Annotated in this window: 45 protein-coding genes (2 of these 45 running past the window's edge); 10 read left to right on the top strand and 35 right to left on the bottom strand. The window is 73.7% G+C overall.

All coding sequences use genetic code 11. From position 1 onward, the window contains the following. On the bottom strand, positions 1-2239 hold the 5' portion of the coding sequence (locus ACZ58X_RS30305) for a bifunctional acetate--CoA ligase family protein/GNAT family N-acetyltransferase (protein ID WP_470336770.1). The gene continues 608 nt to the left of window position 1, outside the view; 2239 of the gene's 2847 nt are visible here — the first part of the coding sequence; the start codon lies at positions 2237-2239; its stop codon lies off the left edge, out of view. A gap of 227 nt (positions 2240-2466) precedes the next feature. On the opposite strand from ACZ58X_RS30305, the gene ACZ58X_RS30300 reads away from it, so the two are divergent. After that, complete coding sequence (locus ACZ58X_RS30300; RefSeq protein WP_350507822.1) at positions 2467-2748, top strand: HPr family phosphocarrier protein; 282 nt, start codon at positions 2467-2469, stop codon at positions 2746-2748. Positions 2749-2796: 48 nt separating this feature from the next. On the opposite strand, the gene ACZ58X_RS30295 is transcribed toward ACZ58X_RS30300, so the two are convergent. From ACZ58X_RS30295 to ACZ58X_RS30285, 3 genes are all read right to left on the bottom strand, one after another. After that, positions 2797-3990, bottom strand: coding sequence for an RtcB family protein (locus tag ACZ58X_RS30295; protein WP_470336769.1), 1194 nt, complete (start codon positions 3988-3990; stop codon positions 2797-2799). 336 nt (positions 3991-4326) lie between these two features. Beyond that, on the bottom strand, positions 4327-5691 hold the full coding sequence (locus ACZ58X_RS30290) for a M16 family metallopeptidase (protein WP_470336788.1): 1365 nt from the start codon (positions 5689-5691) through the stop codon (positions 4327-4329). A 20-nt stretch (positions 5692-5711) separates the two neighbouring features. Continuing rightward, entirely contained in the window at positions 5712-7058 is a 1347-nt protein-coding gene (locus tag ACZ58X_RS30285) for a M16 family metallopeptidase (protein WP_470336768.1), read from the bottom strand. 316 nt (positions 7059-7374) lie between these two features. On the opposite strand from ACZ58X_RS30285, the gene ACZ58X_RS30280 reads away from it, so the two are divergent. Further along, complete coding sequence (locus ACZ58X_RS30280; RefSeq protein ID WP_470336767.1) at positions 7375-9825, top strand: DNA gyrase/topoisomerase IV subunit A; 2451 nt, start codon at positions 7375-7377, stop codon at positions 9823-9825. Between the two features lie 187 nt (positions 9826-10012). Further along, positions 10013-10915, top strand: coding sequence for a sucrase ferredoxin (locus ACZ58X_RS30275; RefSeq protein WP_470336766.1), 903 nt, complete (start codon positions 10013-10015; stop codon positions 10913-10915). A 58-nt stretch (positions 10916-10973) separates the two neighbouring features. Here the strand turns inward: ACZ58X_RS30275 and ACZ58X_RS30270 are convergent, their stop codons facing one another. From ACZ58X_RS30270 to ACZ58X_RS30260, 3 genes are read right to left on the bottom strand one after another with little or no spacing between them, the layout of a single operon-like run. Then, entirely contained in the window at positions 10974-12044 is a 1071-nt protein-coding gene (locus tag ACZ58X_RS30270) for an ABC transporter substrate-binding protein (RefSeq protein ID WP_470336765.1), read from the bottom strand. A 38-nt stretch (positions 12045-12082) separates the two neighbouring features. After that, positions 12083-12964, bottom strand: a complete 882-nt coding sequence (locus ACZ58X_RS30265; protein ID WP_470336764.1) for an ABC transporter permease — start codon at positions 12962-12964, stop codon at positions 12083-12085. Continuing rightward, entirely contained in the window at positions 12954-13763 is an 810-nt protein-coding gene (locus ACZ58X_RS30260; RefSeq protein WP_470336763.1) for an ABC transporter ATP-binding protein, read from the bottom strand. The genes ACZ58X_RS30265 and ACZ58X_RS30260 overlap by 11 nt, the downstream gene beginning before the upstream one ends. Positions 13764-14020: 257 nt before the next feature. Between ACZ58X_RS30260 and ACZ58X_RS30255 the strand changes: the two genes are divergently transcribed. After that, positions 14021-15613, top strand: a complete 1593-nt coding sequence (locus ACZ58X_RS30255) for a sensor histidine kinase (RefSeq protein WP_470336762.1) — start codon at positions 14021-14023, stop codon at positions 15611-15613. Then, positions 15613-16299, top strand: coding sequence for a response regulator (locus ACZ58X_RS30250; protein WP_380404239.1), 687 nt, complete (start codon positions 15613-15615; stop codon positions 16297-16299). The genes ACZ58X_RS30255 and ACZ58X_RS30250 overlap by 1 nt, the downstream gene beginning before the upstream one ends. A 165-nt stretch (positions 16300-16464) precedes the next feature. Here ACZ58X_RS30250 and ACZ58X_RS30245 read toward each other — a convergent pair whose 3' ends face one another. The 6 genes from ACZ58X_RS30245 to ACZ58X_RS30220 form a co-directional block, all read right to left on the bottom strand. Further along, a complete protein-coding gene (locus ACZ58X_RS30245; protein WP_470336761.1) occupies positions 16465-18141 on the bottom strand; it encodes a solute symporter family protein in 1677 nt (558 codons plus the stop codon). Further along, a complete protein-coding gene (locus tag ACZ58X_RS30240; protein WP_470336760.1) occupies positions 18138-18755 on the bottom strand; it encodes a DUF485 domain-containing protein in 618 nt (205 codons plus the stop codon). The genes ACZ58X_RS30245 and ACZ58X_RS30240 overlap by 4 nt, the downstream gene beginning before the upstream one ends. A gap of 128 nt (positions 18756-18883) precedes the next feature. Continuing rightward, the gene (locus tag ACZ58X_RS30235; RefSeq protein ID WP_470336759.1) at positions 18884-19609 is read right to left on the bottom strand and encodes a response regulator; all 726 of its coding nucleotides are present in this window, start codon (positions 19607-19609) and stop codon (positions 18884-18886) included. After that, positions 19606-20781, bottom strand: coding sequence for a sensor histidine kinase (locus ACZ58X_RS30230; RefSeq protein ID WP_470336758.1), 1176 nt, complete (start codon positions 20779-20781; stop codon positions 19606-19608). The genes ACZ58X_RS30235 and ACZ58X_RS30230 overlap by 4 nt, the downstream gene beginning before the upstream one ends. Positions 20782-20811: 30 nt before the next feature. Next, positions 20812-21297, bottom strand: a complete 486-nt coding sequence (locus ACZ58X_RS30225) for a DUF1453 domain-containing protein (RefSeq protein ID WP_470336757.1) — start codon at positions 21295-21297, stop codon at positions 20812-20814. Positions 21298-21451: 154 nt separating this feature from the next. Further along, positions 21452-23563 carry a DNA gyrase/topoisomerase IV subunit B gene (locus ACZ58X_RS30220; RefSeq protein WP_470336756.1) on the bottom strand — a complete coding sequence of 704 codons (2112 nt, stop codon included), beginning with the start codon at positions 23561-23563 and terminating at the stop codon, positions 21452-21454. 538 nt (positions 23564-24101) lie between these two features. On the opposite strand from ACZ58X_RS30220, the gene ACZ58X_RS30215 reads away from it, so the two are divergent. Next, positions 24102-24335, top strand: a complete 234-nt coding sequence (locus ACZ58X_RS30215) for a DUF7455 domain-containing protein (RefSeq protein ID WP_470336755.1) — start codon at positions 24102-24104, stop codon at positions 24333-24335. Between the two features lie 236 nt (positions 24336-24571). Here ACZ58X_RS30215 and ACZ58X_RS30210 read toward each other — a convergent pair whose 3' ends face one another. From ACZ58X_RS30210 to ACZ58X_RS30175, 8 genes are all read right to left on the bottom strand, one after another. Next, complete coding sequence (locus tag ACZ58X_RS30210) at positions 24572-25510, bottom strand: S1 family peptidase (protein WP_470336754.1); 939 nt, start codon at positions 25508-25510, stop codon at positions 24572-24574. A 220-nt stretch (positions 25511-25730) separates the two neighbouring features. Continuing rightward, on the bottom strand, positions 25731-27380 hold the full coding sequence (locus tag ACZ58X_RS30205; protein ID WP_470336753.1) for an RNA polymerase sigma factor: 1650 nt from the start codon (positions 27378-27380) through the stop codon (positions 25731-25733). Positions 27381-27856: 476 nt separating this feature from the next. Further along, the gene (locus tag ACZ58X_RS30200; protein ID WP_470336752.1) at positions 27857-28792 is read right to left on the bottom strand and encodes a FadR/GntR family transcriptional regulator; all 936 of its coding nucleotides are present in this window, start codon (positions 28790-28792) and stop codon (positions 27857-27859) included. A 217-nt stretch (positions 28793-29009) separates the two neighbouring features. Beyond that, on the bottom strand, positions 29010-29915 hold the full coding sequence (locus ACZ58X_RS30195) for a hypothetical protein (RefSeq protein ID WP_470336751.1): 906 nt from the start codon (positions 29913-29915) through the stop codon (positions 29010-29012). Between the two features lie 3 nt (positions 29916-29918). Next, a complete protein-coding gene (locus ACZ58X_RS30190) occupies positions 29919-31394 on the bottom strand; it encodes an ATP-binding cassette domain-containing protein (protein ID WP_470336750.1) in 1476 nt (491 codons plus the stop codon). A gap of 159 nt (positions 31395-31553) precedes the next feature. Further along, positions 31554-31886 carry a hypothetical protein gene (locus ACZ58X_RS30185; RefSeq protein WP_470336749.1) on the bottom strand — a complete coding sequence of 111 codons (333 nt, stop codon included), beginning with the start codon at positions 31884-31886 and terminating at the stop codon, positions 31554-31556. 199 nt (positions 31887-32085) lie between these two features. Further along, positions 32086-32844: an NUDIX hydrolase gene (locus tag ACZ58X_RS30180; RefSeq protein ID WP_470336748.1), complete on the bottom strand. Its 759-nt coding sequence runs from the start codon at positions 32842-32844 to the stop codon at positions 32086-32088. Between the two features lie 208 nt (positions 32845-33052). Next, positions 33053-35176, bottom strand: coding sequence for an amylo-alpha-1,6-glucosidase (locus ACZ58X_RS30175; protein ID WP_470336787.1), 2124 nt, complete (start codon positions 35174-35176; stop codon positions 33053-33055). A gap of 631 nt (positions 35177-35807) precedes the next feature. Between ACZ58X_RS30175 and ACZ58X_RS30170 the strand changes: the two genes are divergently transcribed. Further along, positions 35808-37121: an alpha/beta fold hydrolase gene (locus tag ACZ58X_RS30170; RefSeq protein WP_470336747.1), complete on the top strand. Its 1314-nt coding sequence runs from the start codon at positions 35808-35810 to the stop codon at positions 37119-37121. Positions 37122-37152: 31 nt separating this feature from the next. Here the strand turns inward: ACZ58X_RS30170 and ACZ58X_RS30165 are convergent, their stop codons facing one another. Then, the gene (locus ACZ58X_RS30165; protein ID WP_470336746.1) at positions 37153-38694 is read right to left on the bottom strand and encodes a DUF4192 domain-containing protein; all 1542 of its coding nucleotides are present in this window, start codon (positions 38692-38694) and stop codon (positions 37153-37155) included. Positions 38695-38923: 229 nt separating this feature from the next. On the opposite strand from ACZ58X_RS30165, the gene ACZ58X_RS30160 reads away from it, so the two are divergent. Together ACZ58X_RS30160 and ACZ58X_RS30155 are read left to right on the top strand one after the other, a co-directional pair. Then, complete coding sequence (locus ACZ58X_RS30160) at positions 38924-41119, top strand: RecQ family ATP-dependent DNA helicase (RefSeq protein ID WP_470336745.1); 2196 nt, start codon at positions 38924-38926, stop codon at positions 41117-41119. Positions 41120-41485: 366 nt separating this feature from the next. Continuing rightward, positions 41486-42205 (top strand): hypothetical protein, encoded by a 720-nt coding sequence (locus tag ACZ58X_RS30155; RefSeq protein WP_470336744.1) that lies wholly within the window; start codon positions 41486-41488, stop codon positions 42203-42205. A 169-nt stretch (positions 42206-42374) separates the two neighbouring features. Here ACZ58X_RS30155 and ACZ58X_RS30150 read toward each other — a convergent pair whose 3' ends face one another. The 3 genes from ACZ58X_RS30150 to ACZ58X_RS30140 form a co-directional block, all read right to left on the bottom strand. After that, complete coding sequence (locus ACZ58X_RS30150) at positions 42375-43115, bottom strand: hypothetical protein (RefSeq protein WP_470336743.1); 741 nt, start codon at positions 43113-43115, stop codon at positions 42375-42377. A gap of 100 nt (positions 43116-43215) precedes the next feature. After that, positions 43216-43914, bottom strand: a complete 699-nt coding sequence (locus ACZ58X_RS30145; RefSeq protein ID WP_470336742.1) for a ribonuclease HII — start codon at positions 43912-43914, stop codon at positions 43216-43218. A gap of 98 nt (positions 43915-44012) precedes the next feature. After that, positions 44013-44771, bottom strand: coding sequence for a TetR/AcrR family transcriptional regulator (locus tag ACZ58X_RS30140; protein ID WP_470336741.1), 759 nt, complete (start codon positions 44769-44771; stop codon positions 44013-44015). 384 nt (positions 44772-45155) lie between these two features. Here ACZ58X_RS30140 and ACZ58X_RS30135 point away from each other — a divergent pair, with 384 nt between their 5' ends. Then, entirely contained in the window at positions 45156-46607 is a 1452-nt protein-coding gene (locus ACZ58X_RS30135; protein ID WP_470336786.1) for an MFS transporter, read from the top strand. Positions 46608-46740: 133 nt separating this feature from the next. On the opposite strand, the gene ACZ58X_RS30130 is transcribed toward ACZ58X_RS30135, so the two are convergent. From ACZ58X_RS30130 to ACZ58X_RS30085, 10 genes are all read right to left on the bottom strand, one after another. Further along, positions 46741-48414, bottom strand: a complete 1674-nt coding sequence (locus ACZ58X_RS30130) for a DUF4153 domain-containing protein (protein WP_470336740.1) — start codon at positions 48412-48414, stop codon at positions 46741-46743. A gap of 257 nt (positions 48415-48671) precedes the next feature. Next, positions 48672-49562, bottom strand: a complete 891-nt coding sequence (locus ACZ58X_RS30125) for a carbohydrate ABC transporter permease (protein ID WP_470336739.1) — start codon at positions 49560-49562, stop codon at positions 48672-48674. Positions 49563-49612: 50 nt separating this feature from the next. Beyond that, a complete protein-coding gene (locus ACZ58X_RS30120) occupies positions 49613-50635 on the bottom strand; it encodes a carbohydrate ABC transporter permease (protein ID WP_470336738.1) in 1023 nt (340 codons plus the stop codon). Between the two features lie 277 nt (positions 50636-50912). Then, positions 50913-52298 carry an ABC transporter substrate-binding protein gene (locus tag ACZ58X_RS30115; RefSeq protein ID WP_470336737.1) on the bottom strand — a complete coding sequence of 462 codons (1386 nt, stop codon included), beginning with the start codon at positions 52296-52298 and terminating at the stop codon, positions 50913-50915. Between the two features lie 334 nt (positions 52299-52632). After that, positions 52633-53853, bottom strand: coding sequence for a cytochrome P450 family protein (locus ACZ58X_RS30110; protein WP_470336736.1), 1221 nt, complete (start codon positions 53851-53853; stop codon positions 52633-52635). 112 nt (positions 53854-53965) lie between these two features. Beyond that, positions 53966-55204, bottom strand: a complete 1239-nt coding sequence (locus ACZ58X_RS30105; protein ID WP_470336735.1) for a cytochrome P450 — start codon at positions 55202-55204, stop codon at positions 53966-53968. Beyond that, positions 55201-55929 carry a GTP-binding protein gene (locus ACZ58X_RS30100; RefSeq protein WP_470336734.1) on the bottom strand — a complete coding sequence of 243 codons (729 nt, stop codon included), beginning with the start codon at positions 55927-55929 and terminating at the stop codon, positions 55201-55203. The genes ACZ58X_RS30105 and ACZ58X_RS30100 overlap by 4 nt, the downstream gene beginning before the upstream one ends. Further along, on the bottom strand, positions 55910-56278 hold the full coding sequence (locus ACZ58X_RS30095) for a DUF742 domain-containing protein (protein WP_360237519.1): 369 nt from the start codon (positions 56276-56278) through the stop codon (positions 55910-55912). The genes ACZ58X_RS30100 and ACZ58X_RS30095 overlap by 20 nt, the downstream gene beginning before the upstream one ends. After that, positions 56275-56721 carry a roadblock/LC7 domain-containing protein gene (locus ACZ58X_RS30090; protein ID WP_470336733.1) on the bottom strand — a complete coding sequence of 149 codons (447 nt, stop codon included), beginning with the start codon at positions 56719-56721 and terminating at the stop codon, positions 56275-56277. The genes ACZ58X_RS30095 and ACZ58X_RS30090 overlap by 4 nt, the downstream gene beginning before the upstream one ends. After that, a protein-coding gene (locus ACZ58X_RS30085; RefSeq protein ID WP_470336732.1) for a sensor histidine kinase crosses the window boundary here: on the bottom strand, positions 56718-57671 show its 3' portion. It continues 888 nt past the right edge of the window; 954 of the gene's 1842 nt are visible here — the last part of the coding sequence; the start codon falls outside the window, past its right edge — the gene reads right to left on this strand; the stop codon is at positions 56718-56720. Before ACZ58X_RS30085 ends, ACZ58X_RS30090 begins: the two co-directional genes overlap by 4 nt.

The following is a 57671-nucleotide window of genomic DNA, read 5'->3' as shown; positions in this document are numbered from 1 at the left end:
GGGCGGGCAGGGTGGGCGAGACGTCGATCCCGTAGCGGGCCAGCAGCAGTCGCGCCTCGGAGTCGGACAGGGTGATCCGGGCGCCGCCGGGCTGGGTGCGCGCGGCGACCGCGGTGCGGGTGCTGAGCGCCGCGTCCACCAGGGCGCGGGCGCCGGGCTGGTCGATCCGGTCCAGGTCGGGGACGCGCGCCGTCTCCTCCGCCGCGGCGGTGCGGCGGCGCCACTCCGCGTAGTGCACGGCGTGCGCGAGGGCGCGCACGGCCCGCTCGGGCGCCGCGTAGGCCGGGATCCCGCCCGGGCGCAGCCGGGTCGGCAGGTCGGTCAGGGCCAGGTGGGCCAGTACCAGGGGCTTGCCCAACTCCCGCGCCCGCTCGCCCGCTTCGAGCAGGGCGGTGGCGATCTCCGGGTCGTCCGAGCCCATCTCGGGGTCGTCCGGGCCGGTCAGCCGGCCGCCCATGAAGGCGTGCGCGGAAGTGCCGATCGGCGGGATGGCGACGGCGATCACCGCGTCCACGGCCGGGTCGCTGAGCGCGACGTCCAGGGCGATCCGGAAGTTCTCGCCGGTCGCGGCGGTGGTGAGGTCGACCGGCGTGCACGGGCGCAGCCCGGCGCTCAGGCAGGCGTCGTAGGTGAGCAGGCCCAGCGAGTCGGAGTTGCCGACCACGGCGACCCGGTCGCCGGGCGGCAGCGGCTGCCGGCCGAGCAGCTCCCCGGTGTCGAACAGCTCGGTGATGGTCGCCACCCTGGTGACCCCGGCCTGTTCGAACAGCGCGTCCACGGTGGCGTCGCGCAGGCCGGTGGCGGTGGCCGGGACGGCGTGGCCGGGCGGCAGGCTGCCGGTGTGGCGGGCGCCCTTGACCACCACCACCGGCTTGGCGGTGGCCAGCCGGCGCGCGATCCGGGTGAACTTGCGGGGGTTGCCGAAGGACTCCAGGTAGAGCAGCACCACCTCGGTGGCCTCGTCCTCGGCCCAGTACTGCAGGAAGTCGTTGCCGGAGACGTCCGAACGGTTGCCGACCGAGGCGAAGGAGGAGACGCCGAGGCCGCGCCGGTGGGCGGACTCCAGCAGGGCCACGCCGATCGCCCCGGACTGGCAGAAGATCCCGAAGCCGCCGCGGTCCGGCAGGTGCGGGGCGAGCGAGGCGTTCAGCGGGCGGTCGGGGTCGGTGTTGATCAGGCCGAAGGCGTTCGGGCCGATCACCCGCATGCCCGCCGCGCGGGCCTGGCGGACCAGGGCGCGCTGGCGGTCGCGACCCTCCGGGCCGGTCTCGGCGTAGCCGGCAGTGACCACCACCAGGCCCTGCACGCCGTGCGCGCCGCACTCGGCGACGGCCGCCGGGACGACGCTCTCGGGGACGGCGATCACCGCGAGGTCCACCGGCCCGGGAATGTCCAGAATCGAGCGGTGCACCGGGACGCCGTCCAGCTCGGTGCCGGGCGGGGCGCTGCGGTTCACCGCGTAGACGGTGCGCGGGGCGTCCTTGGGCTCGTAGCGGCTCTCGAACTCGGTGTCGAAGCTGCCGAGCAGGTCGCGCAGCAGGGCCCGGCCGACGGTCTGCGGGTTGCGGGAGACGCCGATCACCGCCACCGAGCGCGGGGTCAGCAGCCGCTGCACCGAGCGGGCCTCGGCGCGGTGCTCGCGGGCGCGCATCACGGCGAGTGAGCGGTCGGTCTGTTCGAGGGCGAATTCCAGGTGCACCACGCCGTCGGTGAAGCTGCGGCTCTGGGTGTAGCCGGCGTCGGTGAAGACCTTCACCATCTTGCGGTTCTCCGGCAGCACCTCGGCCTGGAAGCGGCGGATGCCCCGCTCCTGGGCCACCGCCGCGATGTGCTCCAGCAGCGCGGAGGCCACGCCGCGGCCCTGGTGGGCGTCCTGGACCAGGAAGGCGACCTCGGCGTCGGTGCCGTGGTCGGAGGGGCGGCCGTCCGCGTCGATCCGGTCGTAGCGGACGGTCGCGATGAAGTGGTCCCGGACCACCACGGCGAGGCCGACCCGGTTCACGAAGTCGTGGTGGGTGAAGCGGCGGACGTCCTTGTCGGAGAGCCGCGGATAGGGAGCGAAGAAGCGGAAGTACTTGGACTGGTCGGAGACCTGTTCGTAGAACTCCACCAGCCGCCCGGCGTCGCCGGGGGTGATCGGCCGGATCCGGGCCGTGCCGCCGTCGCGCAGCAGGACGTCGGCTTCCCAGTGCTGCGGATAGTCGGGTTGCGCGGGGTTCGCCACCGCGGGGTCTTCCACATTCGTCAGGTTATCCGGCGGCGAGCCGAATGGCGCCGGGTGCGTGCTCACGGCAGGGTGGACAGGGCCACTGGCCGGGCCTTATGCCCCGAAAAGAAACAATCACAAGTCCCGAACGCGGCGCCTCGCAGGGGTTGCCTGCGTGCAACACTGGTCTAGACAACACGGTCGTTCCCCCCGCTCGCCCGAGCACGGCCGTGACCAGCTTCACCGGAAAGGCACGTCTCATGGCTGAGCGCCGCGTCACCATCGGTTGGGCCGAGGGCCTGCACGCCCGTCCCGCCTCCGTCTTCGTCCGGGCCGTCACGGCCACCGGCGTGCCGATCACCATCGCCAAGCCGGGCGGCAACCCGGTGAACGCCGCCTCCATGCTCGGCCTGCTCGCCCTGGGCGCCCAGGGCGGCGACGAGGTCATCCTGGCCTCCGACGCCCCCGGCGCCGACGAGGCCCTCGACCGCCTCGCCAAGCTCGTCGCCGAAGGCCTCGACGAGCTCCCCGCCGCGGCCTGACACGTGACCTGACCGAGGCCCCCGGGACCCGGGGGCCTCGGTCGTTCGTCAGCCCTTCACGCAGACCACCTGCTTGAGGTGCGCGACCACCTCGACCAGGTCCTTCTGCTGCTCGATGACCTTCTCGATGTTCTTGTAGGCGCCCGGGATCTCGTCCACCACTCCACTGTCCTTGCGGCACTCCACGCCCTCGGTCTGCTCGGCCAGGTCGCGCGTGGTGAACCGCTTCTTCGCCGCGGTGCGGCTCATCTTGCGGCCGGCGCCGTGCGAGGCGGAGTTGAACGACGCCGCGTTGCCCAGGCCGCGGACGATGTAGGAGCCCGTCCCCATCGAACCCGGGATGATCCCAAGGTCACCGGAGCCGGCCCGGATCGCGCCCTTGCGGGTCACCAGCAGGTCGACGCCGTCGTACCGCTCCTCCGAGACGTAGTTGTGGTGGCAGCTGATCACCTCGTCGAAGGTGACCTGCGCCCTGTCGAACTCGCGGCGGACGACGTCCTGGAAGAGCGCCATCATCAGGGCCCGGTTGTGCTTCGCGTACTCCTGCGCCCAGAAGAGGTCCTGGCGGTAGTCGGCCATCTCCGGGGTCTTCGCGAGGAAGACCGCCAGATCGCGGTCGACCAGGCCCTGGTTGTACGACAGCGAGCGGGCGACGGTCATGTGATGCTCCGCCAGCTCCTTGCCGATGTTGCGCGACCCGGAGTGCAGCATCAGCCACACCGAATCTGACATATCCACACAGACCTCGACGAAGTGATTCCCCGAGCCGAGCGTTCCCATCTGCTGCATCGCCCGCTCGCGGCGCCACTTGACGTCCTCCGCGATGTCGTCGAAGCGGTGCCAGAAGTCGTCCCAGCCCTCCGCGCGGAAGCCGTGCAGTGTGGCCGGGTCGACCGGGTCGGTGTGCAGGCCGCGGCCGACCGGGATGGCCTGCTCGATCTTGCTCCGCAGGGCGGAGAGGTCGTCCGGGAGGTCCTTGGCGGTGAGGGAGGTCTTCACCGCGCTCATCCCGCAGCCGATGTCGACGCCGACCGCCGCCGGGCAGACCGCGTCCTTCATGGCGATGACGGAGCCGACCGTCGCGCCCTTGCCCAGGTGGACGTCCGGCATCACGGCGAGGCCGTGCAGCCAGGGCAGGGAGCTGATGTTGCGCAGCTGCTGGAGCGCCGCGCCCTCGACCGTCGCCGGGTCGGTCCACATCCGGATCGGGACGCGGATGCCGGGTACTTCGGTGTACGACATGGGTGAACGACCTCCAGAGGTCGGGTAGTTCGGAGAAGGAGTTGCCGCGCGAAAGAGAATCCCGGTGCGGCTCGGGGAAGTTCAGGGGGCGACCGCGCTCAGGCGGTCGGGGCGGAGCAGGGGAGGCACGGCCTCGGGGAGCGCCGTCGTATGGCTTGCTCGACCCGCATGGTGACCGCCTCCCTTCGCTGCTCGCCGTTCGCACGTGTTGTGCGTCGGGGAACATCTATCCACGGAACGGGCCGGGCCCGCAACGGATTTACGAGCGCTTCCGAGACGCGTCCGGCCCGGCGGAGCGAAGGCGCTCCACCGGGCCGGAGGGGATGTCGGGAGCCGTCAGCCGACGACGGTGACCTCGCCGATCCCGAGCGCCCGCACGTCCGCCTCGATCGCGGCGGCGTCGCCGACCAGGACGGTGACCAGGCGGTCCGGCGGGAACGCCGCGACCACGGCCTCGGTGGCCGCCGCGGTGGGCAGTTCGGCCAGCTGCCGGTAGACCTCGGCCTGGTAGTCGTCGGGGAGGTACTGCTCGACCTGGTCGGCCAGGGTGCCGGCGACCGAGCCCGCGGTCTCGTACTTGAGCGGCGCGACGCCGACCAGGAACTGCACGGCCTCGTCGCGCTCGGCGTCGGTGAGGCCCTCGGCGGCGAGGGTGCGCAGGATGGTCCAGGTGTCGGCGAGCGCGGGGGCGGTGGAGGCGGTGTCCACCGAGCCGCTGATGGCGAGCAGCGAGCGCCCGCTGCCGTCGGCGGCGGAGCGCAGCGGCTGGGCGAAGGCCCGGACGCCGTAGGTGTAGCCCTTCTCCTCGCGCAGGACGCGGTCGAGGCGGGAGGTGAGGGTGCCGCCGAGGCAGTAGGTGCCGAGGATCTGGGCGGCCCAGACCGGGTCGTGGCGGTCGGGGCCGATCCGGCCGATCAGCAGCTGGGTCTGGACGGAGCCGGGGCGGTCGACGATGAGGACGCGGCCGCGGTCGTCGCCGGTGACCGGGGCGTGGGCGGAGGGTTGCGCCGCGGTGCCGGTCCAGGTGCCGAGGGTGCTCTCCAGCAGGGCGGGGAGGTCGACGCCGGTGAGGTCGCCGACCACCACGACGGTGGTGGTGGCGGGGCGCACGTGGGCGTCGTAGAAGGCCTTGACGGCGGCGCGGTCGATCGACTTGACGGTGTCGGCGGTGCCGCTGCGGGGCCGGGAGAGGCGGTCCGCGGCCTCGAAGAGCTCGGCGTAGAGGGCCTTGGCGGCGCGCCGGGCGGGGTTGGCCTGCTCGTGGACGATCTCGTCGAGGCGGTTGGCGACGAGGCGCTCGATCTCCTCGGCCGGGAGGGCGGGGGCGCGCAGGGCGTCGGCGAGCAGGGTGAGGCCGCGCTGGAGCCGGGAGGCGGGGACTTCGAGGGCGACCCGGATGCAGGGGTGGTCGGCGTGGGCGTCGAGGGTGGCCCCGGCGCGCTCCAGCTCGCCGGCGAACTCCTCGGCGGTGAGGGTGTCGGTGCCCTCGTTGAGGGCGCGGGCGAGGATGGCGGCGACGCCGTCGAGGCCCTCGGGCTCGGCGGCGAGCGGGGCGTCGAGGAGGACCTCGACGGCGACCAGCTGCTGGCCGGGCCGGTGGCAGTGCAGCACGGTGATGCCGTTGCCGAGGGCGGCCCGCTCGGGGGCGGGGAAGGCCCAGGGGCCGGGGGTGCCGGGCTGGGGCTGGGGGTGGAAGGTCATCGCGGGGACGTAGTCGGTGCTCATACGGCGGCACCCTCCTCTTCGGAAGCGGCGTCGGAAGCGTCGTCGGCGGCGGTCGCGGTCGGCTCGTAGACGAGGACGGCCCGGTTGTCGGGGTGGAGCCGGGCCTTGGCGACGGCCTGGACCTCTTCGGCGGTGACGTCGAGGACCTTGGGGAGGGCGTCGTTCAGCAGCTTGGGGTCGCCGAACAGGACGGCGTAGCGGCAGAGTTCGTCGGCGCGGCCGGCGACGGTGGTGAGCCGGTCGAGCCACTCGCGCTCGATCTGGGCCTGGGCGCGCTCGAGTTCCTCGGCGGTGGGGCCCTCGGCGGCGAAGCGGGCGAGTTCCTCGTCGACGGCGGTGTCGATCTGGGCGATGGTGGCGTCGCCGGAGGTCTTGACGTCGAGCCAGCCGAGGCTGGGGGCGCCGGCGAGGCGCAGCAGGCCGAAGCCGGCGGCGACGGCGGTGCGGTCGCGGCGGACGAGCCGGTTGTAGAGGCGGCTGGACTCGCCGCTGCCGAGGATGGTGAGCGCGAGGTCGGCGGCGTCGGCCTCGCGGGTGCCGTCGTGCGGCAGGCGGTAGGCGGCCATCAGGGCGCGGGAGGGGACGTCCTCGGCGAGTTCCTGGCGCAGTTCGCGGCCGATGGTGTCGGGGAGTTCGCCGGAGCGCGGGGGCTGCTTGCCGTCGTGCGCGGGGATGGAGCCGAAGTACTTCTCGACCCAGGCGATGGTCTGTTCGGGGTCGATGTCGCCGACCACGGAGAGCACCGCGTTGTTGGGCGCGTAGTAGGTGCGGAAGAACGCGCGGGCGTCTTCGAGGGTGGCGGCGTCGAGGTCGGCCATGGAGCCGATCGGGGTGTGGTGGTACGGGTGGCCGTCGGGGTACGAGAGCGCGGTGAGCTTCTCGAAGGCGGTGCCGTACGGGACGTTGTCGTAGCGCTGGCGGCGTTCGTTCTTGACGACGGCGCGCTGGTTCTCCATGGACGTCTCGTCGAGCGCGGCGAGCAGCGAGCCCATGCGGTCGGCCTCCAGCCAGAGGGCGAGCTCCAGCTGGTGGGCGGGCATGGTCTCGTAGTAGTTGGTGCGTTCGAAGCTGGTGGTGCCGTTGAGCGAGCCGCCGGCGCCCTGGACGAGCTCGAAGTGCCCGTTGTTGGAGACGTTGGCGGAGCCCTGGAACATCAGGTGCTCGAAGAGGTGGGCGAGGCCGGTGCGGCCCTTGACCTCGTGGCGGGAGCCGACGTCGTACCAGAGGCAGACCGCGGCGACCGGGGTGAGGCGGTCCTCGGAGAGGACGACGCGCAGGCCGTTGGTCAGGCGGTGCTCGGTGATGGCGATGCCTCGGCTGGAGGCGGGGGCCGGGTTGGCCATGCGCTCGGGTCCTTCCCGTCGTCGATGTCGGGGTTCGTGTGGCGTCCCCCATTGTGGTGCAACGCGTGGGGGGCGTGTTTGTGTCCGCGCGGAAGCGGCGTTCGCCAGGGGCGGAAGAGGGCCGCTGACCGGGAGTGTCGGCGCGAGGGTCCACAATGGGGGCGCCGTGCCCTGTCGGTCGCGCCCGGTTGACGGGTCGCGGCGGTAGGACGGTGAATCAGGGAGCCGGGGCGGTGGAGCCCGTCCGGTGACCGGACCGGACGGCCGACGTCCGGCCGACGACACAGCCAGCGACACGTAAGGGAGCCCCGCCGCGATGGCCCGCCGCAGTTCGCAGACCCCGCCGCCCGGAGACTTCGAGGAGCGGATCCTCGACGTCGACGTCGTGGACGAGATGCAGGGCTCCTTCCTGGAGTACGCCTACTCGGTGATCTACTCGCGTGCGCTGCCCGACGCGCGGGACGGTCTCAAGCCGGTGCACCGCCGGATCCTGTACCAGGCCAACGAGATGGGCCTGCGTCCGGACCGGGCGCACGTCAAGTGCGCGCGCGTGGTGGGCGAGGTGATGGGCCGGCTGCACCCGCACGGCGACCAGTCGATCTACGACTCGGTCGTGCGCATGGCGCAGCCGTTCTCGATGCGGCTGCCGCTGATCGACGGGCACGGCAACTTCGGTTCGCTGGGCAACGACGACCCGCCGGCGGCGATGCGGTACACCGAGTCGCGGCTGACGGCGGCCTCGATGGCGATGGTGGAGTCGATCCACGAGGACACCGTCGACTTCGGGCCGAACTACGACGGCAGCGAGCAGGAGCCGCTGGCGCTGCCGGCCGCGTTCCCGAACCTGCTGGTGAACGGCGCGACGGGCATCGCGGTGGGCATGGCGACGAACATGCCGCCGCACAACCTGTCCGAGGTGGTGGCGGCGGCCCGGCACCTGATCAAGCACCCGAGCGCGGACCTCGACACGCTGATGCGGTTCGTGCCCGGTCCGGACCTGCCGACGGGCGGGCGGATCGTGGGCCTGTCGGGCATCCGGGACGCGTACGAGTCGGGCCGCGGCACGTTCAAGATCCGGGCCACCACGACGATCGAGAACGTCACGGCGCGCCGCAAGGGCATCGTGGTGACCGAGCTGCCGTACAACGTCGGCCCGGAGAAGGTCATCTCGAAGATCAAGGACCTGGTCAACGCGAAGAAGCTGCAGGGCATCGCGGACGTCAAGGACCTGACCGACCGCGAGCACGGGCTGCGGCTGGTGATCGAGGTGAAGAACGGCTTCGTGCCGGAGGCGCTGCTGGAGCAGCTCTACAAGCTGACGCCGTTGGAGGAGACCTTCGGCATCAACAACGTGGCGCTGGTGGACGGGCAGCCGCTGACGCTGGGCCTCAAGGAGCTGCTGGAGGTCTACGTCGACCACCGCTTCACGGTGGTGCGCCGGCGCAGCGACTTCCGCCGCCGCAAGCGGGAGGAGCGGCTGCACCTGGTCGAGGGCCTGCTGGTGGCCCTGGTGGACATCGACGAGGTCATCTCGATCATCCGGTCGAGTGACAACGCCCAGCAGGCGAAGGAGCGCCTGATGGAGCGCTTCTCGCTGTCGGAGACGCAGACCGGCTACATCCTGGACACCCCGCTGCGCCGGCTGACCCGGTTCGACCGGGTGGAGCTGGAGCAGGAGAAGGCGAAGCTGAACGCGGAGATCGCGGAGCTGACCGAGATCCTGGAGTCGGACACCAGGCTGCGCAGCGTGGTGTCGTCCGAACTGGGCGCGGTGTCGAAGCAGTTCGGGACGGAGCGGCGCACGGTGCTGCTGGAGGCGGGGGCGGCTCCGTCGGCGGCGCTGACGGTGCCGCTGGAGGTGGCGGACGACCCGTGCCGGGTGCTGCTGTCCTCGACGGGGCTGCTGGCGCGGACGGCGGACGGCGAGCCGTTCGAGCTGTCGGAGAAGCGGGCGAAGCACGACGTGATCGTGTCGGCGGTGCCGGCCACGGCGCGGGCGGACGTGGGTGTGGTGACGTCCGCGGGCCGGGTGCTGCGGCTGCCGGTGATCGACCTGCCGGCGCTGCCGCCGATGCCCTCGCCGACGCTGGCGGGCGGGGCCGCGGTGGAGGAGTTCCTGCGGCTGGAGGCCGGGGAGCGGGTGCTTGCGCTGACCACGCTGGACGAGTCCTCGCCGGGGCTGGCGCTGGGCACGGCGCAGGGTGTGGTGAAGCGGGTGGTGCCGGAGTGGCCGGCGAACAAGGACGAGTTCGAGGTGATCGCCCTCAAGGACGGCGACGAGCTGGTGGGTGCGGTCGAACTGCGCACCGGCGAGGAGGACTTGGTCTTCATCGCCTCGGACGCCCAGTTGCTGCGCTACCCGGCGGGGCAGGTCCGTCCGCAGGGCCGTCCGGCGGGCGGCATGGCGGGCATCAAGCTGTCGGACGGCGCGCGGGTGCTGTCGTTCACGGCGGTGGACCCGGGTGCGGACGCGGTGGTGGTCTCGGTGGCGGGTGCCTCGGGCACGCTGTCGGGTGACGAGCAGACGTCCTGGAAGGTCACCCCGTTCGAGCAGTACCCGCGCAAGGGCCGGGCGACCGGCGGTGTGCGCTGCCAGCGTTTCCTGCGCGGCGAGGACGGTCTGGCGTTCGCCTGGGCGGGTGCCGCCCCGGCCCGGGCCGCCGGTGCCAAGGGCGTGCCGGTCGACCTGCCGGAGCGCGACCCGCGCCGGGACGGTTCGGGCACCCCGGTGACGGCGCCGATCGCGGTGGTGGCCGGCCCGGCGTGACGGTCGGCCCCGTGCCGACGGGGCCGGAGGGCGGGGTGCCTGCGGGCGCCCCGCCCTCCGGCGTGTCCGGGGCCGTCCCGGCTTCGTCCGGGGCCGTCCCGCCCTCGTGCGGGAGGGTTCCGGGCCTGGTCGCGGGCGCCCCGCGGCCCCCGGGCCCAGCCGGACCGCCGGGGGTAGCCTTGCCCGGGTGAGCACCTGTGCGTCCCTCTCGCGTGAACTTTCGGAGCCGTTGACCGCGACGGCGGCGGTGGCGACCACCTGGCTGCTGCTGGAGCAGAACGGCCCCTGGGGCGCGAAGGCCCTGGGCGAGAGCCACGTGGACGCGGCGGTCGGCCGCGCGCTGGAGGCCGCCGCGGCGGGTACCGGCGTACGGATCGCCCTGATCCGGCGGCCCGGCCGGCACGCGGACTGCCTGCCGACGGCGCGGCACGAGGTGGTCGTGGCGCACGCGGTGCCGGGCCGGAGCTGGGTGCGCCGGGCGCAGGTGGCGGATCCGGCGGAGCTGCTGGAACTGGACTTCGCCGCGCTGGGCGTCGGTGACCACACGGGTTTCGGGGTGGAGCACGTCGGCGGCCCGCTGGCCCTGGTGTGCACCAACGGCCGCCGGGACCGCTGCTGCGCGCTGCTGGGCCGTCCGCTGGCCGCGGAGCTGGCGGCGGCCGGGCACAGCGAGGTGTGGGAGGTCACCCACCTGGGCGGGCACCGCTTCTCCCCCACGATGCTGGTGCTGCCGTACGGCTACGCGTACGGGCGGCTGACGCCGGAGAGCGCCAAGGAGGTGCTGGCGGCGACGGCGGCCGGGCACATGGTGCCGGAGTGGTCGCGGGGCTGCTCGGGCTGGGAGCGGCCGGGCCAGGCGGCCGAGCACGCGGTGCGGCTGGCGATCGGCGAGACCGGGGTGGACGCGCTGACCGTGGCGCAGCGGCCGGACGGTGCGGGCCGCTGGCTGGTGGGGGTGATCCACCGGGACGGGCGGGCCTGGGAGGTGGACGTGATCGAGTCGGTGAGCGAGCCGGCGCGTCCGGAGAGCTGCGGCAAGGCGGCGGGGACGCCGTCGCGGATGGACGTGCTCTCCGTACGGGGGATCTGAGCGGCCCGGCGGCCCCGCGCCCGTGGGGGTGGGCGCGGGACCGCGGCGGGCGGTGGGGTCAGCCGGCCGCCTTGCCGACGAACTCCGTGGTGTACGTCCTGGACAGGTCGATCGTCCCTTCCTTGCCCTTGACGTCCGGGTGGAAGGCGGCGAGCACCGCGAGCACGGTCCTGGGCCCGTCGGCGGGCATCACCCCGTCGGTGGTGAACATCGGCAGGGTGGACTTGATGGCCGCCGCGTACTGCTCGGCGCCGCCCTGCGCGTAGTCGGCGGGCATCTTCGCGGCGATCTCCTCGGGGCTGTGGGTGGACATCCACTTGAGGGTCTTGACGAAGGCGTTGGTGAGCTTCTGGGTGGTGTCCTTGTTCTTCTCGACCCACTCGGTGCTCATGTAGAGCGAGGACGACGGGTAGAGCCCGCCGAGTGCCTGCCGCGAGCCCTCGGGGGTGCGCATGTCGTAGAGGATCTTGCCGAGGCCCTTGTCGAGGACGGTGGCGACGGTCGGGTCGGTGGTCATTCCCGCGTCGATGCTGCCCTGCTGGAGGGCGGCGATGAAGGTCTGGCCGGCGCCGACCGCGATCGGGCTGAAATCGCTGACGGAGGCGCCGTTCTTGACCGCGAGGTACTTGGTGAGGAAGTCGGTGGAGGAGCCGATGCTGGTGACGCCGAGCTTCTTGCCCTTGAAGTCGGCGCCGGACCTGATGGCGTCGGCCTGCTTGGTGGATACCAGTTCGACCTCGCCGGGGGCCTGGGCGAACTGGACCACGGACTCGACGTGCTTGCCCTTGGCCTGGAGGTCGATGGTGTGGTCGTAGAAGCCGACGGCACCCTGGACGTCGCCGGCCAGCAGCGCGGTGGTGGCGTTGACGCCGGCCGGTTCGGTGAGCAGTTCGACGTTGACACCGGCCTCGGCGAAGTAGCCGAGCCGCTGGGTGAGCATCGCGGGCAGGTAGATGACCTTGTCCAGGCCGCCGACCATGATCTTGACCTTGGGGCCGTCGACCTGCTGCCCGGCCGGGGCCGCGCCGTGGGCGGAGCTCGCGGCGTCGTTGGCGCAGGCGGTGAGCGGGAGGAGCAGGGCGGCGGCAAGGACGGCAGTGACGGCTCTGCTCGTCGGGTTCGGGCGCATCGTGGGGGAACCTCTCGGTACGTGCGGGTGGGGGGAGTTCAGCGGCCGTCGCCCGCGTCGGCGGGCTTCCAGCGGAAGAGCCGTTTCTCGGCGAAGGTCAGCAGCCCCTCGGTGAGCAGCGCGACGACGGCGAGGATGGTCATGGCGGCGTACACCCCGGCCGCGTTGAAGGTGCCCTGGGCGGCGGCGACCAGCAGGCCGAGGCCCTTGGTGGCGCCGATGTACTCGCCGACGATCGCGCCGATCAGCGCGAAGCCGAAGCTGACGTGGAGGCTGGTGAAGATCCAGGTGGTGGCGGCGGGGATGACCACCTGGAGGGTGACCTTGCGGTTGTCGGCGCCCAGGATGCGGGCGTTGGCGACCAGGTTGCGGTCGACCTCGCGGGCGCCCTGGAAGGCGTTGAAGAACACCGGGAAGAACACCAGGACCACCGCGGAGGCGACCTTGGAGGCCGGGCCGAGGCCGAACCAGATCAGGAAGATCGGGGCGAGCACGATCCGCGGGATGGCGTTGAGAACCTTGATGTACGGCCCGAACACGTCGGCCAGGAAGCGGATCCGGCCGAGCGCGATGCCCAGCAGCACACCGCCGACCACGCCGATCACCCAGCCGGTGAGGGCCTCGTACAGGGTGTAGCCGATCTGCTCGCCGAGCGAGCCCTGGGCGGTGCCGTGGGTGGTCCACTGCCAGATCTGGTCCCAGATCCTGGACGGCTGCGAGAAGTTGAACGGGTCGATGACCTCGGTGCGGGCGCACACCTCCCACAGGCCGAGGAAGGCGACCAGCACCCCGATCCGGGCCGCGTAGACGGTCAACTTCCGGTTGCGGGCGGCCCGTTCGCGGGCCGCGGTCCTGGTCGTGGCGGCCGGGGGCTTCCCGGCGGCGGTCGAAGCGGTCTCGGACGCGGTCTCAAGCGGCACGACCCGCTCCTCTCTCCCGGGTGATGCGCACCTCTTCGCCGAGCGAGGCCCAGATCTCGCGGTACAGCTCGACGAACCTCGGTTCCAGCCGGACGGCCTCCACGGTGCGCGGTCGTGGCAGGTCGACGGTGAAGACCTCCTTGACGGTGGCCGGGCCGGCCGTCATCACGACGACCCGGTCGGCGAGCGCGATGGCCTCGTCCAGGTCGTGGGTGACGAAGACGACCGAGGAGCCGGTGCCGGCCCACAGCTCCAGCAGCTGGTCGGACATCAGGGCGCGGGTCTGCACGTCCAGCGCCGAGAACGGCTCGTCCATCAGCAGGATGGCCGGGTCGTTGACGAAGGTCTGGGCGAGCGCGACGCGCTTGCGCATGCCGCCGGACAGCTGGTGCGGGTAGCGGTCCTCGAAGGCGGCCAGGCCCACCCGGCCCAGCCAGTCCCGGGCCCGCTCCTTCGCCTCGGCGGCGGGCACGCCGCGGAAGCGCGGCCCGGCCATCACGTTGGACAGCACGGTGCGCCAGGGGAAGACGGCGTCCTGCTGGAAGACGAACCCGACCTTGGGGTCGATCCCGCGCACGGGCTCGCCGTACACCCGGACCTCGCCCTCGGTGGGCTCCTCCAGGCCGCTGACCAGGGTCAGCGTGGTGGACTTGCCGCAGCCGGTGGGGCCGACGACGGCGACGAACTCGCCCTGGGCGACGGTCAGATCGAGATCGCGGACGGCGGTGTGCAGCGCACCGGAGGGGGTGCGGAAGCGTTTCGTCGCGCCGGTCAGCTCGATCGCCGGGGTATCGGTCATTCATTCCTCCCGGGTCAGTGCTTGCCCCGGAAAGGTAGGAGCGGGCCCGGCCCCGGCGGGAGCCTTCTCCGCGTAGTGCGACTTCTCCGCATTGAGGGGTGTTCTGCTCCTTTTGCTTCCGCTACAACTGCGGGGACGCGGGCTGACAGAAACACGTCGGAAACATAGGGTGTCCCGACCCCACCCCTGCCGGACCCCCGCCGCAGGCCCCCACCTGGTGGGTCCCCGTCACACCCAGCCGCCGAGAGGAGGCCCGGATGAAGCTCCCCCACTGGCCCCGCCGGGTCTTCGCCCAGCTCCTGCTGAGCCAGACCGTCGTCACCGTCGGCGTCACCGCCCTGACCGCCGGGCTGTTCCTGGCCCCGGTCAGCAGCGAACTGGACCACGACGCCATGCAGCGGGCGCTGTCCATCGCCCAGGCCACCGCCACCGACGAGACCATCGCCCGGGCCGCCGACGCCCGCGACGTCGTCACCGCGCAGCGCAACGCCGAGCAGATCCGGCTCGCCACCGGCGCCAGCTTCGTCGTGGTCACCGACCTGGACGGCATCCGCCTCTCGCACACCGACCCGGGCCGGATCGGCCAGCGGGTCAGCACCGACCCCGAGCCGGCGCTGGCCGGCCGCAGCGTCACCGCGATCCAGCAGGGCACCCTGGGCCGCACCGCCCGCGGCAAGGTGCCGCTGCGGACGGCGGACGGCCGGATCGTCGGCGAGGTGTCGGTCGGCATCAGCGACGACTCGATCCGCCGCCGGCTGTTGAAGATGCTCACCGGCATCCTGCTGTGCGCCGCCGCCGGCCTGGCCGCCGGCACCGTCGCCACCCTGGTGCTGGCCCGCCGGCTCAAGCGCCGCACCCACAACATCGCGCTGGCCGACATCTCCGCCCTGCTGGTCGAGCGCGAGGCGATGCTGCACGGCATCCGCGAGGGCCTGGTGGCGCTGGACGAGCGGGGCAGGATCCGGCTGGCCAACGACGAGGCCCTGCGGCTGCTCGACCTGCCCGGGGAGTGCACCGGCCGCCCGATCGCCGCCGTACTTCCGCCGGGCCGGCTGGCCGACGTGCTGACCGGGCGGATCACCGGCACCGACCTGCCGGCCGTCCGGGACGACCGGGTGCTGGTGGTGAACCGGACGACCACCGCCGAGGGCGCCGTGGTGACGCTGCGCGACCGCACCGAGCTGGAGTCGCTGGTCCGCGAGCTGGACACCACCCGCAGCCTCACCGAGGCGCTGCGCGCCCAGGACCACGAGCACGCCAACCGGATGCACACCCTGCTCGGCCTGCTCGAACTCGGCCGCCACGAGCAGGCGGTGGCCTTCATCTCGGAGCAGTCCGGCTCGCACGCCGTGGTCGCCGCCCGGATCGCCGAACAGGTGCAGGACCCGCACGTGGCGGCGCTGCTGGCGGGCAAGACGGCGGTGGCCGGCGAACGCGGGGTGCGGCTGGTGCTCGCCCCGGCGGCGCACCTGCCGGACGCGGTGGTGGACGCCCGGGCGCTGGTGACGGTGCTCGGCAACCTGATCGACAACGCGGTGGACGCCCTGGTGCCGGGCGGGGGCGGGCGGCTGGAGGTGACGCTGGCGGCGGCCGGCTCCACCCTGCTGCTGCAGGTCGCGGACAGCGGCCCGGGCGTGCCGGAGGAGCTGCGCGAGCAGGTCTTCGAGGAGGGGTGGACCAGCAAGGACGCGCCCGCGCACCGTCCGCGCGGGCTGGGCCTGGCGATGGTGCGGCGGCTGGTCGAACGGACCGGCGGCCGGATCGTGCTCGACACCGGCCCGCTCGGCGGCGCCCGGTTCACCGTCGAGCTGCCCGAGGCCCTGCTCACCACTCAGCTCGTGGAGGCCTGATGATCGACGTACTCGTGGTGGACGACGACTTCCGGGTCGCGGACGTGCACGCCGCCTACGTGGCCAAGGTGCCGGGCTTCCGGGTCACCGGTACCGCCCACTCGGCCGGGGAGGCCCTGGCCGCGCTGGAGCGCCGCCCGGTGGACCTCCTGCTGCTCGACCACCACCTGCCGGACGAGACCGGCCTGGCGCTGGTCCGGCGGCTGCGGGAACGCCAGGTGACCTGCGACGTGATGATGGTGACCGCCGCCCGGGACGTCTCCACCGTGCACGCCGCGATGCAGCACGGCGCCCTGCAGTACCTGGTCAAGCCGTTCACCTTCGCCGGGCTGCGCGACAAGCTGGTCTCCTACGCCCAGCTGCGGCACGCGCTGGCCGCCCCGGCCCGGGAGGCCGGCCAGGACGAGGTGGACCGGCTGTTCGCCACCCTGCGCAGCGCCGCCGCGCCCGCCGGGACGCTGCCGAAGGGCCACTCGGCACCCACCACCGACCTGGTGCTGGGCGTACTGCGCCGGGCGGGCCGACCGCTGTCCGCCCAGGAGGTCGCCGACGCCACCGGGCTGAGCCGCTCGACCGCGCAGCGCTACCTCAAGCAGCTGGAACGGGACAGCCGGCTGCGGCTGACCCTGCGCTACGGCGACACCGGCCGCCCCGAGCACCGCTACGGGCTGGCCGCCCGGGCGTGACCGCGCCCGGACGCCCCGACATCCCGGACTCCCCGGCACCCCGGCACCCCGGCACCCCGGCACCCCGGCACCCCGGCACCCCGGCGAACGACGGAACCCGACCGGCCCGGGAACGGCGGAACCCCGGCGGCCCCAGGCCCGCCGAGGTTCCCTTGGTCACGGCGGTTACGCCGCGCCCGCACCGGTGAGGGCCCGCACCTCCAGCTCGGCGAAGCGGTCCGCGTCGGCCGGCTCGGGAGAGGTGAGCGTCCCGATCCAGCCCGCCAGGAAGCCGAGTGGGATGGAGACGATCCCGGGGTTCTCCAGCGGGAACCAGTGGAAGTCGACGCCGGGGAACAGCGCCACCTTCGATCCGGAGACCACCGGCGAGAAGAACACCAGCACGATCGCCGGGACGAGCCCGCCGTACACCGACCAGACCGCGCCCCGGGCGGTGAACCGCGACCAGAACAGGCTGTACAGCAGCACCGGCAGGTTCGAGGAGGCGGCCACCGCGAAGGCCAGGCCGACCAGGAAGGCGACGTTCAGCTGCTGGGCGTAGAGGCTGATCACGATCGCCGCCGCGCCGATCCCGCCGGCCGCGAACCGGGCCACCACCACCTCCTGCTGCTCGCTCGGCTTCTCCTCGGCGCGCTCCGCCCCGCGCCGGCCGGGCCTGCTCCGCCAGGCGCCGGCCCAGATGTCGTGGGCGAAGGCGGCGGAGGAGGCCAGGGTCAGCCCGGCGACCACGGCGAGGATGGTGGCGAAGGCGATCGCCGAGATCAGCGCGAACAGCACCACCCCGCCGGTGCTGCCGTTGCCGCCGCCGAGCACCAGGGCGAGCAGCGGGACGGCGGTGTTCCCGGCCGCGTTGGCGTGCCGCACCTCGGCGGAGCCGACCAGCGCGGTGGCGCCCAGGCCGAGCGCGATGGCCATCAGGTAGAAGCCGCCGACCAGGCCGATCGCCCACATCGTGGAGCGGCGGGCGGCCCGCGCGGTGGGCACCGTGTAGAAGCGGGACAGGATGTGCGGCAGGCCGGCGGTGCCGAGCACCAGGGCCAGGCCGAGGCTGAAAAAGTCCAGCCGGCTGGTGAAGGTGGCCCCGTACTTGAGCCCGGGTTCGAGGTAGCGCTGACCGGCGCCGCTGTGCCGGGCGGCCTGGCGCATCAGCTCGAACAGGTCGCCGTGGAAGCGGGCCACCAGCAGCACGGTGAGCAGCACCGAACCGGCGATCAGCAGGAAGGCCTTGACGATCTGGATCCAGGTGGTGGCCCGCATCCCGCCGATGGTGACGTAGACGATCATCAGCGCGCCGACCGCGATGATCGTCCAGGTCCGGGCCTGGGCGCTGTTGGTGCCGAGCAGCAGGGCGACCAGCGAGCCCGCGCCGACCATCTGGGCGACCAGGTAGAGCAGGGTGACCACAACGCTGGCGCCGCCGGCGGCCGCCCGCACCTTGCGGCGGCGCAGCCGCAGCGCGAGCACGTCGGCGAGGGTGTACCGGCCCGCGTTGCGGACGAGTTCGGCGACCAGCATCAGCACGACCAGCCAGGCGACCAGGAAGCCGATGCTGTAGAGCACGCCGTCGTAGCCGTACAGGGCGATCAGCCCGGCGACGCCGAGGAAGGAGGCGGCGGACAGGTAGTCGCCGGAGAGCGCGAAGCCGTTCTGCAGCGGGGTGAAGTCGCGTCCGCCCGCGTAGAAGTCCTCGGCGGCGCTGCCCTGGCGGCCGACCCAGAGGGTGATCCCCAGGGTGACCAGGACGATCACGGCGAACAGCACGATCGCCAGGCCGTGGTGCTGGCCGGCCGGGGCGACGGGGGGCGGGGTGGCGGTGGTCAGCACGCCGGTGGTGGCGGTCACCGCAGCTGGTCCTGGGTGTCCCAGCGCAGGCCCAGGGCGGCGCGGTCGCGCTTGGTCCGGGCGTTGCGGGCGTAGAGCCAGGTGAGCAGGAAGGTGGAGGCGAACTGGAGCAGGCCCAGTACCCAGGCCACGTTGAGCGGGCCGGCCACCGGGCTGCGCATCACGCCGGGCGCGGCGGCCTCGGCGGCGACGTACATCAGGTACCAGCCGAGGAAGGCGCCGCTGGTCGGGAAGACGAACGAGCGGTAGCTGCGGCGGATGTCCTGGAAGGCCGCGCTGGCCTGGACGCTCCGGTAGACCTCGGTGCTGTCGGTGGTGCTCACCGCCGCCTGCGGCACCACGGGCGGTACGGCGGGCGGGGCGAGCGGCGGGGCGGTGGCCGGTACCAGCGGCGGTACGGCGGGCGGCGCGACCGGCCGGGCGGCGACGGGCGGGGCGGTCGGCGCGGCCACCGGCTCGGCAGCGGCGGCCGACCGGGTGGGAACCGGCTGGCCCGGTACGGCCGTTCGGCGGGGGGCGGCAGTCGGCTCGGACGCAGTGGCGGCGGTCGCCGGAGCGGCCCACCAGTCGAATCGCTGCCCCTGTCCGGGACTGCTGGTCTGCTGCTGTGGCACTGCTGCTCCTGGGCGCGGGCCGGGCGTTCTGACCCGAACCATCATGGAGGCCCCCGGACACCGTCCCTGACCATCGCAGATACGTTCACTCAATGAGGTGATCGATCATCTGACGGACGCTCATCCGACTACTGCTGCGTACCGGTGATTCCGTGCCGGAAGGCGTACCTGACCGCCTGCGCCCGGTCCCGCACCGCGGTCTTGGCGAACAGGTTGTTGATGTGCGTCTTCACCGTCGCCTGGCTGACGAACAGCCGCTGGGCGATCTCCGCGTTGGAGAGCCCCTCGGCGATCAGCGCGAGCACCTCGGCCTCCCGCACCGTCAACCCGTCCGGCAGCTCGCCACCCCGCCCGACCGGCGGCACGCCCGGTGCGGCGGACGCCGCAGGTACTCCGGGAGCGGTCGGCGCGGCCTTCGCGGACCCCTCCGAAAGCCTTTCCAGCAAACGGAGTTGGACCTCCGGGGAGAGCCCGGCCGCACCCGCGCGGACGTCCGCGATGGCCTTGGCGATCTGCTCGCCCCCGGCGTCCTTGGTGAGGTAACCGCGCGCCCCGGCCTGCAGCGCCGGGAACAGCGACTCGTCGTCGGCGTAGGTGGTCAGCACCACGACCTCGGTCCCCGGGTGGGCGGCCCGGATCCGCCGGGTCGCCTCGACGCCGTCCATCCGCGGCATCCGCAGGTCCATCAGCACCACGTCCGGGTGGTGCCGCTCCACCAGGGTGACGGCCTCCTCCCCGTCCGCCGCCGCACCGACCACCTCGATGCCGGGCAGCAGGCCCAGCAGCATCACGATGCCCTCGCGCACCACCGTCTGGTCGTCCGCCACCAGCACCCTGATGGCCCCGCCGTTCATGCCGGCAACCGCAGCAACACCCGCCACCCTCCGTCCTCCGGGCCCGCCAGCAGGACGCCGCCGAGCAGTTCCGCGCGTTCGCGCATCCCCAGCAGACCGTACCCGCTGCCGCTCTCGGCCAGGTCACCCGAGGACGGCTCACCCGTCGACTGGCCGCGCGGCGCCCGGGTGTTGCGCACCTCCAGCTCCACCAGGCCGTCCAGGTAGCGCAGTTCGAGCGAGCAGCGGGCGCCCGGCGCGTGCTTGCGGACGTTGGTCACCGCCTCCTGCGCCGTGCGCCGCACCGCCAGCCCGGCCTCGGCGGCCAGCGGCCGGGGCGTACCGGTCACGGTGAGCGGAGCCCGCTCGCGCTCGGCCAGCTCCACCAGGAACTCCCCGACCGGAGTGAACTCCCCGCGCAGCGCGGACAGCGCCTGCCGGGTCTCGACCAGCCCGTCCTGGGCCATCCGCCGTGCGGCCACGACCCGTTCGCGGACCTGCGCGCGGTCCGTCCCGGCGTCCAGCATCAGCCGGGCCGCCTCCAGGTGGACCAGCTGCGCGGAGAGGCTGTGGGCCAGCACGTCGTGGATCTCCCGGGCGATCCGGGCCCGTTCGGCGAGCGCCGCGCTCTCCGCCTCGGCGGCCCGCACGGCGCGCTCCTGGACCAGCAGCCGACGGGCGGTGCCACGGGCCTCGATGTCCAGCCGCAGCAGGAAGCCGACCAGCAGCGAACCGCCGACGGTGGCGGCCACACTGAGCCAACTCGCGGGCGAGGCCGCCGTGTACGAGGCCAGCGCGGCAACCGCGGTGAGCAGTGCGGGCGCGGGCGGCAGCCGGATCAGGGCCGTCACGGCCAGCCCGATCCAGAGGAAGTCGGCCAGTGTGGAGGCCTGCCCCCCGTTGGCGAGCCAGCCGGCGCCGACCAGCGTCGCGGCCAGCAGGTACGAGGCCGCCGGGTGCTGTTCCCGGGTGACCCTCAGGTACAGCGCGCAGAGGGCGACGGCCGCGACCAGCCCGGCCGCCGCGACCGCCGCCGTCCAGCCGGCGTACGCGCCGCCGGAGAAGGTCGCCCAGCCGATGACGACCAGCAGGACGGTCCGGCCGAACACGGTGAGGACCCGCCGCGGTCGGCTCTCGGCCTCGCGCTCCAGCCCCTCCCGGGACTGCCAGCGGGTCCAGTACCACCCGGGCAAGGGGACCTCCTCGGTGCTCACGGCGACGGTTCAGTGGAGAAAGGCGGTCGCCCGCGCGGGCTCCAGCGTCCGGGCCCTCCAGTTGACCACGAGCGAGCGGACCAGCAGCAGGACCGCCATGCCGAGCATCAGCGAGCTGCCCGCCTGGTGGACGCCCAGGGCCGAGCCGGCCGCGTACAGGCCGATCCGGACGACGACCATGCCGCCCCAGGCAGCCAGGGTGGCCTTGGTGCCCTTGACCATGACGTTGCCGTCGGCGGCCCGCCAGATCCGGACGGTCCAGCCCCAGACCGTCCCCATCGCGAGGGTGGTGACCAGTCCGGCGGCGAGCAGGACGCCCGACAGCACGGTGTGCTGGTGGTCGATGACCTGCGGGTCGCGCAGCGCGAGCACGCCCAGGATCAGCGGGAGCAGCCAGAAGCGGCGTTCGGTGTCCAGCCGCTGGACGCGCGTCTGGCGTCCGACGACCAGAACCACCACCGCGGCGATCACGAGGAGGTTGGCGAGGGATCCCATCGGATTCTCCGTCCCGGGAGAGGCGTGTTGCTGACCTCTCCGACGCTACGGATCCGGCGCTCCCCGCTGATCGGAGCCGGGGTGGACCCCGGGTGGAACCGGTGGCACGGGGGCCCTCCACCCGTGGGTGGAGGGCCCCCGTCGTCCGGCCGCCTCAGGCGTCGATGCGCGAGCGGTCCAGGGTGGCCGCCGAGTCCACGATGAACTCCTTGCGCGGGGCGACGTCGTTGCCCATCAGCAGGTCGAAGATCTTCTCGGCCTGCTCCAGGTCGCCCAGGTTGATCCGGCGCAGGGTGCGGTGGCGCGGGTCCATGGTGGTCTCGGCCAGCTGGTCGGCGTCCATCTCGCCCAGGCCCTTGTACCGCTGCACCGGCTCCTTCCAGCGCTGCCCCTTGCGCTGGAACTCCAGCAGGGTGGAGCGCAGCTCGGCGTCGGAGTAGGTGTAGTGGTACTTCTCCTGGCCGCGCTTGGGGCTGGTGAGCTCGATCCGGTGCAGCGGCGGGACGGCGGCGAAGACCCGGCCCTGCTCGACCATCGGCCGCATGTAGCGGTGGAAGAGGGTCAGCAGCAGGGTGCGGATGTGCGAGCCGTCGACGTCGGCGTCGGCCATGAAGATCACGCGGCCGTAGCGGGCCTGGTCGATGTCGAAGGTCCGGCCCGAGCCGGCCCCTATCACCTGGATGATCGCGGCGCACTCGGCGTTCTTGAGCATGTCGCTCACCGAGGCCTTCTGCACGTTGAGGATCTTGCCGCGGATCGGCAGCAGCGCCTGGAACTCGGAGTTGCGGGCGAGCTTGGCGGTGCCGAGCGCGGAGTCGCCCTCGACGATGAACAGTTCGCTGCGGTCGACGTCGTCGCTGCGGCAGTCGGCCAGCTTGGCGGGCAGCGAGCTGGTCTCCAGCGCGGTCTTGCGGCGCTGGGCCTCCTTGTGCTGCCGGGCGGCGACCCGGGTGCGGGCAGCGGCGACGACCTTCTCCAGCACGGCCCGGGCCTGCTGCTTCTGGTCCTTCTTGGCCGAGGTGAGGAAGGCCTTGAGCTCCTTGGCGACGACGGCCGCCACGATCCGGTTGGCCGCCGAGGTGCCGAGCACCTCCTTGGTCTGGCCCTCGAACTGCGGCTCGGCCAGCCGGACGGTGACCACGGCGGTGAGGCCCTCGGTGGCGTCGTCCTTGGTGATGTCGTCCTCGGCGACGCGCAGCAGCTTGGCGCCGCGCAGCGCCTCGTTGACGGTCTTGGCCAGCGAGCGCTCGAAGCCGGTGACGTGGGTGCCGCCCTTGGGGGTGGCGATGATGTTGACGAAGGAGCGCAGGGTGGTGTCGTAGCCGGTGCCCCAGCGCAGCGCGATGTCCACGCCGAGGTGGCGGGTCACCTCGGTGGGGGTCATGTGGCCGAGGTCGTCCAGGACCGGCACGGTCTCCTTGAAGGTGCCCTCGCCCTGCAGCCGCACCACGTCGCTGACCGGCTTGTCGGGGGCCAGGAACTCGCAGAACTCGGCGATGCCGCCGTCGTAGTGGAAGACCGACTCCTCGACCTGCTCGCTCTCGGTGAGCCGCTCGTCACGCACGACGATGGTCAGGCCGGGGACGAGGAAGGCCGTCTGCCGGGCGCGGTTGTGCAGGTTCTCCAGGGAGAGCTTGGCGTCCTTGAGGAAGATCTGCCGGTCGGCCCAGTAGCGGATCCGGGTGCCGGTGCGGGTCTTGGGCACCTTGCGGGTCCTGGTGGTGCCGTTGGCGGGCTCGAAGGGCGCGTCCGGGCTGGCCTCGGTGAAGATGCCGGGGGTGCCGCGGCGGAAGCTGATCGCGTGGGTGTGGCCGCTGCGGTCGACCTCGACGTCCAGCCGCGCGGAGAGCGCGTTGACGACCGAGGCGCCGACGCCGTGCAGACCGCCGGAGGCCGCGTACGAGCCACCGCCGAACTTGCCGCCCGCGTGCAGCTTGGTCATCACGACCTCGACGCCGGACAGCCCGGTCTTGGGCTCGACGTCCACCGGGATGCCGCGGCCGTTGTCGCGGACCTCCACCGAGGAGTCCGGGTGCAGCAGCACCTCGATCCGGTCGCAGTAGCCGCCCAGCGCCTCGTCCACCGAGTTGTCGATGATCTCCCAGAGGCAGTGCATCAGGCCGCGGCTGTCGGTGGAGCCGATGTACATGCCGGGTCGCTTGCGGACGGCCTCCAGGCCCTCCAGGACGAGCAGGTGCCGCGCGGTGTAGTTGGAACCGTCGTCGCCGGCCAGCAGCGCGGACGGCACGGTCGTTTCGGCACTCACGCGGCACTCTCCTCGGTGAAGTTCTGTCTCATCGGTCACATCCGGACGCATCCGGACCAACCGCCAGTGCAGCACGCCGCACCGACAGTCGTCGCTCTGTGTGCTCGCACCCCTGCGACGGGTGCACAGCACGGCGGGCCGGCCCCGCGCAGCTTGTACGCGCTGCGCGAACAAGGACCGCGCCCGGGTGTGGGCCCCGGGGGCGCCATCTCCTCCCGGTACCACCGGTCCTGGCGGATCGTGGGGTCCGGCACAGGCTCCGGAACTGCCGTTATGCAGGCTACCGGGGCCCGGGACGGGGCTTATGCTCCAACCCGGCAGAGGATTATGCTACGCGGACCTCGACCCCGGTCCCGATCGGACGTTCGAGCGACGGGCGGATCCCGGGATTCGGTACGCATGAACCACCGACGCCCGGGGCACCTCCTCATCAACACAGCAGAATCCTCAGAGAAGAAAAGCCACGAGCGGGAACGTTTTCGGCCTGGTTGGATGTTGACCCTGGTACGACAGCTCGTCGAGCTAGAGAAGAGGCGACGTGACTACTGTTCTGACACCTGCGAGCCCGCTCACCGCGGCTGACCGCTGCGACCGCTGCGGCGCCCAGGCATACCTGCGCGTCGTACTCGCCAGCGGCGGAGAGCTGCTCTTCTGCGCCCACCACGGCCGGAAGTTCGAGCCCGAGCTCAAGAAGATCGCCGTGGAGATACAGGACGAGAGCGGCCGTCTCAGCACCGGCACCACCGCGACGGCCGCCACCGAGGAGCGCTGATCCCAGGCGCCACCACCAGCAGCCAGCGTCGAGCTGTGTCCGGCCGCGCACGGTGCGCGACCGGGAAGCCGGGTGGTCGACCCCTTCGGGGGCCGACCACCCGGCTTCGCTGTTCTCCCGGCCGTTCTCCCGCGTTCGCCGCCGCCCGGACCGCGGGGCGCTCGGGCCCGAACCGAAGCCCGGGCCCGAGCCGAAACGGCGTCAGAACGTCATCGCCCCATCACCCTCGGCGATGATCAGAGCGCGGAGCGCACCGCGTCCGTGACCGAGGACACCCTGGTGTAGACCCCGGGGTGGGCCGCCTCGGCGCAGCCCGTCCCCCAGGAGACCAGCCCGACCAGTCGGCCGGCCACGATCAGCGGGCCTCCGCTGTCGCCCTGGCAGGCGTCCTTGCCGCCCTTCTGCTCGCCCGCGCAGACCATGCCGCGGGCGTCGAACTTGCCCTCCGGCCCGCCCGGGTAGGCGTGGGCGCAGGTCTGGTCCGCGACGATCGGCACGTCCACCCGGCGCAGCACCGGCGAGTAGTCGCCCCGCCCGCTGGTGTCGCCCCAGCCGTAGACCTGCGCCGCCGTCCCGGCCGCGTACGGCCCGCTCTCGCCCTGGCCGACCAGCTCGACCACCGGCCGGGAGCCCTGCGACTCGTCCAGGGTGAGCACCGCGACGTCGTTCATGTTCGCGGCGAAGCTGTAGTCGGGGTGGACCCAGATCCGCTGGACGGCCACCTCGTGGCCGGCCGAGCCGCGCATGTCGTCCCGGCCGACGATCACCTTGAGCCCCGGGCGGTCCACCCGGCCCTTGGCCTCGTCGTAGAAGCAGTGCGCGGCCGTCACCACCTTGGTCGGGGTGACCAGCGCGCCCCCGCAGAACTGGCCGGAGCGCCCGCTGCCGAACTGCTGGCGGCTGGCCAGCGCCACGATCCACGGGTGGTCGGCGGTGCTCACGGCGGCGCCCCCGACGACCCGGCGCTGCGCCTGCGCCGGGCCGGCCGCACCGAGCGCCACCAGCGGCACCGGAACGGCGGCGAGCAGCGCCAGCAGCGCACCCCGTCGCCGCAGACGGCGGCCGGTCCGGGCGACGGCCGGAACGGCGGCCGGGACGACGGCCGGGACGACGGCCCGGTCGCTCCGGCGCGGGACGGGGGTCGGCAGGTCGGCTCGGTCCGGGACGGTCAGCACCGTGACTCCACAAGGCTCGGCAGCAGGCAACCGGCACAGCGTAGGTGATCGACTACGCTGGGCGACCGCCTCCCGGCGTCCCACCACCCGGACGAGCGACAAGCGCCACCCGGACGCTGACGCACCGCCCCCGAACGGCCCGAAGGCCCGGAACCGTGGGGTTCCGGGCCTTCGTACGCACTGCCGCCGGCCGGGCCTGGCCGACCGGTAGATCCGTCGATCAGTCCAGGTAGTCGCGCAGCACCTGGGAGCGGGACGGGTGGCGCAGCTTCGACATGGTCTTCGACTCGATCTGGCGGATGCGCTCACGGGTGACCCCGTACACCTTGCCGATCTCGTCGAGCGTCTTCGGCTGGCCGTCGGTCAGACCGAAGCGCATCGAGACCACGCCGGCCTCGCGCTCGGACAGGGTGTCCAGCACCGAGTGCAGCTGCTCCTGGAGCAGGGTGAAGGAGACCGCGTCGGCCGGGACGACCGCCTCGGAGTCCTCGATCAGGTCACCGAACTCGCTGTCGCCGTCCTCGCCGAGCGGGGTGTGCAGCGAGATCGGCTCACGGCCGTACTTCTGGACCTCGATGACCTTCTCGGGGGTCATGTCGAGTTCCTTGGCCAGCTCCTCCGGGGTGGGCTCGCGGCCCAGGTCCTGGAGCATCTGGCGCTGGACGCGGGCCAGCTTGTTGATGACCTCGACCATGTGCACCGGGATGCGGATGGTACGGGCCTGGTCGGCCATGGCGCGGGTGATCGCCTGGCGGATCCACCAGGTGGCGTAGGTCGAGAACTTGTAGCCCTTGGTGTAGTCGAACTTCTCGACCGCACGGATCAGACCGAGGTTGCCCTCCTGGATCAGGTCCAGGAACAGCATGCCGCGACCGGTGTAGCGCTTGGCCAGCGAGACCACCAGGCGGAGGTTGGCCTCCAGCAGGTGGTTCTTGGCCCGGCGGCCGTCCTCGGCGATGATCTCCAGCTCGCGCTTGAGCTTGGGGGCGAGCTTGTCGGCAGCCGAGAGCTTGTCCTCGGCGAACAGGCCGGCCTCGATGCGCTTGGCGAGCTCGACCTCCTGCTCGGCGTTGAGGAGCGGGACCTTGCCGATCTGCTTGAGGTAGTCCTTGACCGGGTCGGCGGTGGCACCAGCGACGGCGACCTGCTGGGCCGGCGCGTCGTCCTCGTCGTCGTCGGAGAGGACGAAGCCCTGCGACTCCTCCTCGGGCTCCGCCTCCTCGCCCGCCTTGTCGCCGGGCAGCGCGACGTCCTCGAGCAGCTCGTCCTCGCCGACCAGCTCCTCGTCACCCTTGCCGGCCTTGGCGCTGGTGGTCTTCTTGGCGGCGGTCTTCTTGGCGGGTGCGGCGGTCTTCTTGGCCGCGGCCTTCTTCGCCGGAGCGGCCTTCTTCGCCGCCACGGCCTTCACCTCGGTGACGACCGTGGTCGTCTCCACGACGGTGATGTCGGCGGACACGGTGGGGGCGGGCGCCGCGGCGGCGGCGACGGCCGGAGCCGCGACGGGAGCGCCGGGGGCGATCCGCACGGGCGGCTTGGTCGGGGCCGACGGAGCGGCCGGGGTCCGGGTGGTGACAGCCTTGGTGGCGGTGCGCTTGGTGGGGCTCTTGGCGGCAACGCTCTTGCGCTTGGCGCCGGCCGGCTCGGCCGCGCTGACCATGAGGTCCACGCCCTCCTCAATCAGCACCTGATTGAGGCTGCGCATGACGTTCTTCCACTTGGTGACCGGGATCTGGTCCGCCTCGAACGCCTGGCGCACGTCGTCACCGGCGATCTGCCCCTGGGCCTTGCCCCGCTCGATGAGCGCCAGCAGAGCCGCGGACTCGGCGATCTCGGGGGGAAGCGAACGGGATGTGCTGGCCGACACGAACAACCTCTCGGACGATGAGTGGACTCGAACCCGTACCGGCCGCCCGAGCGGGCGGGGAAGGAGATCGCGCGTCGGACGCGCGGTGTCGATTCCGACCGACTCGGGCTTGAGGACTGGGTTTGCAGGACGGCAGCAGCGCCGCGGACCAACACAGCATTCTGACATGTTGGAGTATTCCGGAGCTGCTTCCGCTCAGGACACATCGCTGCTACTCGTCAAGTGTTACGCATGGCCTTGGTGTCGCGGGTCACACCGTTCGGTGGCCTCGACCCCGGGCCGGTCATCCATCATCGCGCACTCGCGCCGGAGTTGATTGGCATGCACAGGGCACTGGCGGGGTGCGGGCAGAACCCGGGCGGCGCACGGGCGGCACGGGCGTCCATGCGAAGGCCCTCCGGCTACGCCGCGCGGTGCGGCGGCCGGAGGGCCCTGGCGGAGCGGCCCGCACCCGGCGGGCCCGCTCGCGGGGAACAGCCCGCTCAGTGCTCCCGGGGGGCGGGGACGGAGGGCTCCATCTCGGGGTGGACGGTGAGCAGCGCGCGCATCGCGGCCTCGGCCGCGGTGCCGTCGCCGGTGCCCAGCGCGTCCACCAGCCGGGCGTGCAGGTTGACCGAGGACTCGGAGGGCCGCTCGCAGGAGATGGTCGGACCGCCCGAGACCTGCAGCGCGCAGGAGATGATCCCGGACAGGTGCTCCAGCATCCGGTTGCCGGCCATCTGCAGGACCAGCCCGTGCAGCTCGGCGTCGGCCCGGGTGTAGGTGGACAGGTCGGCCTGGGCGGTGGCGTGGCCCATGATCTCGACCAGCTCGACCAGCCGCTGCTGGACGTCCTCCCGGCCGTGGCCGGCCGCGAGCCGGGCGGCCAGCGGCTCGATCGCCCAGCGGAGCTCGAACAGCTCCCGGCGCTGCTCGTCCCGCTGCGGCCCGAAGGCCCGCCACTCGATGATGTCCGGGTCCAGCAGGTTCCAGTCGCCGACCGGGCGGACCCGGGTGCCGACGTTCGGGCGGGCGCTGACCAGGCCCTTGGCCTCCAGCACGCGCAGCGACTCGCGGACGACGGTCCGGGACACCTCGAACCGCTGGCCGATCTCCTCGGGCACGAGCGGACGGTCGGCACCGAGGTCGCCGGAGACGATCATCTGGCCGAGCTGCTGGACCAGCTGGCCGTGCAGGCCGCGACCGCGGCTGCTGGTGGTCTTGCGGCCGACCCGGCCGATGTCGGACTCGGCGCCCTCCCAACGGGGCGCCGGCGGCGTCGGCCGGTCGGCGTACGAGAAGCGGTCCAGGTCGCCGGCGGGGCCGTGGATCGGCCCGTCGGCGGAACGGGCGGGGGTCATGGTGGGGTGCGCAAGGGTACTCACGCCTCCTTTGTCGGCGATCGGCAGGCGCAGCTTGAGAATTCTCGTGAAAAGCACACGAAAGGGTGATCGACCGTGACTGGATAATTGACTTCTTATCAGGAAGAACCGCGCATTGCGGTCACTGCTGGTCGATCTTGGTGGTTCGGGACGGCACACCGGCCCGGGGCGGGCGCTACCGGTCCGCGACGGCGGGTCCGCGGGCCGGCTGCACGGGGATGGGTCCGCGGGGCGGGGCCACGGGGTGGGTCCGCGGGGCGGGTCACCGGGTGGGTCACAGCGCGCGGCGGCGGGCCTGGACGAGCAGGGCGGCCAGTAGCAGGGCCCCCGCGGGGGCCGCGACCGCCGCGAGCAGCGCCGGGTCCGTCAACGCCGCGCCCCCGGCCGCCGCCCCGCGCGTACCGCCGTACACCCAGCCGTAGGCCCACTCGACGCCGGACTGGAAGGGCAGCAGCTCCGCCGCCCGGGTCGGCCACGGACGGCCGGTGCGCCGCAGCAGCAGGGCGACGCCGGACTCCAGCAGCGGCGGCAGCGCGCACAGCAGCAGCACCCCGGCGGCGGCGCTACGGGTCAGCGAGGCCGTCAGCACACCGGTCCAGGCGGCCACCACGGTCAGCAGGACGAAGGCCAGCAGCGCGGCCGGCACCCCGTGCCCGGTCGCCGGCGCCAGCGGGGCGAACAGGCCCGGCAGGTCGGCCGGCCCGCCCAGCCCGACGGCGCCCAGCGCCGCGGACGCCCCGCCGGACAGCGCGCCCGGATCCGTCCGGGCCGCCACCGTCACGCCGTCCGGCAGCGCGAGGTGCACGGCCACCAGGTCGACCAGCAGGGTGGCCAGCGCCAACAGCGCCGCCACCGGGCCGACCACCAGCAGCTTGGCCAGCAGCAGCCGCACCCGGCGCCCGTACGCCACCTGCGAGGCCGCCAGCCCCGGGTGGCGCACCTCGTGGCCGTACGAGAGCGCGCCCAGCACGCCGGCGCCGAGCGCCGCGAAGGGCAGCGGGATCAGCGGGACGGCGGCGGTCAGCAGCCGCACCCCGGCCGGACCGGCCAGCGGGCCGGGCGGGGCCTGGCTCGCCAGGACGGCGGCCACGACCGCGTCGCAGAGCAGGACGGCGGCGAGCAGCAGCCAGGTGGAACGCAGGCCGCGCAGGCGGCGCAGCTCGTAGGCCAGGACACGCACGGTTCACTCGCTCCGGTGGTCGTCGGGGGTGGCGGGGGCGGCGGGGCTGTTGCCGGGGATGACCCGGCCGAGGCGGACGGTGTCGTCGGTGAGCAGGTCGGCGCCCCTCCCGACGGCGGGCCGCGGCTCGGGCGTGCGCGCGGTCACGGGCTCGGCCTGCGTCGCCGCCTCGGCTGCGGTGCGGACCGGCTCGGCGGGGAGGTGCTCGGCGGGAAGGGGCTCGGGGGCCGGGGCGGGCCGGTCGCGGAAGAGCCGCTCCACGGCGACGGTGGGGGCGGACGCTGGGGCCGGCTTCCGGACGGTGGCGGCGAGGACGGGCAGGGCGGCCGTCACGGCGGCGACCGGGAGCGCCCGGGTGCTCCGGACCGCGCCCTCGCGGGAACGGCCCTCCGAGGCGGGCTCCGGGACGGCGACTCCGGGGAGCACGGGCTCTGCGGCGGTGGGCTCGGAGCCCGACTCGGAGCCCGACTCGGAGCCGGGCCGCGCGGCCTCGGCGTTGGTCTCGGTCTCGGCCTCGGGGCGGGGCCTCGCGGCCCCGGCCTCCGGCTGGAGGAGGAGCCGGCCCGAGCGGCCGGAGGCCGCCGGCAGGGCGGCGCGGGGCACCGGCTGCTCGACCACCCGGTCGGCCAGCTCGTGCAACAGGATCCCGTGGCGGTAGGCGAGTTCACCGATCTCGGTGCGGTCGATGCCCGCCACCGCGATCCCCGCCCCGCCGTCCCGGCGGACCTCGGCGCCCTGACTGACCAGCAGGTCCGCGAGCCGTGCCATCTGCGGCCCCCGGACGGCCACTTCGGGGCTCAGCCTGGTCCGGCAGAACTCCGCCACCGGCTGGTCGGCCAGCATCCGGCCTCGGTCCAGGGTCACCACCCGGTCCGCCAGGTGGGCTGCCTCCTGCGGGGTGCGGGTGGTCACCAGCACGGTTCCGCCCGCGACGGCGAAGGAGCGCAGGAAGGAGTGGAACCACTCGACGTTGCGCGGGGACAGGCCCTCGGTCGGTGCGTCCAGCAGCAAGGTGCCGGGATCGCCGAGCAGCGCGGCCGCCAGCGAGAGCCGGCGGTGCATCCCCGGGGAGAAGGTGCGCAGCCGCTGCCCAGCGACGGCGGCCAGCCGGGTCTGCTCCAGCAGCTCGTCGGCCCGACGGGTCGGGACGCCGACCGCCGCGGCCAGCATTCGCAGGTGGCCGCGCGCCTTGCGGCCCGGGTTCCCGGCCACCGCCGCGGCCCCCTCCCCCGGGCCCGGCAGCAGCACACCGATCTCGCGCTCGGGGCGGCGGATCCGGCGGTAGGTGCGGCCCTCGAAGAGCGTGATGCCCTGGCCGCGTTCGAGTTCGAGCATCAACCGCAGCGCCGTGGACTTGCCCGCCCCCTCGTCGCCGAGCAGCGCGGTCACCATCCCGGGCCGGGCATCGAAGGTCAGATCGAGCACCGCGGGCGGGGCGCCCTTGCGGTGGACCTTGGTCAGTCCGGTGATCTGGATCATCGCTGGCTGCTCCCATGCCCTCGGCCGACCTGCTCGACGCCAGCACATTAGGGGTCAGCACCGCTGATTCCGGGCATTACCGAACCGCCACGGGCCCACCGCCTGCCCACCTCACCCGATCAGGGGACAATCCGATCCTGCGATTCACCGGGGAGGCGGCTACGACGGGCCGCCGGCCGCGCCCGTTCCCGGGTCGGCGGCCGGAGCGTCGGCGGTCAGGAAATCCGCGGCCCCGGGCGGCAGCGACTGGCCGACGCACTCCCCCCGGTACGACTCGACGGCGACCTTGCCCGCGAAGGCGGTCTCGGCCAGCTGCTCCTGCTCCGCGCTCAGCCGCTCCTCCACGGACGCGATGGCCTGCGGGTCGGCGTGCGCGGCCTGGAGAGCGGCCAGCTGCTTCTCGGTGCGGTCGGTAGCGGCGGTGAGGTTCTTGAACTCCGCCACGTGGCTCTCGATGATGCCTCGCTGCCGGGCGCAGTCGTCGATGGCCATCACGGGGCTCCCACGGTCGAAGGCCTCCGGTCCGGTGACCGGAGCGTCCACGGTCACTGTGCGCCGGTGGCGCCGCACCGGCCTCCGGGCCTGGGCCGTTCGGCGGCCGCGGCGGGAAGCGGGGCGGCACGGGGCGGGGGCAGGGGTGAGCCGGGTCCGGGGTGGCCGGTCGGGGCCGTCGGCACTCAGGGCTCGGGGCTCAGGAATCGGGGCGGAGCATCGGCGGGTTGAGGACGGTCGCCCCGCCGGCGGTGAAGAGCTGCGCCGGGCGACCGCCCTGACGGGTGGTCGTGCCCCCGGAGGGGAGGAGGAAGCCCGGGGTGCCGGTGACCTTGCGGTGGAAGTTGCGCGGGTCGAGGGCGACGCCCCAGACGGCCTCGTAGACGCGACGCAGCTCGCCCACGGTGAACTCGGTCGGACAGAAGGCGGTGGCCAGGGAGGAGTACTCGATCTTGGAGCGGGCCCGCTCCACACCGTCGGCGAGGATCAGGCCGTGGTCGAAGGCCAGCGGAACTCCGTCGGCCGGGCTCCCGCCGAGGAGTTCGCCGACCGGCGCCCAACGGGCGCTGCTGGCGTCGCCGCCGGCCCGGGGGGTCGGGAGGTCGGGGGCGAGCACCAGGTAGGCGACGCTGACCACGCGCATCCGGGGGTCGCGCTGCGGGTGGCCGTAGGTGGCGAGCTGCTCCAGGTGGGCACCGGCCGCGCCGGGGCCGACCACCTCGTGGCCGGGGGCGGAGTGGGCGCGCAGACCGGTCTCCTCGGCCAGCTCGCGGGAGGCCGCCTCGGCCAGGCCCTCGTCCGGCCGGACGAAGCCGCCGGGCAGCGCCCAGTACCCCTGGTAGGGCGGCTCACCCCGTCTGACCAGCAGGGCGCAGAGCGAGTGGTCGCGCACCGTCAGAACCACCAGGTCAACCGTGACAGCGAACGGGGGGAAGGCCGACGGATCGTAGCGCGACATGGCGACGATCATAGTCGTCTCTCTGACGATAAGCACAGGCCCGTACGCGGAGCGCACAGCAGCCGTTCCCCCGGCCGTCCGAGACGCTTCGCGCACGGGTGGTCTCGGCGAGCAGTCCCGGCGGGTGGTGGCAGGACCTGGTGTCAAGGCCTGGTGGCAGGGGCCGGTGGCAGGAGCGGGCGTCAGGTCCTGGTGGCAGGTCCTGGTGTCAGCGGGCGACCAGTTGCAGGTGTGCGGAAGCCTCCTCCACCATCGCCACTCCGATCCGACTCACCCGCACCGAGAAGGGCTCCCCCGCCACCCGTAGGCCGGTCAGTTCGAGTTCGCCGAGCGGGGCGGTGCTGGCCGGGCGGACCAGGACCCGGCCGCCGGGGACGTCCGGCCGGACTCCGGCGAGTGCGAACACCGCGTGAACGGCTCCGGCCGCGGAGACCGCCGCCGGGCGGCAGGCGGCCGGGTGCGGCACCGGTGGGCAGCCGGGGGTGCGCTGCTCGCCCGCGTACATCTCCGGCAGCCGCCCCTCGAAGTGGGCGGAGGCGGCGAGCAGGCCCTCCAGCAGGGCGCCGGCCTCGTTCTCGTGACCGGCCTCGGCGAGCCCGGCGATCGCCAGAGCGGTCTCGTGGATCCGCACCGCGCCACCGCGGTGGCCCAGTGGGTTGAAGCGGGGCGACTTGGCACTGAGGGTGCGCAGGCCCCAGCCGCTGTCCAGCTCGGGCGCGACCAGCCGCTGGGCGAGCAGCCGGGTGCGCTCGCGGTCCAGCAGGCTCTCGTGCCGGCCGCCGTCGGCGGCCAGCCCGGTGTCGAGCAGGTGCACCAGCGAGGAGGCGACGGCGGGCAGTGGCTGGCCGCCCGGGACCAGCCCGGCGGCGGGGCGGCCGCCGGAGAGGTCGTCGATCCAGAACCGCTCGCGGAAGCGTCCGCGCAGCTCGGCGGCCCAGGCCCGCCATTCCCCGGCGCCCGGCCTGCCGAAGGCCTCCAGCAGCTCGGCGCCGTGCAGGGCGGCGCGGTGGGCCTGCGCCTGCACCTCGGCGCGGGCGGCGACCGGCTGGGCGGCGCGGTCCTCCACCGAGCGGCCGAGGTCGGTGACGAAGCCGTCGACCAGGCCCTCGCGCAGGGCGGCCAGGGCCCGCTCGGCGGACGGGAGCAGCTCGACGACCTCCGCCCGGGGCAGCCCCCAGCGCCAGGCCTCGGCCAGCACGGTGACGAACAGCAGGGTGGCCTCGGTGGCCGTGCAGGTGGGCGGCAGCTCGGGGCCGCCGTGCCGCAGGGCGCCGGGGAGCAGGCCCTCGGTGCGGCCGGGGGCGGGGGCGAGCTGCTGACGGCGGGCCAGTGCGCGCAGGGTGCCGGCCGCGAGCCGGGTGCCGAGCGGGAGGGCCAGCCGGGCGGCCCAGAGCGCGTCGGCCGGGGCGAGTCCGAAGCGCCAGGGCGCGCCGGAGGCCGGGTAGAGGTCGGTCGGGCGGTCCGGGTCGGCGAACAGCAGCCCGCCGAGGGCGTCCAGGGAACGGTCGACCAGCAGCGCGGCGCGCGGGTCGTCGCTGCGCACCTCCGGTTCGGCCCAGGGCAGCGGGACGCCGGTGCCGCGCCCGCCGGGCGGGCGCGGGCCGCCGGGGGCGGTCTCCAGTTCGGCCCGCAGCTCGACCGACCAGCGGGCGCCCGGCTGGACCTCCAAGTCCCAGCGGAGCACCCCGGCCCCGGCGAGGACGGCGTGCGGGGAGGGCTTGGCCCCGACCACGGCGCTGTGCACCGGGCCGGACCAGCGCAGCCCGGCGGACTGCACCTGACCCGGCAGGTCGGGCGGGCGGTGCCCGGCGGCGATCTCGGCGACCGGGCCCAGGTCGGTGCCGAGGGCGATCTCCAGCGGCAGCCGGGCGGGCCGGGCTCCGGTGTTGCGCACCGTGACGGTCTCCACGCCGTCCGCGTGCCGCAGCCGCTCGACGGTGAGCGCTGGGTCCGGGTCAGGGTCGCCGGGGAGGCGGACGGCGCCGAGGAAGCGGGCCTGGGCGGTGCTGGTCAGGGTGCCCTGGAGCGGCAGCGGCTCCATCCCGCCCAGCCGCAGCTCCATCCGGGCCAGCACCCGGACGCCGTTGCGGTAGAAGCCGTGCAGGCCGTGGCCGCGCAGCTGACCGTCCGGGCCGGAGGCGGCCATCGCGGGGGCGTTGACGCAGAGCAGCGCGTGATGGACGGCCGGGGGCTGGGGGCGCGGCGGGGCCGCCGGCCGGCCGGAGCCGACGGGTGCGCCTGCGGGCCCGGCCGCCGGGAACTGGTCGGGGCGGCCGACCGGTCTGGGCGCGCCGACCACGCTCTCGGCCGGCATGGCCTGCAGTGGCCTCATGGCGGTCACCGGACTCTCCTCCCCTCGGCGGTCCGGTGGCCGTCAGGCCGGTGGGCCGCGAGCATGTTCGATCGCGTGCTGGTGGTGCCCCGCCGACGAGCTCGCTCCCGTCGGTGGTCGTGCCGTGTCTGGCCGTACCCGACGGTGGGCCGTGCCATGCGGCGTCCGGTACCGGTCCGGTACCGGCGCTCCGCGCCTTGCGCGTCGGGCACCCCTGTGGCGCCCGGTACGCCGTCGCGTCCGGCGCCCCGGCCTGCCGGTGACGCCCTGCCCGTGCCACCCCGCCCCCGCGCCCCGCGCCCGCCGGACGCAGGCCCCCGGGGGTGAACGCCGCGCACCGCCGCCAGGTCACGCCCGTCGGGGCCGCCGCTGGTCGTGTGCCCGGCCGCCGGACGGTCGCGCCGCCCCCGCGGGCCGTCACCGGAGGCCTTCCCAGGGGCTCGGAGCCGCTCCTGGCCCGAGCCGCGCTCCGGGGCCGGGGCGCTGCCGGCCGGCCGGTCCGGTGGGCGGAGGCGGTCGAACCGGTGCTCGACCGCGGTCAGGATACGGTGCGGGGGTCGCGGCGCCCGTAGCCGGTGACCCCGTGAACCGCGACGCAACCGCTGTGACCAGCAGAGACCGAGGAGTTTGCATGTCCACCGTCAGCCGACTGCCCGGGATTGTCACGACCGACCACGTCTTCCACGTCCCGCTCGACCACGCCTCCCCGGAGGGCGAGCAGATCGAGGTCTACGCCCGCGAGGTGGTGGCCTCCGGCCGCGAGCGGGACGACCTGCCCTGGCTGCTGTTCCTCCAGGGCGGCCCCGGTGGCAAGGCCGCCCGCCCGCTCGGCCGGGACGCCTGGCTGGAGCGCGCCCTGGACGACTACCGGGTGCTGCTGCTCGACCAGCGCGGCACCGGCCGGTCCACCCCCGCGACCCGGCAGACCCTCGCCCGTCGCGGCGGCCCACAGGAGCAGGCGGACTACCTCGCCCACTTCCGCGCGGACGCCATCGTCCGGGACGCCGAGCTGATCCGCCACCGGCTGCTCGGCGCCGACCGGCGCTGGAGCGTGCTCGGCCAGAGCTTCGGCGGCTTCTGCACCCTCACCTACCTCTCCTTCGCTCCCGAAGGCCTGACGGAGGCCTTCATCACCGGTGGCCTCTCCGGCCTCGGCAGTTCGGCGGACGACGTCTACCGCGCCGCCTACCCGCGCGTCGTCCGCAAGAACGAGGACCACTACGCCCGCTTCCCGCAGGACGTCGAGGCCGTCCGGCGGATCGCCGCCCACCTGGCCGACTCCCCCGCCACGCTGCCCGACGGCGGGCTGCTCACCGTCGAGGCGTTCCAGGTGCTCGGGATGATGCTCGGCGGCGGCAGCGGCTCCGGAGCCCTGCACTACCTCCTGGAGGAGGCCTGGGTGGAGGGCCCGGCCGGGGCCGAGCTCTCCGACACCTTCCTGGCCGGTGTCCAGGCCCGGCTCTCCTTCGCCGAGGGCCCGCTGTACGCCGTGCTGCACGAGTCGATCTACGGTCAGCGCTCGGTGGACCAGGGCGGCACCGCCTGGTCGGCGGAGCGGGTCCGCAAGGAGTTCCCCCAGTTCGACGCCCGGGCGGCGCTGGCGGGCGACACTCCGGTGCTGTTCACCGGGGAGATGATCTACCCCTGGATGTTCGACACCGACCCGGCGCTGCGCCCGCTCAAGGAGACCGCGGACCTGCTCGCCGCCCGCACCGACTGGCCCGACCTCTACGACCCGGCGCGGCTGGCCGCCAACACCGTGCCCGTCGTGGCGGCGGTGTACCACGACGACATGTACGTGGACACCGCCGACTCGCTGGAGACCGCCCGGGCGGTGCGCGGCCTGCGGACCTGGATCACCAACGAGTGGGAGCACGACGGCCTGCGGGTGAGCGGCGGCAAGGTGCTCGACCGGCTGATCAAGATGGCGCACGGGGAGGCGTAGCACCCTGCCGACCGGTGGGGCGGCGGGCGGTTCAGTGCGCACGGTGGGCTCCTCTCCCCGCCTGCCGGGCACCGCGGCACCGGTGCAGGCCGGTACCGGACCGGACGGCGGCCGAGGCGCAGGCCCCCGCCCGGCCGAGGCGCACGCCCCGGGTGGGCCGTGCCCCGGCCGCAGGCCCGCAGCCCGGGGCCGGGAGCAGGGCGACCGAGCCCCGGGGTCGACCGGCCGGCCCCGGCTCGCCGGAACGGTCGGGACCGTCCGGGCCCTGATCGTCCGGGGCCGGGGCCGGGGCCGGGGCCGGGGTCGGGGTCGAGGCCGCGGAACCGCCCTTCCGTCGCCCGCCCCGGCGCCGTCGGCGCGCACCGCCCGTCGAGCCGGAGCGCGGCCCGGGCTCGCCGTCCGGGGCACGCTCGGCGCCCGGCGGTGCCCCCGGTCCGTCGACGGCCGCGGGCCCGGAACCGCCCCCGCGCCGCGCGTCCGCCGCGCGCTCCTCGCGCCGCCGCCGCTGTGCCTCGACGGCGGACAGCAGCGCCCCGGGCGTCATCCCGTCGTTCATCGATTCGTACAGCAGCTCGGCCAGTAGGTAGCCCGGCGAGAGCCGCAGGACGTGGCCGAGCACCACCCGGGCGGTGGCCGTGTCCCCCGCGACCCAGGACGCCCAGGCCAGCAGGGTGAGCGGGGCCACCGCGCAGCCCTCGTACGGCGGGACGGCCCGCCGGGCGAGGAAGCGCCAGAGCCGCTCGGCGGGGGCGAGTTCGGCCGGCCGGACGAACTCGACGCCGCGATCCCGGGTGAGGCGGTCCCGCAGGGCGAACAGCAACCGGGCCGCCCGCTCCTCGTCGAGCTCCCGGGCACCGGCCGCGAACTCGGCGAAGGCCTGCTCCAGCAGTTCGAGGCCCTGCTCCCGGGAGACCGCCCCGGCGAGCGGCTCGGCGCGGACCAGCGCCTCGCGCTGCGCGGCGTCCGCCGGTGGACCGGCCGGGGCCAGCGCGCCGACGATCGCCTTCCGGCTGCCGCGCGGCACCAGGCCGGCCACCGTCGCGGCGGCGGCCGCCGGGCCCGGATCGGGCCCGCGCCGCACCGGGTTGCCCGCCGGATCGCAGCAGCCCTCCCGGCGGCAGAGGAAGGACCACCAGCGGCCGTCCGAGACGCACAGCGACTCCTTGACCGCCACTCCCCTGCGCCCGAAGGCCGCGCGCAGCTCGCCGGCCAGCGGCCGCAGTTCGTCCACCGGGGGCGGGGCGTGCGCCGTGACCGGATCCTGGCAGAGGTAGAGCAGCACCTCGAGCGGCCGGCCACCGTGCCGCTCGGAGAGGGCGACCAGCAGGGCGGCCGTCTCCTCGGCCGCCGCCGGCCAGTCCGCGGGCGAGACCGGGAGGTCCGCCCGGATGACCCCGCCCTGATGGAGGTCGGGGCCCTGGAGACCCACCGCGACAATGCTGTCGTCGGGGTAGAACCCCAGGAGGTAGGGCAACAGCTCGGCCATGTCGGCCGGACCGCGCATGACGACGGGCCGCTGCTCGGAAGCCGGGCCCAGGGACAGGGTGACGTGTTCGTTGTTCATCGCGTTCATGGCCGCAAGCGTGGGCGCAATGCGAGAACGACTCCGCCACTTTCTCTTTTCCTGTGGACAACTCGGCCCCCGAATTTTCCTTCGCTCGATCGGAGCACAGAACGGCCACTCCGGAGAGTGAATTTTGGCGGCCGTTCAGCGGATCAGCGGATGAAATACACCCGGCCTTCCCCTCCACCGTCCCACCCGCATTCGCCCCTTGTCGGCGGCATGGGGTTACATCGACGCCATGCAGCAGCCCGACATCCACACCACCGCCACCGCCGACCGCGCCGAGGTCCGGGCGCGGGCCGAGGCCGTCCTGCGCGAGCTGGCCGGCCCCGCCGCCAGCCTGCGCGAGGACCAGTGGACGGCGATCGAGGCCCTCGTGGTCGACCACCGCCGCGCACTGGTCGTCCAACGCACCGGCTGGGGGAAGTCCGCGGTCTACTTCATCTCCACCGCCCTGCTCCGGGCCCGCGGCGCCGGGCCGACGGTGATCGTCTCCCCGCTGCTCGCCCTGATGCGCAACCAGGTCGAGTCGGCGGCCCGGGCCGGGATCCACGCCCGCACCATCAACTCGGCCAACACCGAGGAGTGGGACGAGGTCCAGGCCGAGGTCGCCGCCGGGAAGGTCGACGTCCTGCTGGTCAGCCCCGAGCGGCTGAACAACCCGGACTTCCGCGACCAGGTACTGCCGAAGCTCGCCGCCTCCACCGGCCTGCTGGTGGTCGACGAGGCCCACTGCATCTCCGACTGGGGCCACGACTTCCGCCCGGACTACCGCCGGCTGCGCACCATGCTGGCCGACCTGCCGCCCGGCGTCCCGGTGCTGGCCACCACCGCCACCGCCAACGCCCGGGTCACCGCCGACGTCGCCGAGCAGCTCGGCACCGGCAGCACCGACGAGCACGCCCTGGTGCTGCGCGGCCCGCTCGACCGGGAGAGCCTCACCCTGGGCGTGCTCGCGCTGCCCGACCCGGCGCACCGGCTCGCCTGGCTGGCCGACCACCTCGACCGGCTCCCCGGCTCGGGCATCGTCTACACCCTGACGGTGGCCGCCGCCGAGGAGGTGACGGCCTTCCTGCGCGAGCGCGGCTTCCCGGTGGCCTCCTACTCCGGCCGCACCGAGGACGCCGAGCGCCGCACCGCCGAGGCCGACCTGCTGGCCAACCGGGTCAAGGCGCTGGTCGCCACCTCCGCGCTCGGCATGGGCTTCGACAAGCCAGACCTCGGCTTCGTCGTCCACCTGGGCTCGCCCAGTTCCCCGATCGCCTACTACCAGCAGGTCGGCCGGGCCGGCCGCGGGGTGGACCGGGCCGAGGTGCTGTTGCTGCCCGGGCGCGAGGACGAGGCGATCTGGCGCTACTTCGCCTCGCTCGCCTTCCCGCCGGAGGAGCAGGTGCGGCGCACCATCGACGCGCTCGCCGAGGCCGGCCGCCCGCTCTCCACGGCCGCCCTGGAGCCCCGGGTGGACCTGCGCCGCGCCCGGCTGGAGACCATGCTCAAGGTGCTGGACGTGGACGGCGCCGTCCGCCGGGTCAAGGGCGGCTGGACGGCCACCGGGCAGAGCTGGGCGTACGACGCCGCCCGCTACGCCAAGGTCGCCGCCTCCCGGGAGGCGGAACAGCGGGCGATGCGCGAGTATGCGGCAACCACCGGCTGCCGGATGGAGTTCCTGCGCCGCCAGCTGGACGACGAGCAGGCCGTGCCGTGCGGGCGGTGCGACAACTGCGCGGGGCCGCTGCACACCCCGGAGGTCTCCGCGGAGGCGCTGGCCGCCGCCCGGGCCGCACTCGGCCGCCCGGGCGTGAGCTTCGAACCGCGCCGGCTCTGGCCGACCGGGATGGACGCGCTCGGGGTGCCGTTGAAGGGCCGGATCCCGGCGGGCGAACAGGCGGAGACCGGCCGGGCGCTCGGCCGGCTGTCCGACATCGGCTGGGGCACCCGGCTGCGCACCCTGCTCGCCGACCAGGCGCCGGACGTACCGGTGCCCGGCGAGGCGGTGGACGCCCTGGTGGCGGTGCTGGCCGACTGGGCCCGCGGCCCCGGCGGCTGGGCCGGGCCCGCGACGGCGGAGGGCACCCGGCTGGAGCGGCCGGTCGGCGTGGTGACCATGGCCTCCTCGACCCGCCCTCAGCTGGTCGGCAGCCTCGGCGCGCGGATCGCCGAGGTCGGACGGCTGCCGCTGCTCGGCCGGATCGAGTACGCCGGCGGGCTGCCGCCGCACGGGGCCCGCAGCAACAGCGCGCAGCGGCTGCACTCGCTGGCCGGGTCACTGGTGCTGCCGCCGGAGCTGGAGCAGGCGGTGGCGGCCGCCGGCGGGCCGGTGCTGCTGGTGGACGACCTCGTGGACTCGGGGTGGACGGTCACCGTGGCCGCCCGGCTGCTGCGCCGGGCCGGGGCCGGTGCGGTGCTGCCGCTGGTCCTGGGGGTGCAGGGGTGAGCAGACGGCGGGCGGCCGTCGCTCCCGAGGCCGCCATCACTCGAATGGCCTAACGGAAAGGAGTTGCCAGGGCGATTTCGATCACACCGGAGATCCGACCCGAGAAAGGAGGGCCCAGCGTGCCGACAACGGTTCGACATGCCCTTCGCGTGGAGTGGATCAAGGTCGGGCGTCACCCGAACCCCACTCGGGTCGACGTGGAACATATCCGGCAGAACATGGGCTATCGGGTGGCGTTCATCATTTCATCGTTGCCGCTCCGGCCCCGTTGCCCCGAGAATTGGGAGGTACCCGAAATCCGGTCCGCTGGGCCCGCCCTTCGGCGTACCCAGGCACCCGCCTGCCCACGGGCCAGGAAGGAGGATCGTGATCAACGGTATCGGCCGAGGTCAGCATCCCCTCTCCGGAGGTTCGGCGCCCAGACGGCTGCTGGACCTGGAGACCTGGACCGCCTCGGGGATCCCGTTGCTACGCGATCCGCGCGAGTTCGTCCTGGAACTGCACCAGCGCCACCTGCCCCAGCCGGGCACGGTCGTGGTGGCGGTCCTGGACGCGCTCCACCACCTGGCCGCCTCGGCCTCGTTCACGCCCTGGCCGCACGACACCGACGGCTGGCAGCACCGGAACGCCCTGCTGACGCACCTGCGCCGGGTCACCCCGCACGACCTGCGCCAGCCCGAGCCGACCCGGACGGCCGTGCTGCTGCGCTGCCGCGACGGCGCGCCCGGCTGGACGGAACAGGACGGCGCCTGGATGTGGGCGCTGCGGGACGCGGCCGGGCTGCACGGGCTGCGCTGCGGCTCGTACATCGGGCTCACCGCGACGGGCTGGCAGATCCTCGGCGACGGGCGGGGCGGACGCAATCCGCACGCGGGTTCGTGGGCGGACGGGCCGCTGCACATCGTGACGGAACTGCCGCCGCGGTCGGTGCTCGACGACGCCCCGCGCAGCCAGCGGGCCCGGCAGCAGGCCGCCGAACAGGCCAAGCGGGTCGACACCCCGCAGCGCTCCCCGCAGGCCGAGCCGCCGTGGATCCCAGCGCGGGTCACGACCGTGGAACCGGGCCGTCGCACCGGCACACGCTGACCCGCCCGCACTGACCGGTCCGAGGCGCCGGCCACGGGCCACGGGCTGTACGGACGGACAGCGCGGGCGGACAGTGCGGACAGGCAGTACGGACCGGCAGCGCAGACGGGCCCGGGCCCGGCACCGTACGGCACCGGACCCGGGGTGAGGACGACGGTCGGAGCTTCGGTCAGGCCTTGACCGGACGCCCGGGTGCGGCTGCGGACGCCCCCGTGGCGGCCGGGCCGGCCTCGCCGCACACCAGCAGCAGGCTGTTGGCGCGGCCGAGCGCGTCGGCGTACGCCTCGGCGGCCCGGGCGGGCGAACCGCCGTTGACCACCAGCACGACCACGTCGCGGCGGACCGGCCTGGTCGGCGCCGCGTCCGCGTAGAACACGTCGCCGCCCTCGGCGAGTTGCGCCCAGTAGCGCTCCTCGCCGAAGGACAGCTCGTGCTGCTGCCAGGGGTGGGCGTCGCCGACGGTCAGCACCAGGATCTCGCCCGGGTCGCGGCCCGAGTCCAGGAGCAGGTCGACCGCGTCCTCGGCGCGTTCCAGCGCCTGCGCCGGGGTGGCGGCGATGCGCTGGACCTCGACCTGCGACGTGGCCGGAGCGGCGGCCGGGGCCGGGACGGCGGCCGTGGCCGGAGCGGTGACCGTGGCCGGGGCGGCGGCCGGGCGGCGCGGTGCCGGACCGGGCTTGGGGATCAGGCGCGACGGTCCCGGGCGGTCGGCACGCGGCGGCGCCGGCCGCGGGGGCGCCGGGCGCGGGCCGGGCACCGGGAGCGGCGCGGCGGCGGTGGTGGATGCGGTGGCGGGTGCGCCGCCGGTGGCAGGCGCGTGGAGGGCTTGTGCGTCCGACTCGCGGGGGAAGGGAACGCCGGGGCCCGGGAGGCTCTCGTGAATCTCCGGCTCCTCGGGGAAGACAGGCATACCCGGATATCTATCAAATGCCGGTCGAACGCGCACGGGCGCCCCACCCATTGGGCGGGGAGATCCGTCACCCCCACCCCGGGCAATTCCAGACGGACCGTCAGAAACCGAGCGTCAACTGTTCGTCGGCGGATCCCTGACCGGCACCGACGACGTCGCGACCGCGCTTCAGATGACGCCACTTGGGCAGTGCGTCCAAGTACGCCCAGGAGAGCCGGTGGTGGTCGGTGGGGCCGAACTCCTCCAGCGCGGAACGGTGCACCGGGGACGGATAGCCGGCGTTGTCGGCGAAGCCGTATTCCGGGCAGGTCTCGCCGAGTTCGGCCATCAGCCCGTCACGGTGGACCTTGGCGAGCACCGAGGCGGCGGAGACGCAGATGCAGGACTGGTCGCCCTTGATCACCGTGCGCACCCGCCAGGGGCCGCCGAGGTAGTCGTGCTTGCCGTCCAGGATCACCGCGTCGGGTTCGACCGGCAGCGCCTCCAGCGCGCGGACGGCGGCCAGCCGCAGCGCCGCCGTCATGCCGAGTTCGTCGCACTCCTGCGGCGAGGCGTGACCGAGCGCGTACGCGGTGACCCAGTCGGTGAGCACCGGCGCGAGGGCCTCGCGGCGCAGCTCGGTGAGCAGCTTGGAGTCGGTGAGCCCCTCCGGCGGCTTGCGCAGGCCGGTGACGGCGGCCCCGACGGTGACCGGTCCGGCCCAGGCGCCGCGTCCCACCTCGTCCAGCCCGACCACGACCTTGGCGCCGGCCCGGCGGAGCGAGCGTTCGACGGAGTGCGTCGGCGGGACGATGGGCATCACGGACTCCGTTCGGCAGTGCGGCCCCTTCCGATGGGGCGCTCTCCAGCCTAAGCCCGCTCCAGGAGGCCCCGGACCGGCTACGTCCACTGCGCCCGCTACGTCCGCCGGACCATCGGGACCAGCACGTCGTCCACCAGCCGGACCGCGAAGTCGGGGGCCAGGTCCCGCTCGGCGACCTTCACCTGGAACATCAGCATCGCGGGGACGACGTCGGCGACCAGCGGGGTGACCGCGTCGGGGCGGACGTCACCGCGCTCGACGCCGCGGCGGAGGATGTCCAGGATGGTGTCCTTGGTCGGCCCGATCACCCGCTGCACGATGAAGTCCTTGAACACCTCGGCCTGTTGCTGGGAGAGCTCGGCCATCAGCGCGTGCAGGGCGGCGCCCGCCCGGGAGCAGATCGCGTCCGTGAACAGCCCGATGAGTTGCAGCAATTCGGCCCGGGCGGACCCGAGGTCGGGGATGCCGTAGGGGCGTGGCAGAGTGGCGTCCAGGGCGTCGATGACGAGTTCTTCCTTGGACGCCCAGCGCCGGTAGAGCGCGGCCTTCCCGGTCCGCGCCGCGCCGGCGACGCCTTCCATCGTCAGCCGCGCGAATCCGCCGGAGGTGAGCTGGTCGAGCGCGGCCTCGAAGATCGCGTTCTCCAACTCCTTCCCCCTGCGCCGCACCGGCCGGGCCAGCGCCTCCCGGACGGCCTGCACCGGGCAGCAGCGCTCGGCCCCCTCCCCCGGCGCTCCCGGCACCACCGATACCGCCGGCGCCCCGGGCACCGCCGGGAGCGCGCCGGAGGACAGCGGCACGGCGGAGCCCCCGGACGTCCGGTCCGCCGCCGGGCGCCATGTCAACCGATCCATTGCCACCATCCTTAAGGAACGCTTGCGTTCACTATCGAGCCCAGGCTATCGTCCAGATTAGTGAACGGCATCGTTCCTTCCCAGCCTGCGTCGAAGCGCAGCGGCGCAATCGGGCCGGCGGATCCGCTGCGGCCCCGGACACCCGAAGCACCACCGAGGCACCATCGACGCACCGCAGTTCCCGCGCAGAAGGCGCAGCAAGCGCACCGAGCGCACGCACCACCGCACCCACCCACACCCATCGCACCCACCGCACCGCGCGCGTAGCCAGCAGGGGGCACATTCGTGGCTATCTCCGACACACTCAGCAAGAACCCACCGCCGAAGACCGGCCAGGGCCGGGGGAAGAACATCACCCTGGCCGTCATCGCGGCCACCCAGCTCATGGTGGTGCTCGACGCGACCATCGTGAACATCGCACTGCCGCACATCAAGGACGCGCTGAACTTCTCGACCACCGACCTGTCCTGGGTCATCAACGCCTACACGCTGACCTTCGGCGGGCTGCTGCTGCTCGGCGGCCGGGCCGGCGACATCCTCGGTCGCCGCCGGGTGTTCATCTTCGGCACGCTGCTGTTCGGCCTGGCCTCGCTGCTGGGCGGCTTCGCCCAGGACAGCACGCTGCTGCTGGCCGCCCGCGCGCTCCAGGGCATCGGTGGCGCGATCTGCTCACCCACCGCCTTCGCCCTGATCGCCACCAACTTCGAGGAGGGGCCGGAACGCAACAAGGCGTTCGGCGTCTTCTCGGCGGTGGCCGGTTCGGGGGCCGCGATCGGCCTGCTGGCCGGCGGCCTGCTGACCGAGTACCTGGACTGGCGCTGGGTGTTCTTCGTCAACGTGCCGATCGCCGTGCTGATCGCGATCGCCGCGCCGCGCTACATCGCCGAGTCCGAGCGCCACCCGGGCCGCTTCGACCTGCCCGGCGCCTTCACCTCGACCCTCGGCCTGGTCGGCCTGGTCTACGGCTTCATCCGGGCCGCCTCGGACGGCTGGTCGGACCCCCTGACGCTCGGCTCCTTCGCCGCCGGTATCGTCCTGCTGGCCGCCTTCATCGTGATCGAGCGGCGCACCGACCAGCCGATCACCCCGCTGCACCTGTTCGCCGACCGCAACCGCACCGGCGGCCTGGTGATGATGCTCTGCCTGGCCGCGGCCATGTTCGGCATCTTCTTCTACGTCGTCCTGTTCGTGCAGGGACCGCTCGGGTACAGCCCGCTCAAGGCCGGTGTCTCGTTCCTGCCGATCAGCGTGTCGATCATCATCGCCGCGCAGCTCGCCTCGGCCTTCCAGGCCAAGTACGGCCCGAAGCCGTTCATGGCGGGCGGCGCGCTGCTGGTCACCATCGGCCTCACCTGGCTGACGCAGATCCACAAGGACAGCGGCTACGTGGACGGCGTGCTGGCCCCGACGGTGATCTTCGGCCTCGGCATGGGCCTGATCTTCGTCCCGGTGATGCTGTTGTCGGTCGCGGGCGTCCCCGGCGAGGAGACCGGCGCCGCCTCCGGTCTGCTCAACTCGATGCAGCAGATCGGCGGTTCGCTCGGCCTCTCGATCCTGACGACGGTCTTCGCGCACTACGCCGTGCCCGAGTTCACGGCGCAGCTGCCCGCGTTCATGCACTCGGCCTCGCCGGACCAGCTCGCCTACCTGCAGGAGAAGCACGACTTCCCGCCGGGGTCCGACGCCGCCAACTCGGTGCTCGCCCAGGGGATCTCGCACGGCTTCATCGTCGGCGCGGTGCTCGCCGGGGTCGCGCTGCTGGTCGCGGTCTTCGTCATCAAGGCGAAGGCGAGCGACCTGCCGAGCGGCGACAGCGCCGGCATCGCGATGCACTGATCCGCACCGGCCCCCTGCGGGGCAGCGGAACCGCCAACGGGCCGGCCGGGAGCAGCACGCTCCCGGCCGGCCCGCAGCACTTCCGGAGCCGTACCCAGCCCGGCGCCGGTGGCCGCTACCAGCCCCGCGGCCGCTACCAGCCCCGCTCGGGCGCCAGCCCGGCCCACTCGCAGGCCCCCCGGCCCGACCTCGGCGCCTCCATCAGCGGCCGTTCCGCCAGGACCTGCCGGGCCCCGGCGACCGAGCCGCCGGCCGCGTACCAGGGCCGGGTGTCCTGGTCCAGGTCCCGCCGGACCAGTTGCAGCGCGCAGGACCGCTGCGGCTCGGGCAACCGGTCCAGGGCGGGCACCGCGTCCGCCGAGAGGTCACGGACGTTGCGCAGGTCGATCTGCTCCGACCGCTCGTACCGGGCCACGTTCTGCTCGGCGACGATCGCGTCCGGCCCCATCAGCCCGTACGCCGCGACGGTGAGCATCCCGCTGAGGACGACGGCGCGCGGCAACCAGGCCCCGCCCCGGCGGGTGAGGCCGGCGGCGAGCAGCAGCAGGAACACGGCGCCCAGCCAGATCTCGACCACCAGCACCCACAGCCGCAGCCTGGTGAGCCCGGAGGCGTCCACGTAGAACCACATCCGGCCGAGCGCCGAGGCGACCACGGCCAGCGCGAGCAGGCAGAGCAGTCCGAGCAGGATCCGGGCCAGCCGGCGGTCGCCCGGGGTGGTGCGCGGCGCCCAGCGCTTGGCGACGGCCACCACGACCAGGGTCAGCACGGTGATCACGCTCAGCTGCCAGAAGCCCTGCCGGGCGTACGCGGAGCGGCTCATCCCGGTGTTGGCGAGCACGGCGTCCGCGCCGCCGAGCACCACGACCGCCTGGAGCACCGCGAAGGCGCCGAACAGCAGGTCGAGCGCGACCAGCGGCAGTGCCCATTCCAGCCGGCGCCGTTCGCGGCCCGGGCGGACCTCCAGCCGGTCCCAGCGGCGCGGTCCGGCGGCGATGTGCGCGAAGCCGAGGGCGGTGAGCGTACCGAGCCCGAACAGCGCGCCGCGCCCGGGGAGTTGGTGGACGTCGAAGCTGGGGACCAGGCCGGCCAGAAGGTCCGCCATGGCGGCGTCGGCACCGGCGAACAGCAGGCCGAAGACGGTCAGCAGGACGGCGGCGACCGCGAGCGCCTTGAGCACCGGGACGAGCCGTCCGGCGCCCGGCAGCGGCCGGCCCTCCAGACTGTCCCAGATCCAGCTCACACCCGGGATCAGTTGCCAGACCAGGGCGGGCAGGGCGAGCAGCACCCCGGGCCAGCGGCGCCCGCCGTGCAGGGCGAGCGAGGCCAGTCCCAGCGCGCAGCCGGAGGCGAGAACCGCGGGCCAGCCCGCGTCCCAGCGGGCCGGGACAGCGAGCAGGGCGAGGGCCAGCAGGCTCCAGGCGACCGTCCAGGGCCGGATCCGGCGGCCGGCGGTACGGGCGACCAGGCCGGCGACGACGGCCGTGGCGGTGCCGCAGATCAGCAGGTTGGCGCCGACTCCGTCGTACAGCAGCCAGGCCGTCAGCAGGCCGGCGAGCAGGGCGAGCAGGAGGACCCGGGGGGTGGCGGCCGCGTGCCGCTCGGGGTCGGTGGCGCGCAGCCGGCCGGGCGGCGGGGGCACGGGGGCGTCCGGCGTGCGGTACGGGGCGCCGGGCCGGTACATGTCGAACGGCGAGTCCGGCTCGAACGGCGAGTCCGGCTCGGCCCACGGGCCGTGCTCGGTCCCGGGCTGCGGATCGGCCCCGGGCTGCGGATCGGTCGGGGCAGGCGTGGACGGGCCTGGCATGAGTCCCCCTCGGTGGTCGGCGGGCATGCGGAAGCCGTCCTCCGGGCGGTCCGCGGGGCGGGCGTTCTCGACGCCTCTGCCGCAGCCGACTGTAGACGATTCTGAACAAGTTCAAAAGTTGGTTCTGAACGCGTTCAGAAGAGCTGGAGGCCGCCACCGCGCCACCCACCACAGCCGGAGCCGGAGCCCGAGCCGCAACCGGAGCCTGAGCCACGGCCCGAGCCACAGCCGCAGCCACAGCCACAGCCACAGCCGCCCTACCCCTTGACCGAGCCCGCCAGCAGTCCGCGGACGAAGTACCGCTGCAGACCGAAGAAGACGATCAGCGGCACGATGATCGACAGGAACGCCCCCGCCGTGAGCAGCTCCCAGCGCCCGCCCAGCGACCCGGACAGCTGCGCCAGCCGGACCGTCATCGGCGCCACCTCCGGCGTGCCACCGGCGAAGGTGAGCGCGACCAGCAGGTCGTTCCAGACCCAGAGGAACTGGAAGATCGCGAACGAGGCCAGCGCCGGGGCGCACAGCGGCAGCACGATCGAACGGAAGATCTTGAAGTGCGAGGCGCCGTCCACCACCGCCGCCTCCATCAGGTCGCGCGGCAGCTGGGCGATGAAGTTGTGCAGCAGGAAGACCGCCAGCGGCATCGCGAACATGGTGTGCGCCAGCCAGACCGGCGCGTAGCTGCCCTTGAGGTCCACCGCCGGGATCAGCGTCAGCGCCCCCAGGTGAGCACCGCTGGAGAACAGCCGCAGCAGCGGGATCAGCGCCATCTGGAGCGGCACCACCTGGAGCGCGAACACCGTGAAGAACACCACGTCGCTCCCCCGGAACCGCACCCACGCCAGCGCGTACGCCGCCATCGCCGCGAGCACCAGCGGGAAGAAGGTGGCCGGGATGCTGATCGCCAGCGAGTTCACCAGGAAGGGCATCAGGCCGGTGGAGCTGCCGGAGCCGCCCTCGAACAGCACCGCGTGGTAGTTGCCGAGGCCGAAGTCCGGGTGGAGCAGGGCGTTCCACCAGCCGTCGTTCGTCACGTCCTGCTTGGGGCGCAGCGAGGTCACCAGCAGGCCGAGGGTCGGGACCGTCCAGAGCACCGTCACGGCGATCACGAACAGCGAGGCCAGGGGGCTGCTGAAAGCCTTCCGCACGGGGCTCCCCCCGACCGGACGGCGGCTGACGGCTTTCGCCTCAGGAGTGCTCACCGCACCTCACGCTCCCTCCGCAGCTGGACGATGTTGTAGGCCACCAGCGGCAGCACCGCGAGGAACAGCAGGACCGCGAGGGCGCCGCCGCGTCCGTCGTTGAACTGCGCGAAGGACTGCGAGTACATCTCGTTGGCCAGCACCTGGGTACCGAAGTTGCCCCCGGTCATGGTGCGGACGATGTCGAAGGCCTTCAACGTGATGATCATGACGGTGGTCAGGACGACCATCACCGTGGTGCGGATCATCGGCACGGTGACGTGCCGGAACAGCCGCAACCCGGTCGCACCGTCGAGCCGGGCCGCCTCCACCACCTCGTCCGGGATCGCCTTGATCGCCGCCGAGAGCACCACCATCGCGAAGCCGGTCTGCACCCAGACCATCACCGCCATCAGCAGGAAGGTGTTCAGCGGCTGGCTGAGCAGCCAGTTGGGCGGGTCCGACCAGCCCACCGCGTGGGCGAGCTGGCTCAGCAGGCCGATCTGCGGCTGGTCCTTGCCGCGCGCCTCGTAGACGAACTTGAAGATGATCGAGGCGCCGACCAGCGAGATCGCCATCGGCATGAAGATCAGCGACTTGTAGACCGACTGACCGCGCATCCGGTCCACCAGCAGCGCCAGCACCAGGCCGAGACCGGTCGCCACCAGCGGCGCGACCACCAGCCACAGCAGGGTGTTGAGCAGCACCTTCCGTACCGAGTCGGTGGTGAACGCCCAGCCGAAGTTCTCGCCGCCGACGAAGGTGCTGCCGTCCCCGCTGTGCAGGCTCAGATAGACCGTGCGGATCAGCGGCGCCACCAGGCCGACCGCCAGCAGCAGCACCGCCGGGCCGAGGAGGACCAGGACGGCCAGCGGGCGGGCCAGCCGACCCCGGGCGCGCCCGGCCACCAGGAAGACCACCAGCAGGACGCCGAGGAAGCCCGCGATCGCGCCGAAGCTGTTGCCGAACTTGATCGCCGCGTCGCCCCAGGCGCCGACGGCCAGGGTGCCGGCGGCCGGCGGAGGGCCGGTTACGGGCATGGCTGCACGTCCCTTCGGTTCGTTCAGCGGGAGGGGAATCGGGGTCGGGAAACGGATCAGGGAAGCAGGTCAGGGAGCAGGTGGGGGGAGGAGGGGGGTGAGAGGAGGAGGGGCGGGCGGAGGAGGGGCGGGCGGTGCGGGTGGGTGGCCCCGCACCGCCCTCGGCGGATGGTCCCGGACGCCCGGCCGACCGGGCTGCTTCGGCGGCGCTCCTGGCGGCTACTTCGGTCAGGCCGCGCCTTGGGCGGCTACTTCGACCGGAGGGCGCCTTGGGCGGTTACTTCGGCCAGGCGGCGTCGATGTCGGCGGCGACCTTCTGAATCGACTGCCCCTCGGCGAACCAGGCGGTCAGCGACTTCCACTCCTGCCCGGAGCCGACGGCCGCCGGCATCATGTCGGAGGCGTCGAAGCGGAAGGTGGCGCTCGGGTCGGTCAGCGCCTCCGCGGAGAGCTTGTCGATCGGATCCGTGTACAGGGACTTGTCCACGCCCTGGTTGGCCGAGACCCAGCCGGTCGCGGTCTTCACCCGGCTGCTCGCCCAGTCCGAACTGGACAGGTAGTTCTGCACCGCCTGCGCCTCGGGCTTGCTGGAGAAGGCGGCCAGGAACTCGCCGCCGCCCTCGACCGGGTTGGCGATCGCCGGGTTGACGGCGGGCAGGTGGAAGGCGAAGACGTCGCCGTCCGGGGCGACCTTGGTGCCCTTGGGCCACTGCGCCTCGTAGAAGGAGGCCTGCTGGAGCATCGCGCACTTGCCGGTGAGGATCGGCGCGCCCGCGTCCTGGAAGGTGGTGGTGGCGACCGACTTGACGTCGCCGTAACCGCCGTTGACCCAGGCCGGGTTGAGCATCCAGTCGGCAACCGTCCGCATCGCCGTGGCGATCTTCTCGTCGGAGAACTTCACCTGGTGGCCGACCCACTGGTCGTAGACCTCACCGCCGTACGTGCCCAGCACCACCTCCTCCAGCCAGTCGGTGGCCGGCCAGCCGGTGGCCGTGCCGGAGGCGATGCCCCCGCACCAGGGCTTGGGGCCGCCCGCCTTGGCGATCCGGTCGCTGAGCGCCATGAGGTCCGCCCAGGTCTTCGGCACCTCGTAACCGGCGGTCTTGAAGGCCTTCGGCGAGTACCAGACCAGGGACTTCATGTTGGCGCTCATCGGCGCCGCGTAGAAGGTGCCGTCGACCGAGCCGTAGGTCTTCCAGACCGGGCTCCACTTGTCCTGGTTGGCGACGGTCTGGGCGGGTGGCTTGACCACCTTGCCGCTCTTCACCATCTGCGCCAGCAGGCCCGGCTGGGGGATGATCGCGAAGTCCGGGGCGTTGCCGCCGGCCACCCGGACCGGCAGCTGGGACTCGAAGTCGTTGGACCCCTCGTAGCTGATCTTGATCCCGGTGCACGAACTGAACTCGGCCCAGGACTTCTCCAGGTTGTCCGACTCCGGGCTGAGGATCGAGGCGAACATCGTCACCGTGGTGCCCGAATGCCCGGCGTACGGCTGGTACTTGGCGCAGTCACCGGTCAGCGTCCGGGCCGCCCCGTCGCCGCCGCCCGAACCGCCGGAGCTGTTCGAGCAGGCCGCGGTCAGGGCCAATGCCGCCAGCAGGGCGGGTACGGCCACCGTTCGACGGCGCGAACTCGCGGACGGCGCAGTCGGGTTGAGGGTCAATGCGGTCCTCCTCGCCAGGGCATGCTGCCTCGGGTGGGCTGAACGACATTGCGCTGTACCGGAGATGGGTGTGCAGGGATCGCTGGGCGAGCGGGCGGCCGAACCGATTCGACGACGTTAACGCAGCCTTCCGCCGCCGCCAAGGTCCATGGTCGACCTTCCCCCACACCGGTGCCCCGATCATCAGGTCCGAAACCGGCGACCGCCCCCGGCGGGCCGGCCGGCCCGCCCGGCGAAAGCCCGTGGCCCCGCCCGGCGAACACCCGTGGCCCCGCCCGGATTCCGGACGGGGCAACTGGCCTGGCGGTGCGTCAGCCGATGCCGGTCAGGCCGATCACCGGAGTCGGACGGGCAGCTCCAGCAGGCTGTTCACCACCAGCGACGGGCTCGGCCGCAGCTCGCCGTCCGGAACCGCCAGTGACAGCCCGGGGAAGCGCTCGAACAGCGCCGGCAGTGCGACCGCCGCCTCCAGCCGGGCCAGCGGCGAGCCCGGGCAGACGTGCGGACCGTGGCCGAAGGACAGGTGCCGGGTCGGGTCCCGGGTGATGTCGAACAGCTCCGCCGTCACCCCGTGCTGCAGCGGGTCCCGGCCGATCGCGTTGTACGAGACCAGCACCGGGTCGCCCGCCGGGATCACCAGCTCACCGACCTCGATCGGCTCGGCGGCGAACCGGAACAGGAAGTTGCTGGTCGGCGGGGTCCAGCGGAGCGACTCCTCGACCACCGCGTCCCAGGAGACCTCGCCCGCGCGCACCAGCGCCAGTTGGTCCGGGTGCGTCAGCAGCGCCCGCACCGCGTTGCCGATCAGGTTGACGGTGGTCTCGTGACCGGCCGCGATGATCACTCGCAGGGTCGCCGCCGCCTCCGCGTCGGTGAGTGCCCCGCCCTCGGTGTCCGCCGCCAGCAGCACGCTCGCCAGGTCCTCGCCCGGCGCCGAACGGCGCTGCGCCACCAGGCCGTTGACGAAGGCGTTCAGCCCGGCGACGGTCGCCTGGATGCCCTCCGGGTCGGGCTTGACCCCGAAGAACCGCTCGTACAGGTCGCGCAGCAGGCCGTGGTCCGACTCCGGGACGCCCAGCAGCGAGCAGATCACCGTCATCGGCAGCGGGAAGGCGAAGGCCGACTTGAGGTCGACCAGCGGCTCCCCGGCCGCCAGGGCGTCCAGCAGCGCGTGGGTGATCTCCTCCACCCGCGGGCGCATCAGCTCGACCCGGCGCGGGGTGAAGGCCTGGGCGACCAGCGCCCGCAGCCGGCGGTGCTCGGCACCGTCCGTGGTCACCATGCTCGGGCCCGGCACCGCCAGGCCGATCAGCGGCCAGGTCTTCGGCACCTCACCGCGCTGGTAGGCCGCCCAGTGCCGGGCGTCCTTGACCAACCGGGCGTCGGTCAGCAGGTCGCGCGCGGCCGCGTGCCGGGTCACCGCCCAGGCGGCGACCCCGCCGGGCAGCACGACCGGCACCGCCGGACCGGCGGCCCACAGCAGGGCCCCCTCGGCGGCGTTGTCGCGGGCCAACGGGTCGAGGGCGATCGGGGCCGGGGCCGGGGCAGCGGTCATCGGCGGCAACTCTCCTTGACGTAACGGGTCTTCGAACGGTTGTGCACGTCCTGTGGATCCTGACCGGCCCGACCAAGATCCGCAAGACCTCGCGAAAGCGGTCCTACACGGCCTAGTACCCCGGGCTGAACGAGACCGGCAGCGCGACCAGCCCGCGCACCCAGGCCGAGGGTCGCCACACCAGCGCGTGCTCGGCCACCGCCAACCGCAGGTCCGGCAGCCGGTCCAGCAGCACCTCGATCGCGGTGGTGGCGATCACCTCGGCCGCCTCCTGGGCCGGGAACGGGCAGCCGTGCTCGCCGTACGAGTAGCTCATGTGCGCCCGGTTCCCCTCCGCCGGACGGCCGTCGGCCTGGCGCACCGACGGGTCCGCGTTGGCTCCGGCGAAACCCAGCAGCAGCATGTCGCCCTCGGCGATCCGCTGGCCGCCGAGCTGGGTGTCCCGCACCGCCCAGCGCCCGGCGAAGATCTGGGTCGGGGTGTCCTCCCAGAGCGCCTCGTTGAGCGCCTGGCTGATGCTGCGCCGACCGCCGGCCAGCGAGGCCGCGAAACGCTCGTCGGTGAGCATCAGCCGCAGCGCGTTGGAGATCCAGTACGAACTGGGCTGGTGACCGGCGATCAGCAGCACCCGTAGGTCGCGCATCACCTCGTCGTGGGTCAGCCCCGCCGGGTGCTCCAGCATCCGCGAGGCCACGTCGGCCCCCGGGTGCTCGGACTTCTCCTCCACCAGCGCGAGCATCAGCTCCAGCAGCCGCTGGGCGCCGGCCGGGGCGTCCGCACCGCCGTCCAGCATGGCCAGCAGCGCCGCGATGAGCTGCGGCGCCTGCTCCTCGTCCAGGCCGAGCACCCGGCACAGCACCAGCAGCGGCATCCGGTGCGCGTACTCGGCGACCAGGTCGGCCTCGCCGCGCCCGGCGAACTCGTCGATCAGCCCGTCGGCGATCTCCTCGGCGTGCTTGCGCAGCTCGTACGGGTCGATCCCGGCCAGCGCGTCGGTGACCGCCCGGGACCGCCGGACGTGCTCCTCGCCCTCCGCGTACAGGATCGACGGCACCGGGGCCATCATCGGCTTCAACGGCCAGTCCGCGGGCAGCGTCTGCCACGCGTGCCAGCGGCTGGAGTCCCGGCCGAACAACTGCGGCTGACCGGTGACCTGCTGGAGCTCCCGGTAGCCGATGACCAGCCAGGCGGGCACGCCGCCGGCCAGCTCGACCGGGGCGACCGGGCCGTGCGCGGCGCGCAGCTCGCGGTAGAGCTGGGCCGGGTCGGTCTGGAAGCGCGGCCCGTACAGCGGCGTGGCGCCGGCGTGCGCCGGGCAGCCCGGGGGCGGGGTGACGGCGGGCTCGGTCACGGGGTGCTCTCCTCGTAGATCGCGTCGGGTGCTCCGGGGACGGTCGGCTCACCCGGCTCGTCGGGCCCGGGGGCCGCATCGGGCCCGACCGCCGTGCCGGGTTCGGCCAGCGCGGCCGGGTCGGCCCCGGCGAGGGCGGCCAGGTGGTGGACCAGCGCGATCAGCACCCGCTTGCCGGACTCCCGGTCGCGGGCGTCGCAGTCCACCAGCGGGACCTCCGGCGGCAGGTCCAACGCCTCCCGGACCTGCTCCAGGGTGTGGCCGGGCTCGCCGAAGTTGTTGCGGGCCACGACGAACGGCGTGCCGTGGTGCTCCAGCCGGTCGATCGCGTACCAGGAGTCCTCCAGCCGCCGGGTGTCCACCAGCACGACCGCCCCCAGCGCACCGCTGAACAGCCGGTCCCAGAGGAACCAGAAGCGCTCCTGCCCGGGCGCGCCGAACAGGTACAGCACCTGGCGCTCCGACAGGGTGATCCGGCCGAAGTCGAAGGCGACGGTGGTGGAGCGCTTGCCCCAGCTGCCCGCCGGGTCGATGCCCTCCCCCGCCCGGGTCATCACCTCCTCGGTGTTCAGCGGGCGGATCTCGCTGACCGAGCCGACCAGGGTGGTCTTGCCCACCCCGAACCCGCCGACCACGACGATCTTCAACGCGTTGTCGGCGGTCGCCCGCAGCGGGGTGCGCGCCGCGGGCCGGAGGTCCTGGAGGTCAGAGCCGTTGGAGGCCATGCAGCACCTGCTTCAACGTGTCGAGATCGGGCAGCCGGGCCTTGTTCGGCGCGAACCGGGGGTGCCGGGCGGTGACCGCCCCGGCCTCCAGCAGGTCGCCGAGCAGGATCTTCACCACCGAGACGGGCAGCGACAGTTCCGCCGCCACCTCCACCACGGCGGTCGGGGCCTCGCACATCCGCAGGATCCGGACGTGCTCCGACTGCATCCCCGGCGCCGGCTGCCGCTCCGCGACGATCAGGGTGACCAGGTCGAAGGCGACCGAAGGGGCGCGGCTGCGGCCCCCGGTGATGGTGTAGAGGCGGTCCGGGTCGTCGTCCCGGCCCGGCAGCACCGGCCCGGCGTTCATATCCCGGCGCTCTCGCCCGCGGCGGCCGCGCCGGACTCCGCGTCCGCCTCCCGGGCGGGCGCGCTGAGGTGGACGCCGATCTGCTCGATCAGGCCGTGCATGTTGTGGCCGACCACGCCCACGTCCGCCTCGTCGTCCGTGACCACCGCGAGGTGCGCGCCCTCGCCGGCCGCCACGATGCACAGGATGCCGCCGTGGAACTCGGTCATCGACTGCCGCACGCCGCCGCTGCCGTCCCCGAACTCGATCGAGGCGCCGTGCGCCAGGCTCTGCAGCCCGGAGGCGATCGCCGACAGCTGGTCGGCCTGGTCGGCGCTCAGCCCGGCGGTGTGGCAGAGCTTGAGGCCGTCGGCGGACAGCACCAGGGCGTGCCGGGAGCCGGGGGTTGCCGCCAGCAGGTTTTCCAACAGCCAGTCGAGGTCGCGGTCGGTGGCGCTGCTCATCGGGAGTCCTTCTCGGTGACGGGGGTAGCGTCGGGCGTGGTCTCGGGGTCCGCGGTCGGCGCCGTCCCGGGGGCGGGCAGCGCCGGCTGGGCGGCCCTACGGAAGGCCCCGAACCGGGCGGCGGCGCGCGCCGCGTCGGTCCGTACGGGCTTGGCGGCCGGGGCCGCCGCCGGGGTGGTGGTGGCCAGCGTCTGCCCGCGACGGCGCTGCGGCAGGCCGCTGTCGGTCATCCGGGTCGGCCCGGACGGCGTCTGAGCGGGAGCGGGAGCGGCAGCTGCCGGGACCGCGTGGGCCGGGACGGCAGGTACCGGGACGGCTGCCGCGGCCGGCCCGGCCAACCGGGGCGAGGCGGCCGGCCCGGCCAACCGGGGCGCGGCGGTCGGCCCGGCGGGCTGGGGCGAGGCGGGCGGCAGCGAGGCGGGCGCCGGGCGGGCGGGGGTGAGCGCGGGGCGCACGGACTCCACGGCCGGCGCGGACGCCGACGCCGAGGCCGGCACGGACGCGGCCGCCGGGGCGGGCGCCGGAACCGGGTGGGTGACCACCTGCTGCGGGATCAGCATCACCACCCCGGTGCCGCCGCGGGCCGACGGCCGGAAGGAGATCTGCAGCCCGTGCTTGCGCGCCAGCACGCCGACCACCGCGAGGCCGAGCCGGGTGCCGGCGGACAGCGTGGCGAGGTCCAGCGGCTCGGCGGAGACGGCGCGTTCGGCCCGGCGCAGCCAACTGTCGCTCAGGCCCAGCCCGCTGTCCTCGACGGTCACCGCCAGGCCGGCCGGCACCTCCTCGACGTAGACGTGCACCTCGGCCGGCGGGGCGGAGAAGTTGGTGGCGTTGTCCAGCAGTTCGGCCAGCGCGTGCATCACGCCCTCGGCCGCGTAGCCGGCCACCGCGGCGGTGCTGGCGTTGTGCAGCCGCACCCGCTGGTAGGCGCCGATCCGGCCGAGCGCACC

Source organism: Kitasatospora sp. NPDC040550 (genome assembly GCF_055594965.1).
Note: the sequence above shows the minus strand (reverse complement) of the source record. Positions and strands in the feature narration are given on the sequence as shown.

Bases quoted from the DNA above. Each gene is read 5' to 3' on its own strand.
- ACZ58X_RS30300 (WP_350507822.1), top strand. From the start codon at position 2,467: ATGGCTGAGCGCCGCGTCACCATCGGTTGGGCCGAGGGCCTGCACGCC.
- ACZ58X_RS30295 (WP_470336769.1), bottom strand. From the start codon at position 3,990: ATGTCGTACACCGAAGTACCCGGCATCCGCGTCCCGATCCGGATGTGG.
- ACZ58X_RS30290 (WP_470336788.1), bottom strand. From the start codon at position 5,691: ATGACCTTCCACCCCCAGCCCCAGCCCGGCACCCCCGGCCCCTGGGCC.
- ACZ58X_RS30285 (WP_470336768.1), bottom strand. From the start codon at position 7,058: ATGGCCAACCCGGCCCCCGCCTCCAGCCGAGGCATCGCCATCACCGAG.
- ACZ58X_RS30280 (WP_470336767.1), top strand. From the start codon at position 7,375: ATGGCCCGCCGCAGTTCGCAGACCCCGCCGCCCGGAGACTTCGAGGAG.
- ACZ58X_RS30270 (WP_470336765.1), bottom strand. From the start codon at position 12,044: ATGCGCCCGAACCCGACGAGCAGAGCCGTCACTGCCGTCCTTGCCGCC.
- ACZ58X_RS30260 (WP_470336763.1), bottom strand. From the start codon at position 13,763: ATGACCGATACCCCGGCGATCGAGCTGACCGGCGCGACGAAACGCTTC.
- ACZ58X_RS30255 (WP_470336762.1), top strand. From the start codon at position 14,021: ATGAAGCTCCCCCACTGGCCCCGCCGGGTCTTCGCCCAGCTCCTGCTG.
- ACZ58X_RS30250 (WP_380404239.1), top strand. From the start codon at position 15,613: ATGATCGACGTACTCGTGGTGGACGACGACTTCCGGGTCGCGGACGTG.
- ACZ58X_RS30235 (WP_470336759.1), bottom strand. From the start codon at position 19,609: ATGAACGGCGGGGCCATCAGGGTGCTGGTGGCGGACGACCAGACGGTG.
- ACZ58X_RS30225 (WP_470336757.1), bottom strand. From the start codon at position 21,297: ATGGGATCCCTCGCCAACCTCCTCGTGATCGCCGCGGTGGTGGTTCTG.
- ACZ58X_RS30190 (WP_470336750.1), bottom strand. From the start codon at position 31,394: ATGATCCAGATCACCGGACTGACCAAGGTCCACCGCAAGGGCGCCCCG.
- ACZ58X_RS30185 (WP_470336749.1), bottom strand. From the start codon at position 31,886: ATGGCCATCGACGACTGCGCCCGGCAGCGAGGCATCATCGAGAGCCAC.
- ACZ58X_RS30180 (WP_470336748.1), bottom strand. From the start codon at position 32,844: ATGTCGCGCTACGATCCGTCGGCCTTCCCCCCGTTCGCTGTCACGGTT.
- ACZ58X_RS30175 (WP_470336787.1), bottom strand. From the start codon at position 35,176: ATGAGGCCACTGCAGGCCATGCCGGCCGAGAGCGTGGTCGGCGCGCCC.
- ACZ58X_RS30170 (WP_470336747.1), top strand. From the start codon at position 35,808: ATGTCCACCGTCAGCCGACTGCCCGGGATTGTCACGACCGACCACGTC.
- ACZ58X_RS30165 (WP_470336746.1), bottom strand. From the start codon at position 38,694: ATGAACGCGATGAACAACGAACACGTCACCCTGTCCCTGGGCCCGGCT.
- ACZ58X_RS30160 (WP_470336745.1), top strand. From the start codon at position 38,924: ATGCAGCAGCCCGACATCCACACCACCGCCACCGCCGACCGCGCCGAG.
- ACZ58X_RS30150 (WP_470336743.1), bottom strand. From the start codon at position 43,115: ATGCCTGTCTTCCCCGAGGAGCCGGAGATTCACGAGAGCCTCCCGGGC.
- ACZ58X_RS30145 (WP_470336742.1), bottom strand. From the start codon at position 43,914: ATGCCCATCGTCCCGCCGACGCACTCCGTCGAACGCTCGCTCCGCCGG.
- ACZ58X_RS30140 (WP_470336741.1), bottom strand. From the start codon at position 44,771: ATGGATCGGTTGACATGGCGCCCGGCGGCGGACCGGACGTCCGGGGGC.
- ACZ58X_RS30135 (WP_470336786.1), top strand. From the start codon at position 45,156: ATGGTGGTGCTCGACGCGACCATCGTGAACATCGCACTGCCGCACATC.
- ACZ58X_RS30130 (WP_470336740.1), bottom strand. From the start codon at position 48,414: ATGCCAGGCCCGTCCACGCCTGCCCCGACCGATCCGCAGCCCGGGGCC.
- ACZ58X_RS30120 (WP_470336738.1), bottom strand. From the start codon at position 50,635: ATGCCCGTAACCGGCCCTCCGCCGGCCGCCGGCACCCTGGCCGTCGGC.
- ACZ58X_RS30110 (WP_470336736.1), bottom strand. From the start codon at position 53,853: ATGACCGCTGCCCCGGCCCCGGCCCCGATCGCCCTCGACCCGTTGGCC.
- ACZ58X_RS30100 (WP_470336734.1), bottom strand. From the start codon at position 55,929: ATGGCCTCCAACGGCTCTGACCTCCAGGACCTCCGGCCCGCGGCGCGC.
- ACZ58X_RS30095 (WP_360237519.1), bottom strand. From the start codon at position 56,278: ATGAACGCCGGGCCGGTGCTGCCGGGCCGGGACGACGACCCGGACCGC.
- ACZ58X_RS30090 (WP_470336733.1), bottom strand. From the start codon at position 56,721: ATGAGCAGCGCCACCGACCGCGACCTCGACTGGCTGTTGGAAAACCTG.